The following is a 57,063-nucleotide window of genomic DNA, read 5'->3' on the forward strand; positions in this document are numbered from 1 at the left end:
ATACTACCGCGAAATATTCGCGCAGATTATCTGCCGGGAAATCCCGCAATTCATGGCCACCCAAACGCGCGCTGCCCGACTGATAGTCATAGAAACGCAGCAGCAGATTGGCGAGGCTGCTCTTGCCAGCCCCCGTCACCCCCAGTACCGCAACCCGTGCGCCCACCCGGATGCTGAGGTCTACGCCGGCCAGGGCATCGCATTGGGCGCCGGGATAGCGCAGGTGTAGCTCCTTCAGCTCCAGATCCGGCCGATCCACCCGCGGTGCGGGTCCCGATGCATCGGGGAAAGGCAGGGGCGTATCCGCCACCGCAAAAATACGGCGGGCGGCCGCACGGGTCTGCCCCAAAAACTGAAAGGCCAGTGGCAGGGCCGCAATGGCCTCGAAAGAGCCCATCACGCCCAAGGCAAAGAGCGGTAGATCTGAAACACCCAACGCTCCGCGATGGACCAACGGAATCGCCAGCACCACCACGACCCAGACCGCCAGATTGCCCATGAATCCCATACCGGCGCTGCCGAATCCGGAAATCTGCGCCATGCGCGCCTGCCGCTGGAGTAGCGCAGCGTTGAGCGTGCCCGTACGCCGCAGTATCTCCGGTCCGGCGTTATAGGTCAGCAGCTCACCCATACCCTGCATACCATCCACCACTTGTACCCGGTAATCTGACTGAATGGTGGTCATCTCCGCGCCACTGCGCGCGCCCAGCCGCTCGGTGAGCAGCGGTAGAAGCAGACCGGTCACGGCGAGGAAAAGAAAGAGCGCAATGGCCAGTTGCCAGGAGAAAAAAGCGAAGACGCCCGCCATCACGAGCGTCGCCAACCCGGCCACCAGGAAAGGGGCGAAGACACGCAGGTAAAAATTGTTCAGGGTGTCAATATCGGCGACGATGTGCGAAAGGATGTCGCCGGAACGAAAGCCTTGCAAGCCGGCCGGTGCGAGCGGCTCCAGTCGGGTATAGAACCAGGTGCGTAGTTGTGCCAGCAGACGAAACGTCGCTTCATGGGTGACAATACGTTCCAACCAGCGCGAGATGACCCTGGTCGTCGCAAAAGCACGCACTCCGGCGGCTGGCAGGAAAAAGTTATACAAATTCAGAGTGGCATAACCGCCCAGACCGGCCAGCGCCGCACTCGCCAGAAACCAGCCGGAGAGGGCCAGCAGGCCGAAGTTAGAAAGAATGGTCAGCAAGGCCAGGAAGGCACCCCCCAGCATCCAGAGCTTGAACGGTCCGAACAGTTTCAACAGGCGGTAAAGATCACGCACAGTCCCCCCGATAGGCTGCTACCAGCCTTGCGTAGGCGCCACCGGCGGCCAAAAGTTCGCTGTGGGTACCAGCTTCGACCACTTTCCCGGCATCCATGACCAGGATGTGATCAGCGCGCTCTGCCGTCGCCAGACGGTGGGCAATAACGATGGCCGTTCGTCCCTGGATGAGTCGTTGCATGGCATCCAATACCAGCGATTCATTCTCCATGTCCAGATTGGCCGTGGCCTCATCCAAAATGAAAAGCGGCGGATTCTTGATAAAGGCGCGAGCCAGGGCCACCCGCTGAATCTGACCGCCGGAAAGGCCTTGGCCCAAATCGCCCACGGGGGTATCAAAACCTTGCGGCAAGGCGTCAATGAATTCCAGCACATGGGCGTTCTTCGCCGCCTCCCGCAGAGTGGCCATATCCGCATCAGGACGGCCGATGCGAATATTTTCAGCGATGGTGCCGTAGAACAGACGAGGGTTTTGCGGTACCCAGGCCAGTTGCCGCCACCAACTCTCCCGCTCCAGGGCGCGCAAAGGAATCTGGCCATTGACCAGGATTTCTCCGGAATCCGGTTGCACAAAGCCGAGTAAGGCATTGGCCAAAGTGCTCTTACCCGCACCGCTGGCACCGACCAGCGCGGTAACCTGGCCCGCCGGAAAATCGGCGTTCACGCCGGCCAGCGCTATCCTGCCTTCCTCATAGGAGAAATGCAGGTCGCGCACCGTGAGGCTGATAGCCTGTGTACCGGCGTAAGCCACTGGCTGCGGCTTCTGCTCCGGCAGCGGCATGTCGAGAATTTCAAAAATGCGTTTGGCGGCGGCAATGGCGCTCATCCGCGCATGATAATAGGTGGCAAGACCACGCAGCGGGTTAAAATACTCCGGCGCCAGTAAAAGGACGAAGAACGCGGTGTAAAAAGTGACCGAGGAATGGACTTCCAACAGGCGCGCACCCAGCGATACGGCCACCAATGCGATAGACAGGCTCGCAAAAAATTCGAGCACCGCCGAAGTGAGGAAGGCCACCCGTAACCCAGCCATGGTCGTGCGCCGATAGTCGTCAGAAATGCGCGCGACGATCTCTATCTCGTCCTTGGCACGACCGAAAATTTTTAGCGTGGTCAGACCCTGTACCACGTCCAGAAAATGGGCACTCATCAGCAGCATTTTGCGCCACTGGCGCTGATTGATAGCCTCCGCCTGGTAACCCACCAGCACCATAAAGAAGGGTACCAACGGCCCGGCGATGAGAAGAATCAAACCGCTGATCCAGTCTGTAGGGAAGACAAACACGAGGATAGCCAGCGGTATAAGGCTGACCAATGCCATTTGCGGCAGGTAGCGGGAAAAGTAAGGCTCCAGCGCTTCGACACCTTCAATCATGGTACTGGCGATGTCGGCGCTACGCTCCCCTGCCACCGCCACCGGCCCCAAACTCAAAAGGTGGGAAAGCAGGCGCTCGCGCAGGTAGGTCTTGATACGCGCACTGGCCCGAAAAGCCACCAACTCGCTCGCCCAGGAAAGCCCGGCCCGGATGACAAAAAGACCGAGCATGACCCAGAGCAGCGGCATCACCGCCGCCAGATCCCCGCCATGAAAAGAAACATCATCGACGATCTGCGCCAGCAGGAAGGCCTGGAGGATAATCAGCAGGCCGGCAGCCAGGCCCAGTCCGATGCCGAAATAGAGCGTACCCCTGGTGCGCCGTCCCTCCTGCATCAACCGCTGATCCATCCGCTGTGCTTGTGCCATCACCAACCTCTAATATAACCAGCGTACTCTAGCATAAGGCAGGTGCGTGCCCACCATGCCTGATGATCAGCAGATGCGTGCATCCAGAAATAAGGTAAGCACCCCCGTATAACCATATATTTTATCGTGCGATATCTCTCCGTTGGCAAAAAAACCCACCAGCGGGAAGTCGCCCAGCCCCTCCTGGATAACCCGCAATTCCGCAGAATCTGGTCCAAACAGGCTCTCGCCGCGCCCCAAACAGGAGAAATAGAGGCCGCCGCGAATCCTCCGCCCATCCGCCAGACGGGCAATTTCTATGAGCATACGCTCCAAATCTTCGCGCGCGGTGCTGCCGTCTCGCTTGCAGAACATCAGGGTCTGGCCGACCTCCACATATTCCCCGATTGCTAGCAGCTTTCGGTCGACATCGATACCGATCAGGTTGCGTACCATATAGTCGCCGCGATCATCGTTTTCTACCGGCAGCGCCACAAAAATAAAACCCGCCGCCCGCTGCAAATCTCGGGAGAGGATATCACCGACTTCTTCGTAAAACACATCCAGCGCCGGGCGGTCATCCAGGCGGGCGACCACGTTACTCTTGGCTTCGCCAATTTGATGGATAGGACCGATAGGGCTACAGCCCTGGGTCAGGCGGGTAGCAATGGCGATCTCTTCGCTGAACATCACGCCGCTCAGCCCACCGTGCACCACCTTATCGGCAAGCTGCGCACCGTTGGCACGACTGTTGCCGATTCCGCCAGTGAGGAAACCACTCTTCATCTTTCCGGCAAAATCACGGACCAGATCAGGCAGATCCGGCGTTTGGGAGTCACCATGAACGATGGCGAAGTAAGGCGGACGATCGGGGGAAATTGTTAAATCTGTGCCACGCTGGTAAGGCTCCATCCCAGAAAACAAGTGAAATTCCGTCTCCGGGAAGTCGGCCACCATAAAGGCCAGTGCCGGTTCGTCCAGGTATTCCTGCGCAGTCGCACAGATGCCGATCCCCACGCAGCCCGTCCAGTGCGACACACCGGTTTGTTCTCGCACAGCATTCAGGATTTCCGGCAAATCAGACTCAAAACGGTCACTGACGTAGAGGAAACCCAGCGTACCGCCCCGCACCCGCGGACCCGCCATCTCCAACGCGGTGGACAAAGCCGTACGCCAATCCGCGTTACGGGCATGGCCGTAGGGGAAGAGCCGTTCATTATGCAAAGGGGCACCTCGTTAGTTTTTCTTGTAAAAAAGGCGTGACGAACAAAAATACCGAAGATTGACATATCCGGACGGTACCTGTTGAGAACAGGCGATACCATGTATCGGTATGGATTATCGGGGGGAAAAAAGGCTGAGCAGCCTTTTTATTTGGTGGAGCCAAGCGGGATCGAACCGCTGACCTCTTGAATGCCATTCAAGCGCTCTCCCAGCTGAGCTATGGCCCCGATGCGCCGTAATATATGGATTCGTGGGGGTGATGTCAAATATTTTTTGCATACACCCGTCCATCAGCAGCATGTGCTCAAAGGTCCACAACCATACCGTCATAGGCTGGAATAATCCCGTCAGGCAACTCCGCAGCCAACGTCGCATAGTCAATATCATGGGTCATATGGGTAAGAATAATCCGCTCTGCGCCAATGCGCTGCGCCCAATACAAGGCCTCTTCCACATTAAGATGGGTGGGATGCGCTTCGTAATGCAGACAGTCAAGAATCAGGACTTTCAGCCCCCGCAACAGCATCAGACTGCTATCTGGAATAATTTTTAGATCAGTAAGATATGCTGCGTCATTAAACCGGTATCCGAGAATAGGCAGAGGACCGTGCATCACGGGTATCGGCGTCACCGCAATCGCACCAAAGGTCTGCGGCGATGCTATCCGGTGCATGGATAGCGAAGGTTTCGCCCAAGTGATATCCGGCGGCAGAAAACAATAGCGAAAACGGCCCACCAGCTCCGTTGCCGTGCGTTCATCCGCATGGCAAGGAATCACGATCTTCTGCGCAAAATTGAAGGCACGCAGGTCATCGATACCGTTGATATGATCGGCGTGAAAATGGGTATAAAACACGGCGCTCAGTGTTCGCACATCGGCGCGTAGCATCTGCTGACGCAGGTCAGGACCGGTATCCACCAGCAGATGCGTATCCTCATCCCGCACCAGAATACTGGCCCGCAGGCGGCGGTTGCGCGGATCAGCGCTGCAACAAACCGGACAATGGCAAGCAATCGCTGGTGTCCCGGCACTGGACCCTGTACCAAGGAACACAATCTTCACACCGCCACCGCGTGCCTAAACAGTGCGTGGAAGTTAGCCGTGGTCTGCGCGGCGATATCCTCCAGCGTCGCACCCCGCAACGCCCCGAGAAAGGCCGCGACATGAGCGACAAAAGCTGGCTCGTTGCGCTTGCCGCGTTGCGGCACCGGCGCCAGGTAGGGTGCGTCCGTCTCCACCAGCAGGCGATCCGCCGGTACCTTCCTGGCCACCGCCTGCAATTCAACAGACTTCTTGAAAGTGACAATGCCGGAAAAGGAGATATAAAAGCCCATATCCATAGCCGCTTTCGCAAAATCCCAGTTTTCGGTGAAGCAATGGATGACGCCGCCAGCGGCTGCCGCATCTTCACTGCGCATCATGGCGATGGTGTCCGCCGCCGCCGAGCGGGTGTGGATGATCAGGGGCTTTCCCGTAGCCTTGGAAGCGGCTATATGCTGGGCAAATCGTTCCCGCTGCCAAGACATATCCCCTTCATTGCGGAAATAATCCAAGCCGGTCTCGCCGACCGCCACCACTTTGTCTGCAGCCAGGGCGGTCAGCAAATACTCCCATTCCGGGGTCTCTGCTGCGGGTTCATTGGGATGCACGCCCGCCGCCGCCCACACGCCGGGGTACTCGGTAGCCAGGGCCTGCACCCGCGGCCAGTGCGCCTCGACGACCGCTGCAATCAGTATTTCTTGCACTCCGGCCGCCTGGGCACGCGCCAGAATGCTGGCCCGATCGGCATCAAAATCATCAAAATCCAGATGACAGTGGGAGTCTACCAACATGCGTTTATGACCTTCTGGCAATTCAGGCGGATTTTTCCTGCCCGACATGCTGGGCGGGAGACAAATTCCGTCTTTGCCGAGCCGCCTCAAAGAGGCAAACCCCGGTAGCGACGGACACGTTCAGACTTTCGATGGCTCCCTTCATGGGAATATGGGCCAGATAATCGCAGTGCTCGCGAGTAAGGCGGCGCAAACCTTTCTCCTCCCCGCCCATTATCATCGCCAGCGGCATATTCAAGTCAAGATCATAAAGACTCTGAGCACCCTCCCCCGCCAACCCGACCAGCCAGAAACCCGCCTCTTGCAAAGCAGACAAGGCCCGCGACAGGTTGGTCACCGTACAGACCGGAACGCGTGACGCCGATCCGGCAGACGCCTTGCGCACGGTAGCATTGACCGGACAGGCATTATCCCTAGGCAGAATCACCGCGTCGACCCCAGCCGCTTCGGCACTGCGCAGACAGGCACCGAGGTTATGCGGGTCGAGCACACCATCCAGCACCAGCAGGAAACCACTGCCGTCCAATTGCGCCAGGATCGTCTCGAAGTCCGGCTCAGGAAAGGCACGCAGCAAGCCGCCCACCCCTTGGTGTTTGTCGGTATTCAGCCTCCGACCCAATGCCGTGCTCCGCCATTCATGCACTGGTAGGTGCTGTTCTGTGGCTTTTTGCAGCAACGGCGCGACACGGTCGTCGGCCCTCCGCTCAATCGCCACCCAGAGCTCCAGCAATTCTTCTGAATCCAGTGCAGCGCTGACCGCGTGGATACCGTAGAGGAATTCTTTAGCCACCCGACACTCCTGCCAACATCGTGAACACCTCAGGATTACGCTGGTCGGGCGGGATACAAGGCAGACCGACGCGCGCAAAGGCCACCGCTTCGTCGGGTGCCGGGGCCTCATCCCAGCCCGGCAAGCGGTGGCATACCGCAACAAACGCGGCTGGCCCCGTGTGGGCGATCTGCGCAAAACCCAGGAGATCGGTCGGGGCCTGATAAAATTTTACCCCGATACCTTCCTGACTCCATGCCTCCCCCTTACCGGAGACAGACCTCGCAAAAAGAGGGCAGGCAGCAAGTGCGGCCTCCCACTCGTCCGGCGTCAACACGCCCTCGCGGAGAAACTCCAGGCGCGGCAGCGGCCACTCACCCCGCCGCAAAGGGCCGGTACGCTGCAACTGCCACCCCTGCCCGGCCGCCCAGGAAAGAACTTGTGACTCCAGTTCCAGATACGCCGACAACGGTAGCGTCATGAGCAGGGCACAATCTGCGATAGAACGTCAAAATACGCGATTATCATACCGACTTAGAAGCTGTCGAAAATGTCGTCAACGATATTGTCCGCCACTGCGAAACCAGCGCCGAGACCCAACCCGGTCATGACATTACCCAGAAAGCCGCCACCCATACCCGGCTGTCCCTGCATGGGCGCATTCCAGGACCGCTGCTGCCCCATATTAGGGTTCATACCAGCCGGCTGCCCCATCCCCTGCATCTGCATTTCCAACTGCTGGATACGCTGCGCCATCTGCTGCAGCATCATTCCCACGTTCTGCTGCTGTTGTTGCAGGTTCATGGCTAAGCTACGCAACTCCATATTAATCTCGCGTCCGGTCATATTATCCGGTGCCATGGCGCTCACCCGTCCGGCGACCTGCTGCAAGGCCTGCAGGTTATTCTGGGTCTGCTGCTGCAACTGATTGTATTGTTGGTCCAACATTGAGTAGTCCATGATGTGCTCCTGATTTCGTAAGGAAAATATCCACCGATTAGATAGGCAGAAAGCCTGTGCGGTTCCATAACTGCAATAATTCGCGCCACTACTCCTGCAGGCGAATGCGCCGCTCCCAGGCACGCCATACCCCGCGCGCCAACAGCACCAGAATAGGTCCGATGATCAGGCCGATCAAGCCGAAGGCTTCCGCGCCACCAAGAATGCTGAAAAACACCAGAAAGAAAGGGGCCTGCGTCTGCGATCCGGTGAGCAGTGGGCGTACCACCAAATCCGCCACGGTAATCACGATAAGCCCCCAGGCGAGAACAAGCAGACCAGCTACCCAATGCCCCGTAAAGGTGAGCCAGAGGGTAGCCGCGCCAACTATGGCCGTGGCGCCAAAGGGTATCGGCGATATCAGTGCGGTCGCGACCAACCAAAGAGGCCACATGCTCAGGCCCGCAACCGCGTAAGCGATACCAATAAACATGCCCTCTACCACACCCACACCAATGAGGCCGATCAGCACCGAACGCGCGGCATCCCGGCAGGCAGCCAAAAACCGATCGCCGCGATCACGGCCCCAGAGTTGGGTAGCCCCCAGACGCAGCGCCTCCGTGAGACGCTCACCGTGCAGGGCCAACGCAAAAACGGTCAGTGCCGCAAAAAACGTATGTAACGTAAATATCCAGAGCTGACCCAGAGAATCGGTGATGAAGCCGGAATGGGCACTGAGCAGCGCGGAGAGATAGGCACCGTTCAGCCCATGCAGATGGCTGAGCAACCAGTGCCCCACGTAAGGAACCTGCATCACTTCCGGCGGCACATCGACGAGCGGACCACCTGACTGCCAACGGGAGATAAGCAGAGCTACCTGAGGCAAGACTGAATCAACGATAAGGACCGCGGGAATAATGATGATCGCCACCCACGCCAGGGCATGTATAAGCGAACCCAGCCAGCGCGGTAGATGAAACCCCTGCTCCAGGCGCAACTGCCAGGGCCAACCCACTGTGGTCAGCACAGCCCCCATCAGCAAGGGGCCAGCGAATGGGCTGAGGGTATACGCGGCGCCAGCGTAAATCAGCAGCAACACCAACATGCCCCAATTGGCGTAGCGTGATGGTTCTTGGCTTTTTTGCACTCCGTTCCCCTGATATGGATCCACCATGGAGTGCAAAGCTACCATAGTGCCGTGCCAATGGAAATGTGCATAAGCGCCAGAAAAACCGACAAGATTGGCCGGTCAGTGCGGGTGAATACCGGCGCGCTCCCAGACCGGCACGACACCGTCAGGCAAGGTGAGCAGATGACCGATGGCCGCGTGGCCAACATCCGGGCCATGGAAGTCGGAGCCGACCGATCCGACCATGCCCAGTTGTCGGGCGAGCCGCCCCAGATGCTCGCGATCCCCGGCCGCCTGACTGCCGGAGCAGACCTCAAGGCCAATGCCCCCCGCATCCCGGAACTCGGTGAGCAACGCACGCAGCCGGGTACCGCTGAGTTTATAGCGGCCAGGATGGGCCAGAACGGCGGATCCACCTGCCGCGTTGATCCAGCCAACCGCTTCAGGCATGGGAATCCAGTCGCTGGACACGTAGGCCCTACAACCGCGCCCAAGATATTTGCCAAAGGCCTCGCTCGCGTCTGCACAATATCCTTCACGTACCAGCCAGCGCGCAAAGTGACTACGCCCGACCATACGGCTGCCCGCCATCGCTCGCGCTCCGGCTTCTGCGTCACGAATACCGGCGCCTTCTAATAAGCGCCCAATTTCTAAGGCACGCCAGTCGCGGAAGGCCATAATCCGGCTCAAACCTTCCTGCATGACGCCATTCGCGGGGTCAATAAAAAGGCCAACAATATGGATGCCCTGGGTACTCCATTCGCTAGAAACTTCAACGCCGGGGATAAGTTGAATGCCCATTGTCGCCGCCTGCGCACCGGCCTCCGCAAGCCCCGCAGTATTGTCGTGGTCAGTCAGTGCCATGACGCGCACCCCGGCCGCATGCACCCGCTTCACCAGGTCGGTGGGCGTCATGGTGCCATCGGAAGCCAGAGAGTGCATATGCAAATCAACAGGAGAAACGGGGCTTGGGTGCGACATGAGAAGATTCCTGAATAAAGAGGACGCCGCTCACTGCGGAATCCGACGCCATTCCATGTTAGCATAACACGCTCTACTTCATCGGGCATATCGGAGGCAAGCAGTGGCTCCCATTCTGGACATCTCTGGCGCACAGAAGCGCTTTGAACAATACGCCAAACCCCTTCTTGGTGCCTTTGCCAAGAGCGGTATCGCCACCGGGGAACAGATCACCCCGCCGATGATCGTGGACGCACTGCGCCAGCTTTTCACACTGCTGGCAACGAACGTTGCCTCCTGGGATCCCTCCCTACCCGCCGACGAACCGGAACGCATCGGCGACCTGACCATCGGCCTGCTGATGGATCTTGCCACCTGGGCCGAGCGCCTGGGTGAGCGTCAGGCGAAGGTCGCCCTGGAAATGATCACCGTCAGTCTCGCAGCGTGGGTATGTAATCAACACGGCGCCCTCCACACGCTGGAGCCGATCGTCAACGGCCTGGCCGTTCTGGCCAATAGTTGCGGCGAACCCGACGAACTGCGTTCCCTGGCCCAATTGATGGGCAGGGTAAAAGACGCCGCATCCGCAGACTATGGCACCGATCTGGACGGTGTTGATCCACACCGGCCCTGGCGTATCCTGTTATTGAATTGGGGCATCACCGCGACGCGTGCGCAGGATCCAGCGGAAATGCGGCGTGCTTTTGCAGCGCTGGTGCACCATTTACCTAGCGATGCGCCATTATTCTTTCAGGAAGGACGCCAGCAAGTGACCCGAGGTGATTTTCCGGACGAGGTGAAGGTCGTCATGGAAGAAGCGGCAGAAAGTGCCGGACGTGGTCTGCACTAAATCGCAATTACACGGCCCGGTTTGACATCCGGGCCATGTAACCTGTCCACCCCCACAGGTTCCTACGATGGGCGCAAACAGGATAACCGGCAATCAGAGCTCTTTGCCGTGATGCGCCAGGAAGTCAGCAACACCCTCACTGGTCGGCTTCATGCCCGCTTTGCCCTTCTCCCACTGTGCCGGGCAGACTTCGCCATGCTCTTCAGAGAATTGCAGCGCATCCACCATACGGATCATCTCGTCAATGTTACGGCCCAGGGGCAGGTCGTTGATTACTTCATGACGTACCACACCGCCGCGGTCGATCAGGAAGGAGCCACGCAGCGCCACCTCGTCATTGAGCAAAACGTCATAATTGCGCGCGATGCTCTTGGAGAGGTCAGCCACCATGGGGAGCTGGATATGTCCAATGCCGCCCTTCTCTTCCGGCGTGTTTTTCCAGGCCAGATGAGTAAAATGGGAGTCCACACTACAGGCGATGACTTCCGTATTGCGCGCCTTGAACTCCGAGAGACGGTGGTTGAACGCGAGGATTTCCGAGGGGCAGACGAAGGTGAAATCCAGCGGATAGAAAAACAATACGGCATATTTTCCCTTGATAAACTGAGAAAAATGAAAAGCCTCATTAATAGTGTTGTCAGCCATGACCGCGGGGGCCACGAAATCGGGAGCAGCTTTGCCTACCAATACAGCCATCGTTATTCTCCTCTGTTGAAACGGCAGGATGAAGTCCAGATTTTTACTATAGCGAACTTTTCTATATTTCGCTACGTCTTAGATTATGGTGGACGACATGGGCAAAATTCCCAGAGTGGGCAGTACGCTTTCCTTAGGCTAGAATAGGTTCCCAGCCCACCGGGCGATCCCGGTCATAATCCATTAGACTAAAATGTGAGGAGCTTGGCCCCCATGACTTATGTGGTGACTGAATCTTGTATCAAGTGCAAATATACCGACTGTGTAGATGTCTGCCCGGTGGACTGTTTCCGCGAAGGACCCAATTTTTTGGTCATCGACCCCGATGAGTGCATCGACTGCACCCTCTGCGAGCCCGAATGCCCTGCGGGCGCCATTTTCCGCGATGATGACCTGCCCGAAGGTCAGGAGGAATTTGAGGAAATCAATGCCCGCCTCGCCAAGATCTGGCCTGCCATCGTTCAAAAGAAAATGGCGCCCGAGGATGCGGATGCCTGGCTGGAAGTAAAGGATAAACGGGGTCTTCTCGAAGAGTGAACAACGCTGGCGTGCCCGCCACATGGCGATCTCCCAGCTTTCGCCGCCTGCTCGGTCTGGTCCACGCGTATCGCGGCCGCATCCTTTTCGCCACACTCTTCATGGTGATTTCCGGGGCGGCGACCGGTGGCGTAGCGTATATGATCAAGCCGGTCCTCGACCGAATCTTCATCGACCGCAACGCCAGCATGCTCGTCTGGTTGCCCCTGGGCGTCATAATGATCTACGCCGTTAAAGGCGGCGCCGATTACGTACAGGCTATCACCCTGGTCCGGGTGGAAGAAGACGTTTTGCGCGGTCTGCGCGAGCGTCTTTATGCCCATACCCTACGCCTGCCCCTCGGCACCCTCATCGACAGCAGTCACGGTAGCACCCTGTCGCGAATGAGTCTGGACCTGACTTTATTGCAGCAAGGCCTCTCGGTGCTGGCGCGTTTCTTCCTTTCCACCTTCCAGATCATCGCGCTCATGGCGGTCGTGTTTTACATGAGCTGGAAATTAGCGCTGATCAGCTTCATCACCCTGCCCATCGCGTTTTATCCGTTGATTCGTTTCGGCCAGAAGCTACGCCAGCGCGGTGAACGCCAACAAGAGCAGATGGGCCAGATCATGGACCAATTTTCTCAAAGTCTGCGCGGCGCCGAAGTGATCAAAAGCCAGGGTGCTGAAGACTTTGAGGGGCAGCGTTTCGGTATTCAGGCGCGTCACTACTTCGACCTGATGATGCAGATTGCCCGCATCCAGAAGGCGACGGTTCCTATCATGGAGATGATTGCGGCGCTGGGCATTGCGGTCATCATCTATCTGGGGGGCAGTCAGGTGGTGAATGGCGGGATGACGACGGGGGCCTTCTTCAGTTTTCTGACGGCGCTGGGGATGATCTATGAGCCCCTGCGCCAGCTCTCCTCGGCAAACAATCAACTGCAACAAGGTCTTTCTGCCGCAGACCGGCTCTTTGCCTGGCTGGACCAACCGGCAGAGGCCAGCCAGCGCTCCCCGACGCCGTGTCCCTGGGGCACTTGGCAGTGCCACGATCTCAAGTTGGAATTGGGGGGCGAAGCCATTTTACATGGCCTCCAGTTTACCATACCCCCTCTCAGCACGACGGCCATAGTCGGCCCCAGCGGCGGTGGCAAAACCAGTCTGGTGCGGGTGATGCTCGGCTTGCTGCCACCCAGCGGGGGAGACATTACGGTGGCTGGGCGGTCCATCCGCGATCTCCCTCCCGGCGATTACCGGGGTTATTTCAGCTTTGTGGCTCAGGAGCCCGTACTCTTCAGCGGCACCGCTCTGAGCAATATCGCCTATGCCGATGCTCAACCCGACCACGAACGCGCCGAGGCAGCCGCGCGGCAAGCGCACGCTTGGGAGTTCTTAGCTCCAATCGGTGGGCTGGAAACGATGATCAAGGGCAATGGCGGCAATCTTTCCGGCGGCCAGCGCCAGCGGCTCGCCATCGCCCGTGCGCTCTATCTGGATCGCCCCGTGCTCGTCCTTGACGAAGCCACCAGCAACCTCGACAGCGAAAGTGAAGAACGCATCGCCGAAACCCTCGGCGCCCTGCACGGACGAAAAACCCTTATCATCGTCGCGCACCGCCCGCGCACTACCCGTCTCGCCGACCAGATCATCCACCTGGAGCGCGGCCAGATCGCGGCCGACGCGCCGGAACACGGCGCCGCATAGCGGCCTTAAACATTCAGGAAGTTTTTCGCAACGATTGGCGCAGCGCAACCAAGGCCTCAGATAGAAGCCGGGCGCCATCGGCATCCGGCGTGGGACCATAACGCTGGGTCAGATAGATTTCACGCACAGATGCCCACTGATCCGCAGGCACCGGCAACTGTTGCCAGAACAAGCTGTCCACGCCCGGTCGAACATCTCTCAATCCCAAAGTGCGCAAGGCGCGCGCCGCATGCTGGCGCCAATATCCATCCTTACCCTGATCCGCCCGATGGCGGCGCCACAGCAGCCAGACCATTAGCAGCAAAACGCTGACCCCCACCAGCCAGTAAGCGAGTACGGCGTGCCAGTGCCAGTCCGACGCTTTCGGCCGCCAGCGCGGCGCATGCGCAGACGACTGCGCCATCTGCATCAGTTGCAAACCCGCTGAGTTCCAGAGGGCGCGCTGTTTGGCCGGGGTCAAGTCGATCACCATGTTGATCCATTGCCATTGCATCCAGTCCCAAAGCTGTTGAGCGCCGGGCACCACGTGGGGGGCTAAGGTACCGGTCTTGCTGCCCCCCTGACTGGGCGCCATCAGCGCAGGCGTCGCATCCAGCCGTACCCAGCCTCGTCCCGGCAGCCAGGCCTGCACCCAGGCATGGGCCATGCTCTGCCGCACAATCCAGTAGCTGCCCACTGGGTTGTACTCGCCACCGTGATACCCGGTCACCACCCGTGCCGGAATTCCGTCCAGTCGGAGCAGCAGAGCCAATCCGCCGGCGTAGTATTCGCAAAAACCCGTATGGGTATGGAGGAGAAAATCCGCCATGCCCTGCCCGTGGGGGTAACCCGTCGGCACTTGCAGGCTGTAGCGGAAAAAGGGCTCTTGAAACCAGTGCAGCAGACGCTGCACCACCACCGCATCGCTACCGCCCACAAATCGGGCCGCCAACGCACGCACGTCCGGGTTGGTGTCGGCAGGTACCTGCAGGGCCGCGGCGCGCTCCGCTGCGGAGAGCAGACGCGGTGCGGCAGGCGCAGACCAGACGGTATAGCGCATGGGCAGACCGGGCGCCTTGTCCAGACGCAATACGCCGTCCGCCTGCTGCTGGTAGGTGACCGGGATATTCAGACGATAAGGCGCAGCCAGGGCAAACAGATAATTACTGTTGTCGGGGCTTAGAACGATTTTCTGCCGAACGCCTGTGGCACCAGCCTCGGCAGATACAGCGTCCTGCCCCATGGCGGCAGGCGGATCTGGCACCCAGCTCCGGCCCTCATCGCGCCAGAGGATCGCACCCACCCAATATAAACGCTCCGGGTCAGCGGGCGGCGGACTGATCTGCGCCCGAAAGACCGTGGCGGAGTCGAGGGCCAGATGCGCCATGCTGTCTGGCGACAAATCCGCGCTGAAACCCGAATGCACATCCCCCTGTGGCGGTGCCCAAGCCCAGAGCGGCGTCGGCGTACGCGGCAATATCAGAAAGAAAATGGCCGTCACCGGCAACAGCACCAGCAGAAAAACCAGACTGAAGACCAACATATATCGGAAATCTCGCCAGCGCAGTCCTTCCGTCGTGCGCTCCACCGCGGCATCGGCTAAAGGCTGCCAAAGCAATCCAAGCAGGGACAGGTATACGGCCGCCAACACAAAAATTCCGAGCAGAACATCCACGCGCAGCCACGCTGCCACCCCCATGCCCAGCAGCACCAGCGCCGCCACCTGATAAAAGTCGCGCTGGCTGCGTATTTCCAGCGCCTTCACCGCCAGCAGCACCAGTACCGCCTGACTGGCCATCGCCAGCCAGTTGCCCCATCCGGCCAGCAGCAACGCCAGCGCCAGCAGAAAAAGACCCAACATCAAGCGTTGCGCCGCACTGAACCAGGGCAGACGCCCATGCCAGGCCCCATACAGCCCGAGACCGGTCGCCACGAACCAAACCCCCATAGCCCAGAGTGACGCCTCCGAACCCAGCGCGAGGAGCAAAAAGACACCCATCAAGGCCGCCAGTAAGGAACCCACACTACGCGCGGGAATGCGCAGCCCAAACATCAGTTCACCTCTCCCGAATGCGGCAGGCGCCGCAGCCACTGGCCAGCCGTGCGCAGTCCCCAAGGCAGGGGGGCACGTTGATCAGTCTCCCGGAGCACCGGCAAAGGCGGCTGTTGCGCCAGCAACAATAAGGCCTGATCCAGACCCGCGCGTCCGCGACCGCTCACTATTCCGCCAGGCATCCGCAGTTGCCACGCCCAGCCCCGTTCCCGCGCGATGTCCAGCGCCGCGCGGAGTATTTGCAGGCGCTGCTCCACCGGCCAGCGTTGCAGCGTCACGTCTTCCCAGTCGAGCAGGATCCGTCGCTGCCCTGCATGCTCCCGCTCACGGGTAGGCAAGCGCAACTCCCCCTGCACGCCTAAAGACCAGTCCACCCGGCGCCAGACTACAGCGCCAAGCCCTTCTCCGGGCAGACGCTCCCGCACCCAGAGCAGATCACCGCTGCCACCCGGCTCACCCCCCTCTGTCTCCTGCTGACCCAGATCTGCCGGTAGCAACGATGGCTCGTCCGCAGCGGGGGCCACCCAGGGCTGATCCGCTGATTTCATCGGGAGATGCATACCGCGCCAGACAAAAGCAAAAGGAAAGGCAGAACCCATCCGTAGCGGGGGTAACAGCGGCTGACCGCGTAGGAGCGGGTGCCAGCTCAGGGCTACCAATGTTTCCTGGCGCGCACCTAGGCGAGTCACGGTGCGTCGCACGTCGCCTAAGCGCAGTTCCAGCAGCCACAGCGGCCAGGGACGTGGATTATGAATGCGCAGGAGCAGTTCACCCCGCTCTCCTGCGGTAAAAATCTGGCCGGGCAGCACGACGGCACGCACCCGCCAGAGGTTGCCGACGGCGACGAAACCGGAGAGGACCATAATGGCCAGCATCATGGAAACCAGCAGGAACAAGACATTATTACCCGTGTTTACGGCAGAAAAGCCGAGGGCCAGGGTTAGCCCGACAAAGACCTTACCAGGACGGGAAAGACGTACCTCCCGCCGTTTGCGACTCACGGGCCAAAACCCCAGGTATCCTGCATCAGCAGTGCGGCCAATTCATCACCGCCCAGCGATGCACTGGACAGCAAACGATGCCCCAGCACCGGCACCGTCACAGCGCGCAGGTCGTCGGGCGTCACAAAATCTCGACCCGCTAGAAAAGCCCAGGCCTGTGCGCTCGCCTTGAGCGCTAGCAAGCCTCGTGGCGACAAGCCAATCCGCACCCGTGCATCCTCACGGCTGCGTTGCGCCAGCGCCAAAAGCATTTCCTGTAGTTCCGGACTCAGGAATAGCGCCGCAACTTCTGCCTGCCACTGGCGCAGCAATGCGGTATCGGCCAGTGTTTTCAAATCGCTAGGCCGTCGGTTTTCCGCCGCCAGCAACCGCCGCTCCGCCTCGCGACTGGGATACCCCAGTGACAAACGCAGGGTAAAGCGGTCCAGTTGACTCTCTGGCAGCGGGAATACCCCAGCGTGCTCCTGCGGATTCTGGGTGGCGATCACAAAAAAGGGTTTAGGGAGCGGAAAGCTCTGCCCGTCTGCCGAGACCTGTCCTTCTGCCATAGCTTCCAGCAGGGCGGACTGACTGCGTGGCGAAGCCCGGTTGATCTCATCCATCAGCACTATGGCATGGAAAATCGGGCCCCGATGAAAGACGAAGCGCTGTTCGCGCGGATCGAAGAGACTACTCCCGAGAATGTCTCCGGGCAGTAGATCGGCCGTCATCTGCACTCGGGCAAAATCGAGACCCAGCAGATGCGCCAATCCCAGCGACAGGGTCGTCTTCCCCACCCCCGGCACGTCCTCCACCAGCACATGTCCCCCAGCCAGAAAGCCGGACAGAATCAGGCGCAGCGCCCGTTCTTTATCCAGCAACACTTCGCCGAGTGCATCGACCAGATCCGCCGGCGACGCCGTCACTGCGCGGCCGCCACATCCAGACGGCGCGCTGCTAGCGCTTCATCCAAGCGTCCTACCGGCAGATGATGGGGCGCTTCACGCAAGCGTTCCGGCTGCGCCAACGCCTCTTGACGAATCTGCGCCATCACCGCCACGAAACGGTCCAGCATTGCCTTACTTTCTGTCTCCGTAGGCTCGATCAGCAAGCACTCGGGCACCAATTGCGGGAAATAAATGGTCGGTGCGTGAATCCCGAAATCCAGCAGGCGTTTGGCTACATCCAGCGCCCGTATGCCCGTCGCCTTCTGCAAGTCGCTGACGCTCAGGATGAACTCGTGACTGGCACGCCGCTCCGGGAAAGCCGCCTGATAGCCCACCCGCTGCAATTCCCTGAGCAGATAATTGGCATTGAGCGCAGCATAAGCCGATACCCGGCCCACCCCCGCCCGACCCAGACGGCGTATATAGGCATGGGCGCGCAACAGCACACCGATATTACCGCCATGGGCACTGAGCCGACCGATGCTCTGAGGTAAATCACCATCGTCCAACCAGCGCAGAGCACCCTCATCGGCGCGGGTCACCATCGGCAGGGGCAGAAAGGGTCGCAGGCGTTCATGTACCGCCACGGCACCCGCACCTGGCCCACCGCCGCCATGGGGTGTCGCAAAAGTCTTGTGCAAATTCAGATGCATCACATCAAAGCCCATCTGGCCCGGCTGCACCCGTCCAAGAATGGCATTCAGATTAGCGCCGTCATAATAGAGCAGCCCCCCCGCCCCATGAATGCGTGCGGCAATATCCGCTATCCGCCGTTCAAAGACGCCCAGGGTGGAAGGATTGGTCAGCATAATCCCCGCCACATCCGGCCCCAGTTGTTGATCTAAAAAAGCCATATCCAGATCGCCGTCGGCCAAATTGGGAATTTCCACCACCTCAAACCCCGCCATCTGGGCACTGGCCGGATTGGTGCCGTGCGCCGCCGTGGGAATCAGCATCTTCCGCCGTCCATAGTCTCCGCGCGCCGCATGATAGGCGCGGATCATGGCGACACCGGCCAATTCGCCCTGCGCGCCCGCCGCCGGGGTCAGGCTCACTGCGGCCATGCCCGTTGCCGCCGCCAGCCATTCCTGCAACTCCCAGAGCACCTGCAGAAGTCCCTGCATAGCGGGAGCAGGCGTATCCGGATGCAGGCGCGCGAAGCCCGGCAACGAAGCCATGGTATGGGCAATCCGCGGATTATATTTCATGGTGCAGGAGCCCAGCGGATAAAACTGGGTGTCGATGGAGAAATTTTTCTGCGACAGGCGGGTATAGTGGCGCAGCACCTCCAGTTCCGCCGGGTTGGGCAGATTCAGGGGTGCCTTCCGCAGTAGCTCCGCCGGGATATCGGACGGCAACTCCACCGCCGGAAAATGGTGATCGTGATCGAAAATGGAATCGCTCATAAGGTCTCCAGCACAGCGGTCAAAGCATCGCGATACGCCAGCAGATCGGCCTCTTCCAGCAGTTCGGTGGTGCACACCAGCAGATCGCCCGCCTCCCCCATCCCCCAGTCAGAGAGCGGGATCCCCGCCAGCAGACCGTGGCCCAGCAGCGCATTCCGCACCGCCACGGCAGTATGTGGCAGACGCAGCACAAACTCGTGGAAGAAAGGTCCGCCATAAGGCAAACTCACGCCCGGCACGACCGTCAACAGTTCCCGCAGCCGCACGGCACGTTCATGGCAAAGCACCGCCGTCTGCTGCAAGCCGTGCCCGCCCAGCGTCGCCATGTGGATGGTCGCTGCCGTCACCATCAGGCCCTGATTGGTGCAGATGTTGCTCGTCGCCTTACCACGGCGGATATGCTGCTCCCGCGCCTGCAAGGTCAGACAAAAGCCCTCACGGCCCTGCCCGTCCACGGTTTTGGCGACCAGTCGCCCAGGTAACTGGCGCACGTGGGCCTTGCGGCAGGCGAGAAAACCAAAGTAAGGCCCGCCGCCGCTCAGGGGAATCCCCAGCGGCTGCCCCTCGCCCACCGCCATATCCGCGCCCTGTGTGCCCCAATCCCCCGGTGCCTTCAGCAAGGCCAGCGCCAGCGGATTGACTACCGCGACAGCGAGCAGACCATGGGCATGGGCCCAGTCGGTCAGCGCATCCACGGACTCCAGCAGACCCAGGGCGTTGCTCTGGGGAATAATCAGCGCCGCCGCATCCCCTGCATCCGCAGGCAATATCAGGGTGCCCATAGCGCGGTCATAAGGCACGCTCACCAAACGGATGTTTTGCAAACCGAGCACGCTGTCCAGCACCCGCCGCCAGCCCGGCAGCAGGTTCTCCGGCACCAAAATGGATTTGTCGCTGCCCTGAATCCGCAACGCCATCAGGCAGGCCTCGGCCAACCCCGAAGCCCCGTCGTAGAGGGAAGCATTACTCACCTCCAGCCCCGTCAGCCGCGTGATAAAACCTTGATACTCATAGATGACCTGCAGGGTGCCCTGGCTGGCTTCCGGCTGATACGGCGTATAAGCGGAATAAAACTCGCCGCGCCCGGTAATTTCCCAGACAATGGCCGGGATGTGGTGGGCATAAGCACCACCGCCCGCAAAACAGCGCAGCGGCGCGTTGCTGAGGGCACGCCCCTCCAGTTCGCGTTGCAGGGCCATCTCCGACAGCCCTTCGGGCAAGACCATGTCGTGCACTTGCAAAGCCGGTGGAATTTCATCAAAAAGCTGGTCGAGGCTGTCAACGCCAACGGCGGCCAACATCACCGCCGTTTCCAACCCATCGTGGGGAATATAGGGCATTTACTTAAGACTCCGCTAATTTACCGTAAGCCGCCGCATCCAGGAGTCCGGCACAGGCCGCTGCGTCGGCCTCCACCACCATAATCCAGCCCTGACCATAGGGGTCTTCATTGAGCCACTGCGGGTTATCCCCCAGCCCGGCATTACGCTCCACCACCGTGCCATCAAGTGGCGCATACAAATCCGCCGCCGCCTTGACCGACTCCAGCACGCCGCAGACTTCGCCACCATGAATCGCCTTACCGGTATCAGGCACCTCCACATACACCAGATCCCCCAGCAACTCCTGGGCATGATCGGTAATCCCCACCCGGTAGCGTCCGCCCCCCAGGTCTTCGACCCACTCATGGGTATCGCTGTAACGTAACGTCTCCGGAATCTTGCTCATGCCTCATGCTCCTCAGGAAAAGAAAAAGTTGCCACGCCTTTCCGCCAGAAGGGCGGCTTTATCACCAGCGCCGGACGCCGCACCCCGCGCACCACAACGGCGCATACGGCCCCCGGCTCCAGCGCCGCATCCACGCGGGCCAGCGCGATACCGCGCTGCAGGCTGGGCGAGAAAATACCGCTGGTGACCACCCCACAAGGCTGCCCCGCCGCATCTTCCACCACATAACCATGACGGGGAATGCCCTCGCGCATCGCCAGGCCGACAAGCTTGGCACCACCACCCGCGGCCAACTGCGCCGCCAGCGCCACCCGCCCCAGAAAATCCCGCTCTGCAGCACGCAAATCCACCGTCCAGGCCAGATTACTCGCATAAGGCGAAACCGCCGTCGTCATATCCTGACCGTAAAGATCCAGCCCCGCCTCCAGACGCAGACTATCCCGCGCCGCCAACCCGGCTGGCCGCACCCCGGCAGCCACCAGCCGATCCGCCAGGCTCGGCAACAAAGTATTCGCAGCGATAATTTCGACACCATCTTCGCCGGTATAACCCGTGCGCCCGACGAAGAAATCGCCCTGTTCCAGCGCGTGAAAAACCGGCAACTCCGCCAATGCGGGCATCCCCAACGCCGTCGCCGCCATCGCCCGCGCCGTGGGGCCTTGTACCGCCAGAATCCCCAGATCCGGTCGCTTCTGCAGGGTCACCTGCCAGCCGTGGGCATCCACAAGGGTCTGCAGGTGCGCCGTGTCCGCCTCCGCCCCGCCCGCATTCAGCACAATCCGATACCTACCGTCTCCACAATGGGTGACAATCAGATCGTCAATAATCCCGCCATCGCCTTGCAGCATCGTGCTGTACAGCGCCTTACCCGGCACCGCATCCAGCTTCGCCACATCGTTGGCCAAGGCATAGCGCAGCAACGTCCGCGCATCCGGTCCACTCAGGTCCAAAGGCCGCATGTGCGAGACATCAAAAAGCCCCGCCGCCTGCCGCACCGCCTCATGCTCCGCCAATTGCGAGCCGTAGTTCAGGGGCATCTCCCAACCCGCGAAATCCACCATGCGCGCGCCATGAGCGACATGCCAATCATAGAGCGCCGTGCGCCGTGCTGAGATCGTGCTCATAAAGCGGCCGCCGCCATACGCAGTGCGTCAACCCCTGACTCATCGCTCATACCCGGCCGCACCACCACCAGAACCGCTTCGGAAGCAGCAGGCAAAAGCACGATGTCGCGGCCATCCAGCACCACATGCACATGGCGCACACCGTCCGCCACATTCATCCGTTTGGCCAGCGCACACATCCCAGAGGCCAGCGCCGCCACCGTATCCGCCATATCTTCGGACATGCCCTCCACCTGCAAAGGAATCCCCTCACGGCTGATCAACGCCGCCGCCGTCACGCCCGGCATCTCGGCAATGCGCACTGCCAACTTTGTCTTATTCATGCTGTCCCTTTTTATGCTTGCGATTAGTCCCGGAAGTTGTTGAATTGTATTGGCAGACCAAAATCATGCCCCCGTAGCGCGGCAATAGCAGCCTGCAGCTCGTCCCGGCTCTTGCCGGACACCCGCAACTGCTCTCCCTGAATACTGCCCTGCGCCTTGAACTTACCGTCCTTTAGAAACTTGACCATGCGCTTGGATACCTCTGTCTCCAGACCAACTTTCAGGCCAAGTACCTGCCGCTCCATACCGCCTGCCGCAGACGCCACTTTACCCACATCCAGTGCCTTCAAATCCACTCCACGCTTCACCAGCCGCGCCGAAAGCAAATCAATCATCTGCCCTAGCTTATATTCATCCTCAGCGACCAGGATGATCTCCTTCTCCTTACGCTCCATCGACGCCTTGCTGCCCTTAAAGTCATAACGGGTAGTTATTTCCTTCACCGTTGTATGCAGGGCATTATCCACTTCTTGCATGTTCACTTCAGACACTACATCAAAACTCGGCATAAAATCTCACTTCAAGAATGTGTATGGGAAACATGAGGCGCATGGGTATGGCCCGCGCGGCTTCCGGTCCGGCAGCCGGGGCAATCAGTCACCCAGCGCGTCCCCTCCGGGGTAATTTCCTTCTTCCAGAAAGGTGCGCTGGTTTTCAGGACATCAATCAAAAAACGGCAAGCATCAAAGGCCGCCGCCCGGTGCCGCGACCAGACTGCCACCATCACAATGTTGTCCTGGGGCGCCAGATGGCCGTAGCGATGAATGATCAGACTATCGAGAATATCGTAATGCCGGGCCACCTCGGCACTGATGCGTTCGAGTTCGCGCTCCGTCATCCCCGGATAATGCTCGATCTCCATGGCCAGGATATCCACGGCCTCACTATAATCGCGCACCGTTCCGATGAAAGTGACCGAGCCGCCAGCCCCGGCATCCACCGGAAACGCCGCCATCTCCGCCATGGGATTGAAATCTTCTTGCTGAACTTTAACGATCAAACCTAACCTCCAGTGACCGGAGGGAAAAATGCCACTTCGTCACCATCACGCACCACATCAGAGAAGGGCACATGCTGCAAATTCACCGCTGCCAGCAGATGGGCATCGTGCAGCACCACGCCAGCCGCCCCTTCCGCCAGCACCAACACCTCCGCCACCGTTACGCCCCCATCCGGCACCGGCAAGGACATTTCCTCCACCCCGGCACGCTCGCGCACACTGGCAAAAAACTTCACATGGATCATGGAAAACGCCACCTCAGCAAGAGGCCAAATAATAACGCCCCCAGCCCTCACGCTTCAACTATGGCCGGAATCTTTACAGCTATCGCCTTTCCGCCTATCTTTGCGCCATGGAAACTTTTTTCAGTCACTATCTGCTTTTTCTCGCCGACACCGCGACCATTGTAGTTGCCTTGCTTATGGTTGCCGGCGGCCTCACCGCCATCGCCCTGAATAAACGCAAAAAAACTGCGACCACCGGGCAGGTGCAGGTCAGCGACCTGCGCAAACAACTAGAACAGTCCAGCGAAAATGTCCAACAATTCCGGCTGGACAAAAAAGCCCTGAAGGCCCATCAAAAGACCCTCAAAAAAGACCGCAAAGAGAAGGACAGTGGCGATGAAAGCTGTACCTACCTGCTCGAATTCAAGGGCGACCTGCGCGCCTCTGCCGTCAGCGCCCTGCGTGAAGAAATCTCCGCTGTTATCCAGGCCGCCAAACCCGACGATGCCGTCCTGCTCCGTCTGGAAAGTGGCGGCGGCATGGTCAACACCTATGGCCTCGCCTCGGCCCAGCTATTGCGCCTGCGCGCCGCTAAAATCCATGTCACGGTGCTGATCGACGCCGTCGCCGCCAGCGGCGGCTACATGATGGCCGTCACCGCCGATCGTATCGTCGCCAGCCCCTTTGCCCTCATCGGCTCCATTGGCGTCGTCGCGCAAATCCCCAACTTCCACCGCTGGCTGCAAGACCGCAACATCGACTGGGAACAGTTCACCGCTGGCAAATTCAAGCGCACGGTCACCCTCTTCGGCGAGAATACCGACACTGGCCGCGCCAAGCTGCGCGAAGAACTAGAAGAAACCCACGCCCAGTTTCGCAACTTTGTACAGCAATATCGTCCGCGGTTAGATTTGGAACAAGTCGCTACCGGCGAAGCCTGGCTGGGCAGCAAGGCCTTGCAACTCGGATTGGTGGATCAGCTTGCCACCAGCGACGAAATCATCCTGGAGGCCGCACAAAAAGGCAAGGTCCTCGCGCTGCATTATCAGCGCCAAAAAACCCTTCCCCAACGCGTCGGCCTCGCCGCCCAGCAAAGCTGGGATAAACTCTGGCAGATACCGATCTCTTAAATATCTCGCCAAATGACTATCCTTGCGCTGCAATCTTCCGCGCCAACAACCTCCTCCGCCACGCCATGATCGCGTCGATGACTTCCTGGTCAAAGTCTATGGTTTCGTGTTCTTTTACGAGCTGTTTCGCCGCTTGCACCTGCGTATTCATCTGCCAGGTTCGAGAAATATTCTGAAAATAGGGGTCGGCATCCAGATAGCAGTTTTCTTGAGGTAGGGCACGCTTCAATTTGAGTGGCTTACCGTCTTCAGCACGGCACAGTACGGTTTTTGAACGAATCTCTGCTACGGTATACGCCCGTAGTGCAGTTACCGTCCCGCTGTAGGGCACATGCTCCACAACCCAGAACCTATCCCCCACTTCGGCGTCAGCGAAATCCAGATATTTGCCGTACGCATTCCCCGTTGCAATTAACATAAATTCCTCCTACGCTGCCGATGCCCGCCACATACCCAGCGCGAGCAGCAGCCAGGAAAGAATCAGCGCGGTTCCACCCACAGGCGCGAAAAAAGCCCAGAATACGTTGCTGGTCAGCGCCAGCAGATAGAGTCCGCCGCAGAACAATAGGATACCCAAGACCATCAGTCCCCCTGCCGCATAAAGCAAACGTCGTTTGCCATATTGACTGATCAACACGCCGATGAACAACAGACCGAGCCCGTGATAAATCTGAAAGCGATCCGCAATATCGTAAATATGCAGCCCTTCAGCATCCACCCGCCCAGCCACAAGATGATCCCCCGCCGCGCCGAAAATCACCGCCAGGGCCATCACCAATGCGCCCAGCGCGACAAATCGCCCACCCAACCGCGACACATGCTCCATCAAACGTTCCGCCATACTATCCCCTGACCAGCATCCTGTGTTTATAGCCTATGTGCAGGGCTCTGTTCAAACACGGGCCTATCGATCCACCCCTTTCATAAGGCTGTGCTATGCTTGCAAAATAATTTCGGGAGGCATCATGGCAACCCATAAGATTTGCATTCTCGGTGGAAGCGGTTTTGTCGGACGTCATCTGGCAGAGCGTTTAAGTCAGGACGGGCACTCGATACGCATCCTGACGCGCAACCGCGAGCGCAACCGCGAAAACCTGCTGGTGCTCTCCGGCGTGGAAATAGTTGAGGCCAATATCCATGACCCCATCGCCTTGGAGAAACAACTCGAAGGACGCGACGTAGTCATCAACCTCGTTGGCATCCTCAACGAAAACCATTCTGGCCACAAAGATTGTCGGCCCGAGCAACCTGGTGACTTCGAGAAGAACCACATAGAACTGCCGCGCCTGGTGGCCAACACCTGCGGCCGTCTGGGCATTCCGCGCCTGCTCCACATGAGCGCCCTGGGAGCCAGCCCCCTCGGCCCCAGTGCCTATCTGCGCTCTAAGGGAATTGGTGAGGAGATCGTTCGCCAGTCTGGCGAGAACAGCTCGGAAATGGGTCACTTTAATTATCTGAATGACCCCAAGCTGCTCTGGGGTCGCGGTCTGAAGGTAACTTCATTCCGCCCTTCGGTGGTTTTTGGCGAAGGGGATAGTTTTTTCAACCGTTTTGCCCAGCTACTGCGCAACATTCCCTTCCTCATCCCACTAGCGGGCATCAACGCCAAAATGCAGCCGGTCTGGGTAGAGGATGTGGTCAGTGCCTACGTGCAGTCCATTGATGATGAAAAAACCTATGGCAAGGCCTATGACTTATGCGGCCCCAAGGTGTATACCCTCGGCGAACTGGTAGCTTATACCCAGAGCCTGATTGGCACCCATCGCGCCATCGTGCCGCTCTGTAACTTCGTCGGCAACCTGCAGGCCCGTATCATGGAGAAGCTGCCGGGCAAAGTGCTCACGCGCGATAATTTGCTTTCTCTGTCCGTGGATAACGTCTGTACCAGGAACGATCTGGCTGACGTATTTCATATTCAGGCCACCGCCATCGAGAGCGTGGTACCCGGCTACGTGAAAAAAAAGGCTTCCCGTGCGGAGCGTCTGGCCGAAATCCGCAATCGGCGCCCCTAAACGCCAAGCCCGTTAGTGGATGGGTGCGCCGTCATCACTTACCCTGGATCATTTGGGCATCCGCCGATTCCTCATCGGCGCTCTGCAAGCCCCAGGCGGCCAAGCGCGTACTATCGTCCGTGGACCAGACCGCGCGATGCAATGCGAGCATGGAGTTACGATCACTGAGCAGTACATTGCGCTCGCGGTTACTGAGCCCCTGCGGACCCTGCTCCAGCGCTTTGTGGCAGAGATTCGCCGCGCGTGGCCAGGCACCTGTGCGATTACGCTGCAGGGCGGTATGTATGGCGTTGAAGCGAGGATCCACCACAACCTGTATGAAGGGATCCCCTTCAATGTGGGGCAGATAGGCCACGCTGTCCACGCCGAGCGTCTGCAACTCTTGTGGGACATGCACCTCTTCGGGAATAACGAAGAGACGATGACGCCGCGCCCAGCGTCCCAGTGCGGGCCGACTTGTCCAGGCAGCCAGTGGCACCGCTGCCGTCAGCCCGCCGAGTATGGGTACCAGCCAGGCAAAATGCCAGGCGCCAAGAAAAGGATACAGTAGTGCCGCCAGACTCAGACCCAGCACGGAACACCAGCCAAAATATCGGAAGGCATCGGCCCAGGAGGTTTCCTGATCACCACGGACTTGCGTCCCCCAACGCACGCCGCGTCCCATCAATGTTTGAATCACAAACTGGCTATGAAAGGCCATACGGATCGGCGCCATGAGTATCGAAAAAATACTCTCAAAAAACATGCTGGCCACCAGGCAGAATAAGCCACCGAAATTCTCTTTTTGGCCCCGCTGACGCACGACCCAGAGCACCGCCATAAATTTAGGTGAGAGCAGCAGAACGGCCGTCACCCCAAACAGCCAGAAGGGCATGGGATCGGTCAGCCAGCCCCAGTCAAAGGGCATTATACTGCCATCACTGGCTATATTGGCCCAGTGCAGTGAGCCCAGTGCACCGAGGATCAAAAATAGTCCCCATAAAGGTGCTGCTAAAAATGACATAGCACCGTTGATAAAGAGAAAACGATGTGCCGAGCGTAACCCCTCCCCCGCCAGCAGGCGCAGATGTTGAAGATTGCCTTGCGCCCAGCGGCGGTCCCGCTTGAGATCGTCAATCAGCGTCGGCGGTACTTCTTCATAGCTACCTGGCAAGCTGGGCACAAACCATACCCCCCAGCCACTCTTGGCCATGAGCGCGGCCTCGACGAAATCATGGCTCAGCAGCGGGCCACCGAGGGGCGGGCGCCCGGGCAACACGGGCAGGGCACAATATTGGGTGAAGGGTGCGGTACGCAAAATGGCGTTGTGGCCGATATAATGGCCGTCGCCCAGTTGCCAGAAGCGCAGGCCGGCACTGAAGATCGGTCCGTACAAATGTTGCGCAAACTGTTGCAGGCGGGCATAGAGCGTTTCGCGATTGACGGCCACCGGCTGGGTCTGGATGATACCGACCTGCGGATTGCCCTCCATCATCTCTAGCATCCGGTAGAGCGTCTCGCCGTTCATCACGCTGTCGGCGTCGAGCACGACCATATATTCATAGTCCTTACCCCAACGACGGCAAAAGTCCGCCACATTTCCGCTCTTAGCCTTATTATTGATGGGGCGCCGCCGGTAGTGAATACGGCCAAAAGCATCTAAAGCCTGACAGAGTGCTGACCACACCAGTTCTTCGCGTAGCCAAATAGCGGGATCACGCGTATCACTGAGCAAGAAAAACTCGAAGTGCGCGAGCGCTCCAGCATGTTGCAGAGATTTAAAAGTAGCCTGGAGCCCCGCCGCGACCCGTTCTACCTCTTCGTTGTAGATGGGCATGACTATAGCTACACGGCTCTGCGGACGCGGTTCGGCAAGACGCAGTTCGGGACTGCCCGGCGCGGTGTCTGCTCGTCCGCGCATGAGCAGGATGAACCCCACGAGCGCCGTCCAGAAACCCGCAGATATCCAGGCCAACAGTAACGCGAAAATAGTTAACGTCGGGATTTCCAGCCACAGGGGCAGACGGTCTGTCAGCACCTGAGCAAGCATCAAGCCGGCACCACACGCAGGAAGAATGATGAAAGCGCTGAGCCAATAGCGTCGGTACCGACCGATGGTTTCCCATGGCCGGGCGCCGCCACGACCCATATTCAGGCTTCTCCGGGCAACACGCGCTGATTCGCACTGATCGCACGCCGGTCCAACAAAGACTGAACAAGGCGCAACAAGGCCGCACCCCAGGAGCGATTCAAAGGCCGCGAGGCCATGCTCGACCGCACGGTGGCCGGGGCCATCTGGCGTTGCAACCAACGGCAGGATTTGCCGTCATGGGTTTCGCCCACGGGCAGACTGAGAGACAAGTCCAGACGCGCATCCAGTTCATCGCCATCCGTCAGGGTCGCCAGGGCCATGTGCAGGCTCGCGAAGGCTTGCCCATAAAGTGCTTCGCCCTCCATGTCGGTGCCGCACAGTTGCGCGACCACCTGCCCGCGGATCCACAGCCGCTGGGCATCTGTCATAGACAGACGGGCCATGTACTGCTCCACACGGGCCAGCACCGGGGCTTTGTTCGCGACGACCATGGCCTCCGCTGCCCAACCCGCCGGCAGTTCACCCGCAGGATTGACGCTGTAGCTTGATTCATCTTTAAACATCACACCTACTCCTTTGCCGCATGCAAGAGATATGTCCAGGTATTGCTCATCACCTGATTGTCCAGGGTTAAAAAACACCGCACGTTACTGGGTGAGTCCAGTTGCGGCTGAATGACTGCAATCACCCGCCAGAAATGGCCATCCTTCTCCCATTCCAGCTTCTGGCTGAGAATTTTCGCGCCATCCCCCGCATCGAGATGGATCTGCACGGGCATGGTCTCCGGCAGCTTGGTCAGTGCGCCGCCCGCAAAATCAATCACCACTGTCCGTGCACCGGGAGCCTTCGCATCATCACCCAAATAGGTGCCCACCGGATGGGCCAACGGGATCAGACCGTGGTTATTGAGAAAAAAGCGCAGGGTATACGCCAAGTGCAAGGGTGTTCTGGGCGCAGGCTCATGCTCCGGCACCCAGAACACAGCGATATTGTCCATATCACGATTATTGGTGGGAAGTTCTATCAGACGCACTTGCCCCTTGCCCCAGTCACCATCGGGCTGCACCCAGACACTGGGACGCCGCTGATAGTCCGTCTCAATCCCCTCATAGGCGGAGAACCGGCGATTCTCCTGAATCAGACCGAAACCAACGGGATGATCCATGTCGTAAGTGGTGGTCTGGATGTATAAGGGGTTATCTATGGGCCGGGTGATCCATTCGCCATTGCCCTTGGCCATGACCAGATCGCTGGAGTCGTGCTGCGCCGGGTGCCAGTCGCCGGCAGTGATGCCGCGGCCATGTCCATGCCAATACATGCTGGTCAAGGGCGCGAGTTCCAGCACCTGTACCGGCTTGCGCAGGTAAATGGTAGCATCGACATGTACCGTGCTGCTGTCACCCTGCTGGATAGTGAAACGATACGCACCCGTCGCTACCGGACTGTCCATGAGCGCGTAGACCACCATCTGGGTTGCGCCCGCCTTGGGCTGCACTAGCCAGAACTGTTTGAAGTAGGGGAAGATTTCGCCCGAAGGCTGAGCCGTGTCGATCCCGAGGCCACGTGCCGACGTCCCGTAGACGGCGCCTTTGCCCACGGCGCGGAAATACGTCGCACCGAGGAAGGAGATGAACTCGTTATAGTGAGGCGGCGTATTGAGCGGCGCGAGCAAACGGAAACCGGCGTAACCGAGTTTGCTGGGCATATCTTCGGGTACGTTCAGATTTCCGAAAGTAAAGTGTTTCAACGTAAAGCGAATCGGTTGAACCACACCATCCACCACCCTGCGAATAACCACAGGGCGGTGAAACCAGGAGCCGGGCAGATAAAACTGCGCCTGGAACGGCAAATTATCGCCACGCCAGAGCGGCGATACATCCTGAATTTGGGCATACTGCTCAGGACTGAGGTCTTTCAGAAAAGCCGGAATGGGTAGCGGCTTAGCGTCGTAAGCGCTGTTCACCAGCATTTGGGCCTTGGCCTCTACGTTGGCCATGCTAAAATCGGCGGCATACGCTGGCAATGTGATAGCCCACCCTGCCAACGCCAGCAGGACGGCGGAAAGCAGCTTTAGTGACGGATGATAGCGGCAATAAATATTCATGCCTTGGCGTTAAGCAAGGCTTGTGCCATATTATTAACTATGTGATTTTACAATTATAATTATTACTCCTGGGTTGGTTCTGTCGCTCTTGCCCGACGATTTCAGGGGAATGGCCCGTGAATCGACTGCACAGGAGGATGTACCCTTACGGATGGGTTTCAGGCAAACTTCATAGTACACTGAAAACATTATATTATCGCAAGACACTAATAGATCATCCCCATAAACGATACGGTTCAGCCATTTTAAGGATGGCAAGGGGCAAGCGTCGCCGATAAACAACAACATAATTTATGGGCGGACGCCGGCGCTGTGGCACGGCTTATTCGTTCGGAAAGCAGTGTTGAGCCACAAACATGAGAAACAACGTGACAAATGATTCTTACTAGACTGAAAACGAGGGATTTATGGGCACAAGTAACTATGACATCACGATTATCGGTAGCGGCCCAGGTGGCTATCGTGCTGCGGTACTCGCCGCTCTGCGTGGCAAAAAAGCGGCGATCATTGAAAAACAGACCTGGGGTGGCACCTGTTTGAACCGCGGTTGCGTCCCCAAAAAGGACTGGCATGAGACGGCAAAATGGATCGAGCAAAGTCGTCATTTCAAGAAGCGGGGTGTCGTGGGTCCGGCGCTCACGGGAGATATGGCACAAGCCTGGCAGCACCAGCATCAGGTGGTCGAGACGGTGCGCACCAGCTATGTGGATTACCTGAAACGTCTCGGCGTGCATCTCTACGATGGCGCTGGGCACTTCCTGGATCCGCAACGCCTTCAAATCCAAGGCGTGGAGGGTTTGACGGAAATTCATACGGAAACCAGCATCATCGCCACCGGATCCGCGCCTGCGTTGCCCACGGGGATTGCCGCCGTGCCTGGCAAGGTACTGACCAGCGATATGCTTTATGACGACGGGGTCCCCAGTGGGGATCGCGTCATTCTGGTGGGCGGCGGGGTCATCGGCACCGAGTTCGCGTACATTTTTACCCAACTCGGAAAACAGGTGGAATGGCTGGTGCACTCCCCTTCCCTCGCCCACACCCAGTATTCACCGCAGGCCAAGGAGGCGCTCAAAGCGGCGCTCGCGGCGTTGAATATCCATCCGCAGGCCGGATTCAAGATCAGCCGCATTGAGACGGCGATTGATGGTGTGACGGTCTTCAATGACCAGGGGGAGTCAGCCCAAAGCGATTGGCTGCTGCTCGCTACCGGCCGCCATGCCTTTACAGAGGGGTTGGGACTGGAAAACACCGGTGTCACCCTGGATGATCGCGGATTCGTACAGACCAACACCCTGCTGGAGACGAAAGAGCCCGGCATTTATGCCATTGGCGATGCGGTCGGCCCGATCATGAATGCCAATCAGGCTCTCAGCGACGCCCAGATAGTCATCCACAATCTGCTCAGCGAAGAAAAGCGGGAACGCGATCCGCTCTGGGTGCCAGAACTGGTTTATTCGGCGGTGGAGCTCGCGCGTATCGGCATGGACGATGATGCGGCCGAAGACCAGGGCTTTGAACCGGCAGTGGGCTTCGCTGCTTTTGAGACTTCACCACGCGCGCTGGGGCAGGATGACAGCGCCGGCTTCGTCCGCTTATTGGCGGACATGGATAGCGGCGAATTGCTCGGCGGTGAAATCGTCGGTCGCGATGCTGGCGAACTGATTCATCTGCTCTCCAGCAGTGGCAACCGCGATGAGGCCCTGCGCAGGATTGTCGAAACCCGCGTCAACCATCCCTCACGCGCGGAGGAGCTGGTAAACGCCACCGAAACGCTAGCCGCGCGGTGGGGTCTGGAAGAGCAAATTTTTGGGGCGACAGATTAACCGAGGGTATATAAAAAGGCGCGCAGATCCAGCAGTTCGTCTTCACAAAGCGTGTGGTTCATAGGGTAGTGGTATGTGCTGAGCGCATAACCCAATGGCTCCATAATTTGCTGGGCAGTCTCCATATAAGAGAAGGGCAAGACGGCGTCCTGTTTCCCGTGCGCCCAGAATATCGGCGGTGACTTGGCCGTGGCGGTCGGCAGATGGGTGCGCAACGGCAGGTAGGCACTGAGGGCAAGCACCGCCTTGGTCGGGTAACTGACATGCAACGCGGTGTAAAGTGACATCGCACCGCCCTGTGAGAATCCACCAAGGATAATGGACGATCCCTTACCAGCCTCATGATCCAGCAGTGCGCCGAGTCGCTTGGCCATGCCTTGTAATCCCTCCACATCTTCTGCGGAATGACTGTCGAGACCATAAATGTCATACCAGGCCCGCATCGGTCTGCCCCCGTTGATGCGCACCGGGCGGATTGGCGCATTGGGAAATATCCAGCGGAAGCGACCTTCCGGGTCTACAAAATCCGCTACCCCCACGAGGTCTTCCATGGAAGCGCCAAGGCCGTGCAGGAGCACAACGCATGGGGCGTCCGCGTCGCGACCGGGGCGCGTCAGCAGACCCTCCGGCCAGAGATCATGACTCAACGGCATGCTCGTTATTACTCCGCAGTGCATCCAACTTTCGATATAAGGTGCGCTCGCTTACGCCCAAACGCTGCGCCAGACTGCGGCGGTCCCCGTGGTGATTTCCCCGCGCCCAACGCAGATAGTGCTCTTCCAGTTCCGCTAGAGGAATAATTTCTTTAACGCCTGGTACGGAGGACTGCCTGGCAGACTCAGCGCTTGCCAGGCTGAGGTTCGGCTCTGACAGGTGCTGAAGGTTTGCAGGCAGGTGCTCGGGGAGAATCCAAACATCATCAGCCAACAGTGCGGCGCGCTCAAGGATGTTGCGCAATTCACGAATATTACCGGGATAATCATAGCATTGCAGAATATTCAGCGCGTCCGCATGAAGATGCAGCCCCTTGGCCACCGGCAATCGCTGCAAGATGGCTTCCGCCAGAGGAGGTATATCCTCCAGGCGCTCACGTAGCGCGGGCAACATGATAGGAAAGGTATTCAAACGATAATACAGATCCTGCCGGAACCGATCCTCCGCGACCATTCTCTCCAATGGGCGGTGAGTGGCCGAGATCAGACGGAACCGCGAGCGAATAGGTTCCACGCCCCCCACTCGCCGGAAATGGCCCGTTTCCAGCAGGCGCAGGAGTTTTACCTGCAAGCTGAGGGGAATATCGCCGACTTCATCCAGGAAAAGGGTGCCACCATTAGCCGCTTCTACCAGACCAATCTTGCGCGAATGCGCGCCAGTAAATGCCCCTTTCTCATAGCCAAAGAGTTCACTCTCAAAAAGAGTTTCGGGCAATCCCGAGCAATCCACCGCCACAAAAGGCCCGTTGCGCACCGAGCTAGCCTGATGCACAGCCGCGGCGGCCAGTTCCTTACCAGTGCCGGATTCCCCAAGTAGCAATACGGCGGCCTCACTGGGGCCCACCCGTCGAATCAGCGTGGTAACGTCCCGCAAGGCGGGGGAGTTGCCGACCATGACTGGGGCGGATTGCACAACCGACTGCGGTATGAGACTCAGAAGTTCGAGAAAATATACGACCTCGGCGTTATCGTTGCGAATGGGGTACAGATCAATCTGGGCGCTTCCGGAGGTACTGCCATGCACCACATGCTGATCGGTACCAAAACGCTGGCACTCTTCGAGAGGGCAGTGGTTCCCCCCCTGACGACACAAATAGCCCGCGTCGGCCATGACCTCGTCACAGAGCCGCCCCTGTAAGGGCTTGCCATCACCGAAGACCCGCCGGTAGGCCTGATTGGCGGCAAGAACCGCGTAATCCGCGCAAAGCAATACCGCCGGAGTGCTAAAACAGTCTAGCAGCGATGTCATTTCCGGTCGTAACTGCTTGGGTAAATCCGTCATGGTCCCTTTCTCCTGGTGCTTTACACATCCAACCCGCGATCTCCACAAGGAATGCCTCCCTCGCGTATGCCAATTATAGCAGCATCTGCCAATCCGTATATGTCATTTTTGGCAGTCATGGCGAAGCACTGGTTGGTTCTCGAGCCAGAGCGGTAGCAAAAAATCTCATAAGAAAGTTCACAAGCACTTGTTTATTTTTATATTACAAAAAAACATCCGGTTTTCGGCACAGCATAAAACAATGGTACAGCGTTTGCTAATGCGCTAATGCACCTATATTCGACAGGGACGGGCGACATGATATTCAGACAACTCTGTACCCCCAAAGGCGGCCAGCTGAGTTATCTGCTGGGCGACCCGGTTACGCGCGAGGCGGTCATCATCGACCCCATGCCTGCGCATGTCGACACGCTTGAGGCATTCATGGCCGAGCGCGGCTTGAACCTGCGCTACATTTTGCAGACCCATCATGAATCCGCCCATATCACCGCCGCCACCACCCTGAAAGAACTTAGCGGCGCGCGGATCGTTGCCCATGAAAGCGCAAGCGATGAACACGTCGACCTGCGCCTGCGTCACGGCGACGTCCTCTACTTTGGGGAAGAACGTCTACGGGTTCTGCACACCCCAGGGCTCAGTTCCTGCGCGGTCACCTATTGGTGGGAGGACCGCCTGTTCACCGGGATGACCTTGCTGGCCACCGGCGCCACGCCCTGCACCAATCAGAACGATCTGAAAATCCTATATCACAGCATTACCAATCGCTTACTCTCTTTCCCGGGGGAAACCCTGATCTATCCCGGCCTGGAAAACAAAGGTCGGCGCCTCACCAGCATCGAAGAACTCCGCCGCAAAGACAACTGGTTCAACAATCAACGGGGCAGGCGTGCTTTTTTACGCAATTGTGCGCTATTGTTAACGGAGAAGGCACGAATGGAAGTAGCGAGTAAAAATGATGTAAACGAAGTCGGCGCACAGAAAGAAGATGTGCACCATTACATGCCTGGTCGGAACATCCCGGCTGCTTTGTAGGAGGAAATTCATGGACATGTTGATCAATCCCACGGTGGTGGAGCTATCACGCCTGCAATTTGCGTTGACCGCTCTCTACCATTTCTTATTTGTACCGCTCACCCTTGGCATGACCTTTATTCTGGCCACCATGGAAACGGTGTATGTCATCACCGGCAAACCGATTTACAAAGAAATGACCCAGTTCTGGGGTAAACTCTTCGGCATCAACTTTGCTCTGGGTGTCGCCACTGGCCTGACTATGGAGTTTGAATTCGGGACCAACTGGTCCATGTATTCTCACTTCGTGGGCGATATTTTTGGCACCCCACTGGCCATTGAGGGGCTGATGGCCTTCTTCATGGAATCCACCTTTGTCGGTGTGATGTTCTTTGGCTGGGAGCGAATGAGCCGTAAGGCCCACCTCGTGGTCACCTATCTGGTTGCCCTGGGCTCCAACCTTTCTGCATTGTGGATTCTGATTGCCAACGGCTTTATGCAGGACCCGCGTGGCGGCACTTTTGACCCCAATACCATGCGAATGCAATTTTCCAGCTTTATTGAACTGATCTTCAACCCCGATGCGCAGGCCAAGTTCGTCCACACCTCCATCGCTGGTTTTGTGACCGGCTCCATGTTCGTCATGGGCATCAGCGCTTATTACCTGTTGACCAACAAACGGAAGGACATAGCGCTGCGCTCCTTCCGTATCGCCGCCCTGTTCGGCGTAATTTCCAGCATCGGCGTCATTACGCTGGGTGATGCCCTGGGCTATATTGACGGCCAGAAACAACCTACCAAGCTGGCGGCCATGGAAGCCATCTGGAACACGGACTACAACACCGTCTCCGCTTCCTGGAACCTTATCGCCATCCCCAGCCGGGCCGAACAGAAAAACCTGTTCGCGGTTTCCATCCCGTATATACTGACGCCGCTGCTGACCCACTCCGAAACCACGGTCATTCCGGGAATCATCCAGTTGGAGCAGGAAGCAAAGCCGAAGATCGTGAATGGCATCAAGGCCATGATCGCTCTCAAGGAATATAACGCAGACCACAGTAACACCCAGGCTCTGACGACTTTCAAACAGTATGAGAATGATATGGGCTATGGTTTCCTGGCCATGCAATTTGCGCCCGATCAGAACCTCAAGAAAATCAACGCCACGAATCTGCCCAGCGTTCTGGACAAGACCGCAAAGGACACCATTCCCAATGTCTGGGTGGAGTTCTGGTCCTTCCGCCTGATGGTGGCTGCAGGCTTCTTCATGCTGGCACTGTTCGCCTTCGCGGCTTACTTCAGCCTGAAGAATGAGATTGAAAAGCACCCCGGCCTGCTCAAGTTGGCCATGTGGAGCATTTCTTTGCCTTGGGTGGCCGTGGAGTTCGGTTGGATCACCGCTGAAAATGGTCGTCAGCCCTGGACGGTATTTGGCTGGCTGCCCACCTTCGTCTCCGCTTCCAGCCATAGCGTTGGCTACATGGTGTTCTCACTGATCGGGTTCACTTTATTGTATAGCTCTTTCATCGCTGCGGAGCTTTACCTCATGTTCAAATACGCCCGTCTGGGTCCGCAGGAAGATCAGCACGGTCATGGCGCCCAGCCTGCAGGTGGTGGTATGGCCGGACAGCCGGCATTCGCCAAGCTCAGCATGGATCGCAAGTAATCTCTGCGGGATGAATCAGGGGGTATTTCACCCCCGCTTGAATGGAGAACACAATATGGATGCTTATGTGGGTTTAAAAGTATTCTGGTTTCTGATCCTCGGTATCCTGCTCATGGGCCTCGCCATCATGGTGGGTATGGACATGGGTGTAGGGACGTTGATGCGTTTCGTGGGCAAAACCGATGGCGAACGCCGTGAGGCTTTGAACATCGTGGGTCCTCACTGGGATGGCAATCAGGTATGGTTCATTCTCGGCGGTGGCGCGATTTTCGCTGCTTTCCCCACCCTGTACGCCACTTCTTTCTCGGTTTTTTACATCGTCATGATTTTGCTCCTGTTCAGCATGATCATGCGGCCGGTCGCCTTTGAGTATCGCTCCAAGGTGCCCACACAGCGCTGGCGCGATTCCTGGGACTGGGTATTTCTCCTTTCCGGTGCCCTGCCCATGATTATTTATGGCGCCGCCATGGGGAACATTCTGGAGGGTGTGGGTTTCCATTTTGGCTGGGACGGACAGTATTACCAGACGGAGTCTTTTATCTGGTATCTGCTGAATCCTTTTGCGATTCTCTGTGGCGTACTGTCACTGAGTCTGGCCATCTATCAGGGCGGCACCATGCTCATGATCCGTGGTAGCGGTGCGCTGTATGACCGGGCACGGAATTACGCGAGCGTCGGTGGCCTTTTGGCAGCGGTGCTTTTTGTTATCGGCGGCTTCATGGTGTCCGAAATGAAGGGTTTCCAGCTGGTCGGCGGTGACCCGGGCATGCCCGCCAATCCCGTCAGCGGTCAGACCGTAGAGATGGTCAAAGGGGCGTGGATGGCCAACTATTCCGCCCACCCCATTCTCTGGCTGGTACCCTTGCTGGGACTGGTCGGCATGATTTTGGGCGTCCTCGCGCTACGTGCCAACAAGCCCACTCTCGGCTGGTGGATGGGTGCGCTGGCCTGGATTGGTACGGTCGGGGCGGTGGGCAGCTCCATGTTCCCCTTCCTGATGCCCTCCACGGACAACATCGACCAGAGTCTCACCGTCTGGAACAGCACGGGCAGTGAGTATAATCTGATCTGGATGACCATCTTCGGTCTGATTTTCCTGCCCATCATCATCAGTTACACCACCTGGTGTTTCCGGGTGATGCGCGGCAAGGTGGCGGCGCCAGACACGCAAGACGACCACGCTTATTAAGGAGAGGCTGACATGAAAAATTTGCTCACATTTATCGGGTTGGCCGCGGTCATGGTGTTGTCCCTTTTTCTGGCGGTGATTACCGGAGATTATGGACCCTGGTACTTTGCCTGGCTGGTGGGTACCACCATGATTGTTCTCATCTCTGCTGCAGGTGCTATCATGTTCGAAAGACAGGATGAAGAGCAGCGAAAGCAGGGTTCCGACCACTAGAAGACGAGGATCTATCTATGCAATATGTCGATCTGGAAGATTTTATCTTCATCATACCGTTCATTTACTTCAGCCTGTCCGGTATCGCCTACCTCTACACCAGAAAACGGTTCCGCTAAGCGGTACACCGTCGGAGGGGCCTTCGGGCCCCTTTCTTGTATTAACGCAGGTAAATATTCTTCCCCAGCCGCTTAAAGTCCTCTGCCTTTTCCTGCAGTCCTTCCAGTCGGGCCGTCTCGATGTCTTCACCCTTGGATTGCGCGTATTCCTGCAAATCCTGGGAGATTTTCATGGAACAGAAATGAGGGCCGCACATGGAACAGAAGTGCGCCGCCTTGGCACCCTCCTGCGGCAAGGTTTCATCGTGATATTCCCGCGCCTTTTCCGGGTCCAGCCCGAGGTGAAACTGGTCTTCCCAGCGGAATTCAAAACGCGCTTTGGACAGGGCATTATCGCGCACCTGCGCACCGGGATGTCCCTTGGCCAGGTCGGCGGCGTGGGCGGCAATCTTGTAAGTGATGGCCCCTTCGCGCACGTCATTTTTGTCCGGCAGGCCAAGATGCTCCTTGGGCGTGACGTAGCAGAGCATGGCGGTGCCATACCAGCCGATCTGCGCGGCGCCGATGGCGCTGGTGATATGGTCGTAGCCGGGGGCGATGTCCGTGGTCAGCGGTCCCAGGGTGTAGAACGGGGCCTCGAAACAGTGCTGTAGCTCCTCGTCCATATTGGCCTTGATGAGTTGCATGGGGACATGGCCGGGGCCTTCAATCATGACCTGCACATCGTGCTTCCAGGCGATCTGGGTGAGTTCACCCAGCGTGTGCAGCTCGGCAAACTGCGCCTCGTCATTGGCGTCGGCCAGCGAGCCGGGACGCAGGCCATCGCCGAGGGAAAAGCTCACGTCGTAGGCCTTCATGATCTCGCAGATTTCTGCAAAATGGGTATAGAGAAAGCTCTCCTGGTGGTGGGCGAGACACCATTTGGCCATGATGGAACCACCACGCGACACGATGCCGGTAAGACGATTCGCCGTCAGCGGGACATAACGCAGCAGCACGCCGGCATGGATGGTAAAGTAATCGACACCCTGCTCCGCCTGCTCAATGAGCGTATCCCGGAACAAGTCCCAGGTGAGGTCTTCGGCCTTCCCATCGACCTTCTCCAGGGCCTGATAAATCGGCACGGTCCCGATGGGTACCGGACTATTGCGGATAATCCATTCGCGGGTTTCGTGAATGTGCCTGCCGGTGGATAAATCCATGACCGTATCGGCGCCCCAACGAATCGACCAGACCATTTTTTCCACTTCCTCGGCAATGGACGAGGTGACCGCGGAGTTGCCGATATTGGCGTTGATCTTCACCAAAAAATTGCGGCCGATAATCATCGGCTCCAGCTCAGGGTGATTGATATTGGCGGGAATGATGGCGCGGCCCCGGGCGATTTCATCGCGCACAAATTCCGGGGTAATGGTGTCGGGAATATGCGCGCCGAAGGACTCGCCGCGATGGGCACGGAACAGCGCCGGATGGCTGGCACGCAAACGATCCAGACCCTGGTTTTCGCGGATGGCGACGAACTCCATTTCGGGGGTGATGATACCGCGCCGCGCATAGTGCATCTGGGAGACATTGCCGCCGTTGGCCGCCCGGCGAATTTCGCGGCGATGATGAAAACGCAGATCCGCCGTGCGCACATCCGCCAGACGGGCACGACCATAGGCAGAACTGGGCTCGGGGCGGCTTTCAATGGCGGTATCCGTCGGCGACCATTGCCAGCGCAGGGCGGGCAAGCCCGCATGAATATCGATGACCACGTCCGGGTCGGTGTAGGGACCACTGCAATCATAGACCGGGATGGCCGGATTGACTTCGAGGCTGCCGTCCCGCTTCCGGGAGTCGCTCTGCCGAATCTCCCGCAAGGGGATGCGCAATTCCGGGAAACGCTCGCCACTGAGGTAACGCTTGTGTGAGCCGGGAATCGGGCCGCAGGTTACCGCTGCGTCCTGCATCGTATTCACCATATCCGTGGGACGGGTAGCCATAGTCATTCCTCCTCAAAATTTATCCGATTACTGCGGAACAAAATCAGGATGCGGGCGGAAGATGCGGACAGGCGTGCTGCGGTCGCGCTTCCCTACGCCGGCATGACCCGGATCAGGTTCCAAGGGTACCTCTCAGCCCACGACGGGGGCGCCCCTAGCGTTTATAACGATTCACTGAGCAAGGTACGGGAAGCTGAGTGAATCTGTCAAGTTAGTGCGCACCTTACGCAACGAAGAGTAGGACGCGCAACCCGGTTCAATGCTATCATCGCGCCCGTCCATCAGCCCTGTTTGCCGTCTTTCGGAGTCGATCTTGCTTAGCACCGCCAACCTCACCATGCAATTCGGGGCCAAGGCCCTTTTTGAAAACGTCTCCGTCGAGTTCGGCAATGGCAATCGCTATGGCCTCATCGGGGCCAACGGCAGCGGCAAGACGACGCTGATGAAGATTCTCGGTGGCGATCTGGAGCCCAGTTCCGGACACGTCAGCCTGAGCAGTGGCGAGCGTTTGGGCAAGCTGCGGCAGGATCAGTTTGCCTTTGAGGACTGTACCGTACTGGACACGGTGATCATGGGTCACGCCGAACTCTGGCGCGTCAAGCAGGAACGCGATCGCCTCTATGCCCTGCCGGAGATGACCGACGAAGAAGGGATGGCCGTGGCGCATGTGGAGGTGGAGTTTGCCGAGTTGGGCGGCTATGCGGCCGAGTCCCGGGCCGGGGAGTTGCTGAGCGGCGTGGGTATTCCGCTGGAGCAGCACAGCGGCTTGATGTCCGCGGTATCACCCGGCTGGAAACTACGGGTATTGCTGGCGCAGGCGCTATTTGCCGACCCCGATATTCTGCTCCTGGACGAGCCGACCAATAACCTCGACATCCATACCATCCAGTGGCTGGAAGAACTCATCAGCAACGTCAACAGCACCGTCATCATCATTTCCCATGACCGCCATTTTCTGAATAGCGTCTGCACCCACATGGCTGACCTGGATTACGGTGAATTACGCATTTATCCCGGCAATTATGATGAATATATGCAGGCTTCAACCCTGGTGCGGGATCAGTTGCTCGCCGATAATGACAAGAAAAAGGAGAAGATGGCCGAGTTGCAGGGCTTTGTGAGCCGCTTCTCCGCCAATGCCTCCAAGGCCAAGCAAGCGACTTCCCGCGCCCGTCAGTTAGAGAAAATCCAGCTTGAAGAGGTGAAGCCTTCCAGCCGGCAAAATCCCTATCTGGTCTTTCATCAGGAACGCAAACTCTATCGCAATGCCCTGGATGGGAAGGACCTGAGCAAATCCTTTGGCGATCTGCGCCTGTTTCATAAAATGCGTTTGCATGTCGAAGCGGGCGAACGCATTGCGATTATCGGCGCCAATGGCCTGGGCAAAACCACCCTGTTGCGTTGTCTGATGGGCGAATTGACCACCGATGCCGGCGAAATAAAATGGGCGGAGAATGCGCGTATCGGTTACTTCGCCCAGGATTATGCCCCGGAATTTGCGGAAGAGATGACGCTTTTCGACTGGATGTGCCAGTGGCGCGGTGAACGCGATGATGACCAGGTGATCCGTGGTGTGCTGGGACGCCTGCTCTTCGGGCAGGATCAGGTCAATCGTTCGGTCAAGGTGCTCTCCGGCGGCGAAAAGGGCCGGATGCTCTTCGGCAAGCTCACCCTGCAGAAACCCAATGTGCTGATTCTCGATGAGCCGACCAACCACCTGGATATGGAATCCATCGAGTCTCTCAACTCAGCCCTGGAAAAATACGACGGAACCTTGCTTTTTGTCAGTCATGACCGGGAATTTGTGTCTTCACTGGCCACCCGCATCATCGAATTTACTCCGCGGGGCATTCAGGATTTCAAGGGGACCTATGAGGATTATCTACGCAGTCAGGGCATGGGCTGAAGAGGGGCAGAATTATTTTTTTCGGTAAAAGGGTTTCCACAGTCCGATAAAAAGTAAAACAACGCCGACCAGGAAAATTTCGCCGATCCATTTCCAGTGGACGACATTCAGCACGTCCGCGAGGTGCAACAGATTTTGCGCCTCGGCATCGACGCCATGGTGGACTGCCAGCTCCGCCACCGCGTTGGTTTTGAACACCACGCCCAGATAGCGCAGCACCATCAGCAACAGGTCCGCAATCAGCAGCCCGGCGCCGATGTACACCCACCAGATGCGCGAGAAAGAGATGCGCCGCATCTGCCGCTCAGGCACGCCAGCCATTCATGACCTGTAAGGCAGTCCGCAGCAGGGCCTCGGCTTGCTCCGGGCTGTCGGCCTCCGTATAGCAGCGCAGTTCCGGCGCGTTGCCGGAAGGCCGCAGATGAATGATGCCCCCCGGCGCGAGGGTCACCCGGATACCGTCCGTCAGATCCAGGTGCTGTGCGTCACCCGCGATTTCTCCGAAGGCAGCGTTGAAAGCCGCGAGATTCGCCACCTTTTCCTTGCTGCGAAAAGCATCCAGGTAGCGCTGGCTCAGCGCCGTGGGAAAGTCCTGTAAACGGTCGCTGGCGGTATAACGGGGTGGCAGGTCGGCCAGCAAGGCGGCCAGGGGAATGCGTCGTTTCTGCGCCGCCGTCAGCACCGTCAACATGGGTAGAATCGCGTCGCGGGTAGGAAGCGGCGCCAAGGTGCGGCCATCCCGGGTGAGCGGACTACCCAGCAGAAAACCACCGTTTGCTTCATAACCGCAGACGGGCACCTGTCCCTCCTGCAAAGCGCCCTGCATCGCCGCTATGACATAAGGGGAACCAATCCGGGTGCGGCGGATTTCCGGAAAAAAGCCGGACAACTCCAGCGCCGTATTGCTACTGACCGGCGTGACTACCGTATGGGCGCCCAAGGCATGGGCCGTCAAAATCCCCAGCACATCACCGCGCCACCAGCGGCCTTCATGGTCAGCGATCATGGGACGGTCGGCGTCGCCGTCTGTGGTCAGGAGCGCGTCGAGATGGTGCTCAGCCACCGCACGCTGCGCCAGAACCGTGTCCTCGGGGCGCAGGGCCTCGGTGTCCAGGGCCACGAAATTCGCAGAGCGGCCCAGGGGCAGCACCTCCGCACCCAGCGACTCCAGCAGTGTCACCAGCAGATCACGGGCGACGCCGGAGTGCTGGTAAACGCCCAGTCGCCATCCGGCAAGACTGTCCGCGCCGAAAAAATCCCGGTAACGCTGCTGATAGAGCGCCAGCCAGTGCGGGTCAGCGGCGGGCAAAACGGGTGGTTTGCGCAGCGCGCCCGCGGCGTCGAAAAGGGCTACATCCACCGTCATATCCTGACGCAGGATCCCGGCCTCATCAGCCTTCATCAATTCCCCTTGGGGGCGGTTAAACTTGATGCCGTTGCGATCAAAGGGGATATGACTGCCGGTGACCATCAGCGATGGCACCCCCGCCGTCAGCCCCGCAAAAGCCAGTGCCGGTGCGGGGAGATATCCGGCAAACCCCGGTTGCCCGCCTTCCGCGAGGACAGCAGCCCAGGCCGCGGCCAGCATCCGCGGCGTGCTCGGACGCAGGTCGCCGCCCAGTATCACCGCATCCCCGGCGGGAAACTCGCCGATTTCCGCAAGATAACGGAGAAAGGCCCGCGTGTGTAAATAAACGACCTGATCCGTGAGATCCGCCACCAGACCCCGCAACCCACTCGTCCCAAAAGCCGCCATCGCCCGCCTCTCTGTGCCCGCCGTTTCGCCCATGATAACGGCAAGGCGCTGGCGGGGATACTGGTGGACCGAATCGAACGGCTTCCCCTCCTACCCTCCGACTGTGTACTATCTGCGGTTTGTGCTGCGGCGTCGTCCGGGCGCATTTCCTGATCCTGCTTACGCCACCGAGCAAACCCATGCCCACCAAGAACGACTGGATGAACTGGCACCGCGATGCCAGTACGATGCCCACGCTGGAAACGTACAGCTATGAAGACATCCGCAGTTGGCTGGGTGATCTGGAGATTCGCAAGGCCCAACCTTACCAGAAGTCCATCAGCCATCTGGAGCAGCGCGGCGGCACCGACCTCAGCGCCCTGGTGCAAGGCACGACGCGCAAGCCGTATCGGGTAGACATTCACCTCAGCCAGGGGCGCCTGGTGACCCTGTGTACCTGCCCGGTGAGCAGTCGCTGCAAGCATGTCACGGCAGTGCTCCTCGCTCTACTCGCCCAGCGCAGCCACACGGCGCCGACGCCGGTTTTGCGCCCGCATGTGATGCAATGGCTGAGCGAACTGCGCTCCCACCTGGAGCCGCCCAAACCCAAGGCCCCGACCACCACTTACGTCCTATACTGGCTGCTGGAACTGAACAACCGGCGCCACCAAGGTCCGGTACTCAGTTGTCACAAGGCCCGCCTGAACAAAACGGGAGAATGCACCGATCTCACCCACTGGTATAATTTTGAAGGCGCTTTACGCCGCCCACCCAGCTTTATTGACGAAACGGACCAACGTGCCTTGCGGCGCCTGCTGCTGGAAGACCCTTACGCCAGTCAAACCGGTGAATTTGATCTCGGTCCCCGCCACGGCGCCGCGGCGCTCACCTTACTCGCGGGCACAGGGCGTCTCTTCGGCAACGCACTGACCAACCCCGCCCTGCGCCTGGGCGACAACCGACCCGGCACCCTGACCTGGAACGTCAGCAAGGGTGGGGAACAATATCCGGCATTGGCAACCACGCCACCCGCGAGCGGCTACCTGCCACTGGATATTGCCTGGTATCTGGATAGAGAAACCCAGGAAATCGGCCCGATCGACACGGACATGCCGGTCACGGTCCTGCGCGATCTGTTGCAGGCCCCCCCCCTCAATGCGCAAGAAGCCAGCCTGTTGCGCGAGATGCTGGAACAGTCGGTGCCTGGCCTTCCCGCGCCTGTGACCGACCCCGAACAGGGTTTACGGGAGGTTGCTGCGCCTCTGCAAGCCTTGCTCTGGTGTGACACCCTGGCCCTCCTTGGCATTCAGGCGCACCGCCACTATGCAGGGCAATGGAGCCCTACCTGCCGCTTCGACTATGCGCAACCCGCCTTTGTGTATGGTCCCGCACATATCGCCATAGACGACGACAGTGCCATCCAGACCCTCAATAATGGCGAAATGGTCCGCATAAAACGCGACACGGCAGCCGAAAAACGAGCGCTGCAGGCACTGGATAAAACCGGCCTGAAACCCGTCAAGGCCAGCATTTTCCACAGCCTATCGCTGCTGCCACATCCCATCTATGGCCTGGCCAGTGAGGCCGACTGGGATGGGTTCATGACGACAGGCGTTGATGCACTCCGTCACCAGGGCTGGGAAGTGCGCTGGCCGGATGGCTTCCGCCACTACTTCCTGCAGGTGGACGAGTGGGATATGCAGGTGAATGAAGCCGAAGAGGGCTGGTTGGGCCTGGATGTCGGCATCGTGGTGGACGGTCAGCGGCTGGCGCTGCCTCCCCTGCTCGGCGCCCTCTTCAACCGCGATCCGCGCTGGCTGAATCCCGGCGGTCTCAGCACCATCCCTGACGATGAGCACATTCACCTACATACTCCGGCGGGTATCCCTATTCAAACCACGGCGGATCGCCTGAAGCCACTGGTCGGCACCCTCATTGATCTGTTCAGCCTTGGCGCTTCTGGCCCTCTGCGGATGTCCGCCTTTGATGCGCCGCGTCTCACCCGGTTGGCGGATAACAGCCAGTGGCGTAGTGAAGGTATGGATGCCGTGCGTGCCCTGGCCAAGCGTCTGCCGCAAAATGGGGAGATTACACCCGTCGCCCTGCCGGCCGGTTTCGCCCTCCCCTTGCGGCCTTATCAGCAAGATGGACTCGCCTGGCTGCAATTCCTGCGCGAGCATCATTTGGGTGGCATTCTCGCGGACGACATGGGTCTCGGCAAAACCGCGCAAACCCTCGCCCATCTGCTGCTGGAAAAGGAGAACGGCCGCCTGACCGATCCCGCCCTGATCATCATGCCCACCTCCCTGATTCATAACTGGCGGGAAGAAGCAGAGCGCTTCGCCCCCGACCTGCGGGTACTCTCCCTGCACGGTAAAGAACGCAGCAGCCGCTTTGCCGACATACCCAAGCATGATCTGATTCTCACCACCTATCCGCTGGTCTGGCGGGACATCGAGACGCTCAAGGACCAGCGTTTTCATTTGCTGATTCTCGACGAGGCGCAGATGGTCAAGAATGCGCAGGGCCGTGCCGCCGAAGCCATTCGCGAGATTCCCACCCGACATCGGCTCGCCCTCACCGGCACGCCGCTGGAAAACCATCTCGGCGAACTCTGGGCGCAATTCGACTTCCTCCTGCCCGGCTTTCTCGGCGACCCGCGCAGCTTCCAACGGGTCTGGCGTGGCCCCATCGAGCGCCACGGAGATGCCGAGCGTCTGGATTTGCTGGCCCGTCGGGTACGTCCTTTCATCCTGCGCCGCCGCAAGGAAGAAGTCGCCAAGGAACTTCCCGAGAAAACCATCATCATCCGCTCCATGGACATCGACGGGGCGCAGCGCGACCTTTATGAGACCGTACGCAGCGCCATGGATGAACGTATCCGTCAGGAAATCGCCGCCAAGGGTTTTCAACGCAGCCAGATCGTCATCCTCGACGCCATGCTCAAGCTGCGGCAGGTCTGCTGTGACCCGCGCCTGCTCAAGAGCGAGAAGGCGCGTAAAGTACAGGACAGCGCCAAACTTGCTCTGCTCATGGAGATGATTCCGGAGTTGCTGGCGGAAGGTCGCCAGATTCTGCTGTTTTCACAATTCACCGAGATGCTCGCCCTGATCAGTGCACGCCTCGACAAGATGCATATCCCTTACGTCCTGCTCACCGGCAGCACCCAGGATCGCAAGACGCCCATCGACCGCTTTCAGCGCGGTGAAGTGCCACTTTTCCTGATCAGCCTCAAGGCGGGCGGCGTCGGCCTCAACCTCACGGCGGCGGATACCGTGATTCACTATGACCCCTGGTGGAATCCCGCCGCCGAAAACCAGGCCACGGATCGCGCCCACCGCATCGGTCAGAAACGTCAGGTTTTTGTTTACAAACTGATTGTCGCCGGGAGCATTGAAGAAAAAATCCTGGCATTGCAGGAAAAAAAGGCCATTCTCGCCGCCGCCGTGCTGGAGAAGGCGCAGAAAGAAAAGCTCCGTTTCGGTCCCGACGATCTCGCCTCTCTTCTCGCGCCACTGCCAGAAACCGGGCGCTGAGGCACGCGCCGCGATGCTTCCTGAATCGCCTGTTTGGTGGCATTATGACGGATGACCACCCGATGCGCACCGGCCAGCGCAGCACGTCGTATTTCATGAGAAAACGCTTAGGGAACTGAGACGTATGAAAGCAGTACAGACAGAAGACAAGCGGCGAGAACGTTTCATCATCAGCGGTGCCCTCCACGGGGTGACAGAACCCGCCTTAGAAGCACTCCGGGTTTTCGAGGCGATGGGCGGGCACCTGGAATTCCTCCCGGAAAAACAGTTGGCGCTGATTCAATACGATGGTCGCTGTGGTGCCGCGCTGGAAGCGAAAATGGTCGCCGCTCTGCAGCAAGCGGGCGCCCATTGCGAATCGCATGGCGTGATATGTCACGGCAAAGATCATTGTGAACCCCTTAATTTGCATGTTGGTCCCCTGGCCCAAGATCATCCCAAGCGTCTTGCCTCGGTCACCAAGCACCTCAGTCGATGGCTGCGTTTAAAACAGTCCTGAAAATACGTCTTGCGCGTCCCTTGGCTGCCACGGTGACGCTTGCCTTGTGGATGGTCTCTGCCACGTCAGTCGCAGCAGCCGTTACCCTCAACACCGTTCAGGAGCAACTTCTGACCTCGGCGGCGACCGCTTTCGCTCAGGGGGATTATCGTCCTGCCGCCAACGCACTGCCTGAATTAGAAAGTACCTACATGGGGCCATGGGTAGGGTACTGGTCTCTGCAACCCCGCCTCACCACCCTGACCCAAGACCAGTATCAACACTATGCGGAGCGTTTTCCGGGTGGGGCGGCACATCATTTGCTGCGCCAACAGTGGCTGTTAGAACTCGCGCGCCGCGCGGACTGGTCGGATTTTACCCAGGTGTTCCACGCCGGCAGCATTCCCGATCTGGTCAGTTTGCGCTGTGATGCGGCGCGCGATCCGCTGCTCAGCACCAGCACGATGATTGTCCCGTTCGCCCTCTGGAGCAGCGCCGCAGCGAATGATCATGACTGCAACGCCATGGCGCGCGTCTATCTGAAACAGGGGCAAATCACGCCGTCAGAGCTGTGGCAGCGCCTGCAACAGATGTACGAGGCATCCGCTTTTAACGCTGCACTGCGCTTTGCGCCGTTTTTACCCGCGCCACAATCTGGCCAGCTTGCGCAGACGGTCACCGCACCTGCCGCGTGGATATCTCAACAGATACGGCAATACGGCGGCAACAACTGGCCAACTGGTCAGACACATCTCCTGGTACTCGCCCTGCTGCGTCTCACTGCCACGCACCCCGCGCAGGCGGCACAGTTTGTGCGGACCCTTGACGTTCTCTCTGCCGCTGACAAGGCGCTGGTGCTGTATAACAGTGCCTACCACGCCACCCTGTCCTTTCGTTCCGAATCGGGACAGTGGTATGCCCAAGCCTATGCCGCCGATCCGCAGTTTCGCCCCCGGCCCCGACTGCTGGCCTGGATGGTGCGTACCGCCCTACGCGATGGTGACTGGAATATGGTCGAGCAGGCCATTCAGCAGATGGACGCTGCCCAACGCCAGCAGCGACAGTGGCAATTCTGGTCCGCCGTCGCGCTGCTGCAACTCGGACATACGCAGGCTGCCCGCATCTTGTTGGCGGCTCTGGAATCTCCCTGGACCTATTACGGGCAACTGGCCATGGCGGCCCTCAACAGGCCACTGATCTTAACGTCCGACGATCCGCCCGCACCGACCGAAGCAAGCGCCGCATCGGATGGAGGGGCTCCCGAGCGGACCGCGATCACGCTCTATCATCTCGGACTCTATTTCGACGCCCTCGCCGAATGGGACCATTTTTTGAAGGGGCTGAAAGGGACAGGGGAGATCAAATCTGCAGCCCAGACAGCCTTTCAACATGGGGCGTGGTTACTGGGTATTCATGCGAGCAGCCTGATTCGCGGGGGAAAGGACTGGCAACAGGGCTACGTGCTTCCCTATGCACAGGAAATCAGCGCCGCAGCTACTCAGACCGGCCTGCGCCGCGCCTTCCTGGCCGGTCTGATCCGGCAGGAATCCGGTTTTGCGTTCGGCATTCAGTCCGACGTCGGTGCACAAGGGCTGATGCAGGTGATGCCTGCCACAGCCCAGTGGCTTCAGACTCACGTAGCCGCAGCCGCCAACGCTGATCTGCATAGCGTCCGTGGCAATCTGATCCTGGGTTCTCACTATCTGAGCCTTCAGCAACAGCGTTTTGGAGGCTCCGAGTTGCTGGCTGCGGCAGCCTACAACGCCGGACCCGGCGCACCACAACGCTGGCTCAGCCGTTGGACACCACCTCCGGGACCATGGGCTGGCCCGATTTTCACCGCGAACATCCCCTTCCAACAGACTCGCCATTATGTGCAGAGCGTGCTGACCAACACCGTTGTCTACGCCGCCATTCTCGACCGACAGCCACAAACCATATGGCCCCAATGGCGCCTCGGCACCAACCCGTAATCCTCATCGCGAATTTTGCACCGAATACCGTCTATACTATTGGCAATCGCCAAGTCACCGGGGTTTGCATCTGATGGTCGCACCCAGTTTTCTTCCCCGCTCCGAGTTCCAGCACCTGCTGACCGCCCTGATTGCGGCGGGCTACCGCTGCCTGGGGCCGAAGGTGCGGGACGGTGCCATTGTTTATGACGGGTTGGACAGTGCCGACGATCTGCCACGGGGAGTCCACGACCACCAGCAGCCCGGCGTGTACCGGCTTCAGCGGGACGAGAGCCCGCGCTGTTTCGCCTGGGCCAACGGCCCCCAGGCCCTCAAACCGCTGCTCTTTGCCCCTCACGAGGTCCTCTGGACCAGCGCTGCGGGGAGTGACGGGGGTATCACCTTTCACCCCAAGAAACCGGAAGCCCGGCCCACCGCCGTCATCGGCGTGCGCGCCTGCGATCTCGCGGCGCTGCGTCTGCAGGACCAGCACTTTCTGGAGGGGCCGTTTCCTGATCCCCATTATGGCGCCCGGCGCAGGAACCTTTTTCTGGTGGCGGTGCATTGCACCCATCCTGCGGCCACCTGTTTCTGCGCCTCCACCGGCGACGGGCCGCGGGCTGAGTCGGGTTTCGATCTGGCTCTGGCGGAACTCGACGAGGGCTTCATTGTCACGGCGGGGAGCCGCAAGGGCGAGGCACTGCTCGGGCAACTGCCCCTCGAAGCCCTGGACCCCCTCCAACAGGCCACCGCCGACGGGGAGATCATGGCTGCCGCCCAGGCGCAGCAACGCGCCCTACCGTCCCGCAACCTGCGGGATGATCTCTTTGCCAATCTGCACCACCCCCGCTGGGAGGATGTCGCCCAACGCTGTTTGTCCTGTACCAACTGCAGCTCCGTTTGTCCCACCTGTTTCTGCCACGCCGAGACGGAGGAACCTGCCCTGGACGGCCTGAGCAGTACCCATTCCCGGCAATGGGACTCCTGTTTCACCGCAGGCCACAGCGCCATCCACGGCATCGTCATCCGCGCTGACACCCGCCAGCGCTACCGCCAGTGGCTGACCCACAAGCTCGGGAGCTGGCACGACCAGTATGGCCGCTCCGGCTGCGTGGGCTGCGGACGCTGCATCGCCTGGTGCCCGGCGGGCATCGACATCACCGCAGAAGCGGCGGCCATCTGCGGAGAGGATCATGCCTGATCCTTACCTTCCCCAGGAGGTCGAGGTCCTCGAGCGCATTCAGGAGTCCCCCAGCATCTTCACCCTGCGCCTTGCCTTCACCGACCCTGGAATGCAGATCGGCTATCGCTTTCAGCCGGGCCAGTTCAACATGGTTTATCTGTATGGGGTGGGCGAGGTGCCCATTTCCATCGTCTCCGATCCCGAAGATACGCACCGCATCGACCATACCATCCGTGCCGTGGGGCGGGTCACCCAAGGGCTGGCGCGTCTGGGAAAGGGTGCCCGCCTGGGCCTGCGCGGGCCATACGGTCGGGGCTGGCCCCTGAAACGGGCCGAAGGCAGAGACATCGTGCTGCTCACCGGGGGGCTGGGCTGCGCGCCGGTGGCTTCGGTCATCCACTACATCCTGCGGCGACGGGAACGCTTTGGGCAGCTCACCATCCTGCAGGGGGTCAAGCATACCGACGACCTCATCTGGCGCGACCAGTACGAAGCCTGGAGTCGGCTGCCCGACGTGCAGGTGGGGCTGGCAGCGGACGTGGGCAGCGCCGGTTGGTTCGGGCAAGTGGGGCCGGTGACGGTCCTTTTCGACCGCGTGCAGTTCGATCCCGGTGCACTGGTGATGATGTGCGGCCCCGAGCCCATGATGGGGGCCGCCGTGCAGGAGTTGCTGCGGCGCGGCGTGGCGGGGGAGAACTTGTGGCTCAGCATGGAGCGCAGCATGCACTGCGCCGTCGGGCATTGCGGCCATTGTCAGCTGGGGGGAAACTTCGTCTGCCGGGATGGCCCGGTCTTTCCTTACCCGGCACTCCAGCCCCTGCTGGGCGAGCGAGGGTTTTGACGTCATGGCCGCTGCCAAACCACGCCTCGCGGTGCACAAATTCAGTTCCTGTGACGGTTGTCAGTTGGCCTTCCTGAATCTAGGGGAGGACTTGCTGCGACTTGCCGAGCTGGTGGAGATCATCCACTTCGCCGAGGCCGGGCCCGTGGACCCGGACGCGGTCGTAGACATGGCCTTCGTGGAGGGAAGTATCTCCACGTCGGAGGATGAGGAACGCATCCAGAAAATCCGCAAAAACAGCCGGTGGCTCATCACCATCGGCGCCTGCGCCACCGCTGGCGGCCTCCAGGCCTTGCGCAACCTGGCCGACGGCCCCGGTTGGATCGCGGAGATCTACGCCCAGCCCGAACACATCCATAGCCTGGCCACCTCTACCCCCATCGCCGCCCATGTGCCGGTGGATCTGGAGCTGTGGGGCTGTCCGGTGAACGGGCGCCAGGTTTTGGGGGCGATGCGCGCCCTCCTTTTCGGGGCCGTACCGGCGCTCGAAAAGGATAAAGTCTGTCTGGAGTGCAAACGCCATCAGGCCGTCTGCGTACTGGTGGCTAAAGGACTGCCGTGCATGGGGCCGGTGACGCTCACCGGCTGCGGGGCGCTGTGCCCCCGTTTCGGACGCGATTGCTATGCCTGCTACGGGCCGGCAGAGAACCCCAACGCGGCGGCGCTCGGGCAGCGGCTGGAAGGGCTCGGTCTGGTGCCAGAAGCCGTCGCACGGCGTTTCCTCTTCATCAACAACGGCGCCCCGGCCTTTGCCGAGGCTGGCCGCCATTGGCGGGAACAGGCCCATGACCCAAAGCCGTAAGCTCAGCCTCTGCGTGCCGGTCCTGGCACGGGTGGAAGGAGAAGGCGCCCTGGACCTGGAAATGCATGACGGGCACCTGAAAACCCTGCGCCTGCGCATTTTCGAGCCGCCGCGACTCTTCGAGAAATTCCTGGAAGGCCGGGAATACCAGGAGATCCCGGACATGGTGGCGCGCATCTGTGGCATCTGCCCGGTGGCCTACCAGATGAGCGCCGTGCATGCCATCGAGAGCGTCTTCGGCCTGGCGCCCGGTCCCTGGGTGCGGGCCATGCGCCGGGTGTTCTACTGCGGCGAGTGGATACAGAGCCACAGCCTGCACATCCATCTGCTGGCGGCGCCCGATTTCCTGGGCTACAGCAACGTCTCCGAGCTGGCGCGCACGTATCCCGACGTGGTGCGCCGGGGGCTCGCCCTCCAGGCCCTGGGCAACGAGATCATCCGCGTTTTCGGCGGTCGCTCGGTGCATCCCGTAGGCGCCCGGGTGGGAGGCTTTCACCGAGCGCCCAGCCGGGTGGAGGTGGCAGCACTCCTGGAGCAGGTGTGGGCCGCCCTGCCTGGAGCCGAGGCCCTCGTGGCCTGGACCGCCTCCCTGAACCTGCCCGACGACCCTCAGGACTTTGTCAGTGTGGCCCTGCGCCACCTGGATGAGTACCCCATGAACGAGGGGCGCATCGTCTCCTCTGACGGTCTCGACATTTCCATCGCCGAGTACGAAACCCATTTCCCGGAACACCAGGAACCCCATTCCACCGCCCTTTATACGACGCTGAACGGACGCCCCTACCTGGTGGGGCCCCTCGCGCGGCTCAACCTCAATCTGGATCGCTTGCATACCCCCGTCCGGGAGACCCTGGGGCGTACCGGCATCGCCTTTCCCAGCCGCAATATGTTCCATAGTATAGTCGCGCGGGCGGCAGAAATTCATTATGCCCTTCTGGAGGTCAGCCGCCTGCTGGAAGATTACGCCGAGCCAGAGGTGTCCTTCGTCCCCGCCGTGCCGCGCTCCGGCCCTGGTTACGGATGCACCGAGGCCCCCCGCGGTCTGCTCTGGCACCGCTACGATCTGGATACGGCAGGTCAGGTGCTGCACGCCCGCATCGTCCCGCCCACCAGTCAGAACCAGGCGCGTATCGAGGCGGACCTGCGTCACGCCCTGGAAACCCTGGGTCTGGACCGGGACGACGAGACTCTGCGCCAGCAAGCCGAGATGGTGATCCGCAACTACGATCCCTGCATCTCTTGCGCCACCCATTTCCTGACGGTTCGGGTGGAGCGGCGGTGAACCCCGTCCGCGTCCTCGGCATCGGTTCGCCCTTCGCGGGCGACGATCTGGGTTGGCGACTCGCGGAGGCACTGGAACGGATGGGCCTGCTCCGTTATTTTCCCACAGGAATGGTCCATATCAACCTCTGCGATCGCCCCGGCTGCCTCCTGCTCCCGGCCATGCGCGGCGCGCACCTGGCCATTCTCCTGGATGCCATGCGCAGCGGCGCCCGGCCCGGCACAGTGCGGCGCCTGGATATGCTGGAACTGGACGAGAGCACCGGGCTGCTATCGAGCCATGGCTTTGGGGTGGCCGAGGCCCTGGCCCTGGGCCGTGTTCTGGGGGATCTGCCGCCCCGTGTCCTCATTTACGGGATTGAGACAGGTCAGGCGCCCTCGCTTCCGCCACTCGGCGACTTGGTAGCCATTCTTTGGCCGACGATCATCGACGATATCCGGGTATGCGGGGTTGAACCGGAAAGACCATCCCACGTCTCATCCGTGAGCGTCACGCCCTTCTCCCCGGCAAATGCGCATTCTATCCATGGCCTATCCCTCTCGGATAAGGCCTTTAGTTCGGAGCATTACCCTGGAAAATGACAGTCGGCAATCATTAGCAGATCCGCGGCAACTGCTCGCCGGTAAGCCAATCCACCATGCGTCGACCACCGAAGGCCGTCTCCATCTCCACGAAGTGATGGCGGTCATCCACAACTTCGCCAATGATGGCGGCGTCGGCACCGAGGGGATGTGCCTGCATGGCGGCCAACAGGCGCTCCGCCACCTCCGGCGGGCAGATGGCCACCAGTTTTCCTTCATTGGCCACATAGAGGGGGTCCAGTCCCAAGAATTCACAAGCGGCCCTGACCTGGGGCCGAACGGGGATGGATACTTCCCGGATTCGCATCCCCACCCGGGCTTGTTGGGCGATCTCGTTCAGGGTGGTGGCGAGCCCGCCGCGGGTGGGGTCCCGCAAGCAATGGATGTCGGGCATTGCCTCCACCATGGTCGCTACCAGACCGTGCAGGGCAGCGGTATCGGAAGCCACGGTGGTGCCAAAACGCAGATCCTCCCGCACAGACATGATGGCAACGCCGTGATCCCCGATGGTGCCGCTGAGCAAGATACGGTCGCCGGGCCGCGCCCGGTCACCCGAGATGTACAGATTTTCGGGAACCACGCCGATACCGGTGGTGGTAATGAAGACACCGTCGCCCTTGCCCTGCTCCACCACCTTGGTATCCCCAGCAATGACGGCGACCCCGGCCTCCCGCGCCGCCGCCGCCATGGAGTCCACGATTCGCTGCAGGTCGCTCAAGGGAAAGCCCTCCTCGAGGATGAAGCCTGCGGTGAGATACAGCGGCTTCGCCCCCGCCATTGCCACATCGTTGATGGTGCCATGCACGGACAGGCAGCCGATGTCCCCCCCTGGGAAAAAAAGGGGAGAAACTACGTGGCTGTCGGTTGCCGCCACCATGCGCCCTGACGACACGAGGAAGCAGGCTTGGTCGTTCAGTGCGCGCAGCCAGTCATTGTCAAATGCGCGGAGGAAGAGCTCATCGACGAGCTGCGCGCTGGCGCGGCCGCCACTACCATGGGTCATGTCCACCCGCCCCTGCCGCCAGTCCAGGGGCCGCAGATAACTTCTTTTCTGCGTGTCATCCATCAAACATTCACCGCCTTCCGGGTGGGACCGGCGTCCCGATAATCGCGGTAGCGGCCATAGGTGTAGTGGGCGGCGCAGGCGCCCTCCGAGGAAACCATGCAGGAGCCCACGGGATTTTCGGGCGTGCAGGCGGTGCCGAAGAGCCGGCAGTCCCGGGGTTCCTTGACGCCGCGCAGAATGGCGCCGCACTCACACCCCTTGTGGTCGGCTACCGTCCGGTAAGGGATAATAAAACGGCGCTCGGCATCGAAGTCACCGTAGGCGGCCTTGATGCGCAGTGCGCTGTAAGAGATGGTGCCGAGGCCGCGCCATTCGAAGGCGGGGCGCGTTTCCAGGACCTCGGTCATCAGCGACTGGGCCTTGGGATTACCGTCGCGGCTGACGGCGCGGATGAACTCGTTCTCCACCTCTGCCCGTCCGGCATTGATCTGGCGGATCAGCAACCAGATCGATTGCATCACGTCCAGGGGCTCGAAGCCGGCGATCACCACCGGCCGCTGATACTCCTCCGCGACAAACTCATAGGGCCGGCTGCCGATCACGGTGCTGACGTGGGACGGCCCGATGATGCCGTCCAGCCGCGGCCCTTCTGCGCCCCCTATCCCCTCCTTCGGCGTGGTCGAATCCAGGATTTTGCGGATGGCCGCAGGTGTCAGTACGTGGTTACAGAATACCGTGAAGTTTTTGACACCCATTGTCTTGGCCTGGCGGATGACCGCAGCGGTGGGCGGGGTGGTCGTCTCGAAACCGATGGCGAAGAAGATCACCTCGCGATCGGGGTTTTCCTGGGCAATGCGCAGGGCATCCAGGCTGGAGTAAATCATGCGGACATCGGCGCCGGCCGCCTTGGCCTTGAGCAGGCTCATGCGCTCCGCAGCCGGAACGCGCAACACATCGCCATAGGTACAGAGGATGACGCCGTGCTCCAGAGCCAGGGCGATGGCGCTGTCAACGCGTCCGATAGGCAATACGCAGACCGGGCAGCCGGGCCCGTGGATCAGGCGGATGTTGGGCGGCAGGAGGTCCTGGATGCCATGGCGGGATATGGCATGGGTATGGCCGCC

Annotated in this window: 53 protein-coding genes, 1 tRNA gene and 1 riboswitch (2 of these 55 cut by a window edge); of the genes, 19 read left to right on the plus strand and 35 right to left on the minus strand. The window is 59.6% G+C overall.

Annotated features, from left to right (window positions below; all coding sequences use genetic code 11):
• The 11 genes from cydC to M0P56_RS02980 all read right to left on the minus strand — a co-directional run.
• Positions 1 to 1,267: the 5' portion of a thiol reductant ABC exporter subunit CydC gene (gene cydC, locus M0P56_RS02930; protein ID WP_291508549.1), read on the minus strand. 491 nt of this gene lie to the left of the window's left edge; 1,267 of the gene's 1,758 nt are visible here — the first part of the coding sequence; its start codon is at positions 1,265 to 1,267; the stop codon falls past the left edge of the window.
• Positions 1,260 to 3,011, minus strand: coding sequence for a thiol reductant ABC exporter subunit CydD (gene cydD / locus M0P56_RS02935; protein WP_291508550.1), 1,752 nt, complete (start codon positions 3,009 to 3,011; stop codon positions 1,260 to 1,262). The genes cydC and cydD overlap by 8 nt, the downstream gene beginning before the upstream one ends.
• A gap of 66 nt (positions 3,012 to 3,077) precedes the next feature.
• A complete protein-coding gene (locus M0P56_RS02940) occupies positions 3,078 to 4,214 on the minus strand; it encodes an FIST N-terminal domain-containing protein (RefSeq protein WP_291508551.1) in 1,137 nt (378 codons plus the stop codon).
• 151 nt (positions 4,215 to 4,365) lie between these two features.
• Positions 4,366 to 4,441: transfer RNA gene (locus tag M0P56_RS02945), tRNA-Ala, on the minus strand.
• A 77-nt stretch (positions 4,442 to 4,518) separates the two neighbouring features.
• Positions 4,519 to 5,277, minus strand: a complete 759-nt coding sequence (locus M0P56_RS02950) for an MBL fold metallo-hydrolase (RefSeq protein WP_291508552.1) — start codon at positions 5,275 to 5,277, stop codon at positions 4,519 to 4,521.
• On the minus strand, positions 5,274 to 6,047 hold the full coding sequence (locus M0P56_RS02955; RefSeq protein WP_291508553.1) for a TatD family hydrolase: 774 nt from the start codon (positions 6,045 to 6,047) through the stop codon (positions 5,274 to 5,276). The genes M0P56_RS02950 and M0P56_RS02955 overlap by 4 nt, the downstream gene beginning before the upstream one ends.
• Positions 6,048 to 6,069: 22 nt before the next feature.
• Positions 6,070 to 6,837: a 23S rRNA (guanosine(2251)-2'-O)-methyltransferase RlmB gene (rlmB, locus tag M0P56_RS02960; protein ID WP_291508554.1), complete on the minus strand. Its 768-nt coding sequence runs from the start codon at positions 6,835 to 6,837 to the stop codon at positions 6,070 to 6,072.
• The gene (locus tag M0P56_RS02965; protein ID WP_291508555.1) at positions 6,830 to 7,297 is read right to left on the minus strand and encodes a hypothetical protein; all 468 of its coding nucleotides are present in this window, start codon (positions 7,295 to 7,297) and stop codon (positions 6,830 to 6,832) included. Before M0P56_RS02965 ends, rlmB begins: the two co-directional genes overlap by 8 nt.
• A 53-nt stretch (positions 7,298 to 7,350) precedes the next feature.
• Positions 7,351 to 7,776, minus strand: a complete 426-nt coding sequence (locus tag M0P56_RS02970; RefSeq protein WP_291508556.1) for a hypothetical protein — start codon at positions 7,774 to 7,776, stop codon at positions 7,351 to 7,353.
• 88 nt (positions 7,777 to 7,864) lie between these two features.
• The gene (locus tag M0P56_RS02975) at positions 7,865 to 8,902 is read right to left on the minus strand and encodes an AI-2E family transporter (RefSeq protein WP_291508557.1); all 1,038 of its coding nucleotides are present in this window, start codon (positions 8,900 to 8,902) and stop codon (positions 7,865 to 7,867) included.
• Positions 8,903 to 9,004: 102 nt separating this feature from the next.
• Complete coding sequence (locus M0P56_RS02980; protein ID WP_291508558.1) at positions 9,005 to 9,865, minus strand: PHP domain-containing protein; 861 nt, start codon at positions 9,863 to 9,865, stop codon at positions 9,005 to 9,007.
• 103 nt (positions 9,866 to 9,968) lie between these two features.
• Here M0P56_RS02980 and M0P56_RS02985 point away from each other — a divergent pair, with 103 nt between their 5' ends.
• Positions 9,969 to 10,694, plus strand: a complete 726-nt coding sequence (locus tag M0P56_RS02985) for a hypothetical protein (protein WP_291508559.1) — start codon at positions 9,969 to 9,971, stop codon at positions 10,692 to 10,694.
• Positions 10,695 to 10,787: 93 nt separating this feature from the next.
• Here the strand turns inward: M0P56_RS02985 and M0P56_RS02990 are convergent, their stop codons facing one another.
• A complete protein-coding gene (locus M0P56_RS02990; protein ID WP_291508560.1) occupies positions 10,788 to 11,390 on the minus strand; it encodes a peroxiredoxin in 603 nt (200 codons plus the stop codon).
• Between the two features lie 213 nt (positions 11,391 to 11,603).
• On the opposite strand from M0P56_RS02990, the gene fdxA reads away from it, so the two are divergent.
• Together fdxA and M0P56_RS03000 are read left to right on the plus strand one after the other, a co-directional pair.
• Positions 11,604 to 11,927: a ferredoxin FdxA gene (gene fdxA / locus M0P56_RS02995; protein WP_291508561.1), complete on the plus strand. Its 324-nt coding sequence runs from the start codon at positions 11,604 to 11,606 to the stop codon at positions 11,925 to 11,927.
• The gene (locus tag M0P56_RS03000) at positions 11,924 to 13,612 is read left to right on the plus strand and encodes an ABC transporter ATP-binding protein (RefSeq protein WP_291508562.1); all 1,689 of its coding nucleotides are present in this window, start codon (positions 11,924 to 11,926) and stop codon (positions 13,610 to 13,612) included. The genes fdxA and M0P56_RS03000 overlap by 4 nt, the downstream gene beginning before the upstream one ends.
• A gap of 13 nt (positions 13,613 to 13,625) precedes the next feature.
• Here M0P56_RS03000 and M0P56_RS03005 read toward each other — a convergent pair whose 3' ends face one another.
• From M0P56_RS03005 to moaD, 11 genes are read right to left on the minus strand one after another with little or no spacing between them, the layout of a single operon-like run.
• Positions 13,626 to 15,644, minus strand: a complete 2,019-nt coding sequence (locus M0P56_RS03005) for a transglutaminaseTgpA domain-containing protein (protein WP_291508563.1) — start codon at positions 15,642 to 15,644, stop codon at positions 13,626 to 13,628.
• A complete protein-coding gene (locus M0P56_RS03010) occupies positions 15,644 to 16,645 on the minus strand; it encodes a hypothetical protein (protein ID WP_291508564.1) in 1,002 nt (333 codons plus the stop codon). The genes M0P56_RS03005 and M0P56_RS03010 overlap by 1 nt, the downstream gene beginning before the upstream one ends.
• Positions 16,642 to 17,550 carry a MoxR family ATPase gene (locus M0P56_RS03015; RefSeq protein WP_291508565.1) on the minus strand — a complete coding sequence of 303 codons (909 nt, stop codon included), beginning with the start codon at positions 17,548 to 17,550 and terminating at the stop codon, positions 16,642 to 16,644. Before M0P56_RS03015 ends, M0P56_RS03010 begins: the two co-directional genes overlap by 4 nt.
• A complete protein-coding gene (gcvPB, locus tag M0P56_RS03020) occupies positions 17,547 to 18,977 on the minus strand; it encodes an aminomethyl-transferring glycine dehydrogenase subunit GcvPB (protein ID WP_291508566.1) in 1,431 nt (476 codons plus the stop codon). Before gcvPB ends, M0P56_RS03015 begins: the two co-directional genes overlap by 4 nt.
• Positions 18,974 to 20,317, minus strand: coding sequence for an aminomethyl-transferring glycine dehydrogenase subunit GcvPA (gene gcvPA, locus M0P56_RS03025; RefSeq protein WP_291508567.1), 1,344 nt, complete (start codon positions 20,315 to 20,317; stop codon positions 18,974 to 18,976). Before gcvPA ends, gcvPB begins: the two co-directional genes overlap by 4 nt.
• Before the next feature lie 4 nt (positions 20,318 to 20,321).
• Positions 20,322 to 20,705, minus strand: coding sequence for a glycine cleavage system protein GcvH (gene gcvH / locus M0P56_RS03030; RefSeq protein ID WP_291508568.1), 384 nt, complete (start codon positions 20,703 to 20,705; stop codon positions 20,322 to 20,324).
• A complete protein-coding gene (gcvT, locus tag M0P56_RS03035) occupies positions 20,702 to 21,829 on the minus strand; it encodes a glycine cleavage system aminomethyltransferase GcvT (RefSeq protein WP_291508569.1) in 1,128 nt (375 codons plus the stop codon). Before gcvT ends, gcvH begins: the two co-directional genes overlap by 4 nt.
• Positions 21,826 to 22,152 carry a roadblock/LC7 domain-containing protein gene (locus M0P56_RS03040; RefSeq protein WP_291508570.1) on the minus strand — a complete coding sequence of 109 codons (327 nt, stop codon included), beginning with the start codon at positions 22,150 to 22,152 and terminating at the stop codon, positions 21,826 to 21,828. The genes gcvT and M0P56_RS03040 overlap by 4 nt, the downstream gene beginning before the upstream one ends.
• A gap of 23 nt (positions 22,153 to 22,175) precedes the next feature.
• Positions 22,176 to 22,661: a YajQ family cyclic di-GMP-binding protein gene (locus M0P56_RS03045; RefSeq protein ID WP_291508571.1), complete on the minus strand. Its 486-nt coding sequence runs from the start codon at positions 22,659 to 22,661 to the stop codon at positions 22,176 to 22,178.
• A gap of 11 nt (positions 22,662 to 22,672) precedes the next feature.
• A complete protein-coding gene (locus tag M0P56_RS03050) occupies positions 22,673 to 23,152 on the minus strand; it encodes a molybdenum cofactor biosynthesis protein MoaE (RefSeq protein ID WP_291508572.1) in 480 nt (159 codons plus the stop codon).
• A gap of 2 nt (positions 23,153 to 23,154) precedes the next feature.
• On the minus strand, positions 23,155 to 23,397 hold the full coding sequence (gene moaD / locus M0P56_RS03055; protein WP_291508573.1) for a molybdopterin converting factor subunit 1: 243 nt from the start codon (positions 23,395 to 23,397) through the stop codon (positions 23,155 to 23,157).
• Between the two features lie 107 nt (positions 23,398 to 23,504).
• Here moaD and sohB point away from each other — a divergent pair, with 107 nt between their 5' ends.
• Positions 23,505 to 24,506, plus strand: a complete 1,002-nt coding sequence (gene sohB, locus M0P56_RS03060) for a protease SohB (RefSeq protein ID WP_291508574.1) — start codon at positions 23,505 to 23,507, stop codon at positions 24,504 to 24,506.
• Between the two features lie 16 nt (positions 24,507 to 24,522).
• Here the strand turns inward: sohB and M0P56_RS03065 are convergent, their stop codons facing one another.
• On the minus strand, positions 24,523 to 24,924 hold the full coding sequence (locus M0P56_RS03065) for a hypothetical protein (protein ID WP_291508575.1): 402 nt from the start codon (positions 24,922 to 24,924) through the stop codon (positions 24,523 to 24,525).
• Positions 24,925 to 24,933: 9 nt separating this feature from the next.
• Positions 24,934 to 25,347, minus strand: coding sequence for a DUF423 domain-containing protein (locus M0P56_RS03070; RefSeq protein WP_291508576.1), 414 nt, complete (start codon positions 25,345 to 25,347; stop codon positions 24,934 to 24,936).
• A 124-nt stretch (positions 25,348 to 25,471) separates the two neighbouring features.
• On the opposite strand from M0P56_RS03070, the gene M0P56_RS03075 reads away from it, so the two are divergent.
• Positions 25,472 to 26,518 carry a complex I NDUFA9 subunit family protein gene (locus tag M0P56_RS03075; protein WP_291508577.1) on the plus strand — a complete coding sequence of 349 codons (1,047 nt, stop codon included), beginning with the start codon at positions 25,472 to 25,474 and terminating at the stop codon, positions 26,516 to 26,518.
• A 34-nt stretch (positions 26,519 to 26,552) separates the two neighbouring features.
• Here M0P56_RS03075 and mdoH read toward each other — a convergent pair whose 3' ends face one another.
• Genes mdoH through M0P56_RS03090 form a run of 3 tightly spaced genes read right to left on the minus strand, consistent with a single transcriptional unit; the run spans position 26,553 to position 30,693 of the window.
• On the minus strand, positions 26,553 to 28,646 hold the full coding sequence (gene mdoH, locus M0P56_RS03080) for a glucans biosynthesis glucosyltransferase MdoH (RefSeq protein ID WP_291508578.1): 2,094 nt from the start codon (positions 28,644 to 28,646) through the stop codon (positions 26,553 to 26,555).
• A 2-nt stretch (positions 28,647 to 28,648) separates the two neighbouring features.
• A complete protein-coding gene (locus tag M0P56_RS03085) occupies positions 28,649 to 29,152 on the minus strand; it encodes a hypothetical protein (RefSeq protein ID WP_291508579.1) in 504 nt (167 codons plus the stop codon).
• A gap of 5 nt (positions 29,153 to 29,157) precedes the next feature.
• Positions 29,158 to 30,693: a glucan biosynthesis protein gene (locus tag M0P56_RS03090; RefSeq protein ID WP_291508580.1), complete on the minus strand. Its 1,536-nt coding sequence runs from the start codon at positions 30,691 to 30,693 to the stop codon at positions 29,158 to 29,160.
• Between the two features lie 407 nt (positions 30,694 to 31,100).
• On the opposite strand from M0P56_RS03090, the gene M0P56_RS03095 reads away from it, so the two are divergent.
• Complete coding sequence (locus tag M0P56_RS03095; protein WP_291508581.1) at positions 31,101 to 32,519, plus strand: NAD(P)/FAD-dependent oxidoreductase; 1,419 nt, start codon at positions 31,101 to 31,103, stop codon at positions 32,517 to 32,519.
• Here M0P56_RS03095 and M0P56_RS03100 read toward each other — a convergent pair.
• Both M0P56_RS03100 and M0P56_RS03105 read right to left on the minus strand, forming a co-directional pair.
• Positions 32,516 to 33,172: an alpha/beta hydrolase gene (locus M0P56_RS03100; RefSeq protein WP_291508582.1), complete on the minus strand. Its 657-nt coding sequence runs from the start codon at positions 33,170 to 33,172 to the stop codon at positions 32,516 to 32,518. The two genes, M0P56_RS03095 and M0P56_RS03100, sit on opposite strands and share 4 nt — an antisense overlap.
• Positions 33,156 to 34,514 carry a sigma-54-dependent Fis family transcriptional regulator gene (locus M0P56_RS03105; RefSeq protein ID WP_291508583.1) on the minus strand — a complete coding sequence of 453 codons (1,359 nt, stop codon included), beginning with the start codon at positions 34,512 to 34,514 and terminating at the stop codon, positions 33,156 to 33,158. The genes M0P56_RS03100 and M0P56_RS03105 overlap by 17 nt, the downstream gene beginning before the upstream one ends.
• 297 nt (positions 34,515 to 34,811) lie before the next feature.
• On the opposite strand from M0P56_RS03105, the gene M0P56_RS03110 reads away from it, so the two are divergent.
• The 4 genes from M0P56_RS03110 to M0P56_RS03125 are packed head-to-tail and all read left to right on the plus strand — an operon-like array spanning position 34,812 to position 38,593.
• Positions 34,812 to 35,546, plus strand: a complete 735-nt coding sequence (locus tag M0P56_RS03110) for an MBL fold metallo-hydrolase (protein ID WP_291508584.1) — start codon at positions 34,812 to 34,814, stop codon at positions 35,544 to 35,546.
• A 10-nt stretch (positions 35,547 to 35,556) separates the two neighbouring features.
• Positions 35,557 to 37,191 (plus strand): cytochrome ubiquinol oxidase subunit I, encoded by a 1,635-nt coding sequence (locus tag M0P56_RS03115; RefSeq protein ID WP_291508585.1) that lies wholly within the window; start codon positions 35,557 to 35,559, stop codon positions 37,189 to 37,191.
• Between the two features lie 55 nt (positions 37,192 to 37,246).
• A complete protein-coding gene (cydB, locus tag M0P56_RS03120) occupies positions 37,247 to 38,380 on the plus strand; it encodes a cytochrome d ubiquinol oxidase subunit II (RefSeq protein ID WP_291508586.1) in 1,134 nt (377 codons plus the stop codon).
• A gap of 12 nt (positions 38,381 to 38,392) precedes the next feature.
• Complete coding sequence (locus M0P56_RS03125; protein ID WP_291508587.1) at positions 38,393 to 38,593, plus strand: hypothetical protein; 201 nt, start codon at positions 38,393 to 38,395, stop codon at positions 38,591 to 38,593.
• A 160-nt stretch (positions 38,594 to 38,753) separates the two neighbouring features.
• On the opposite strand, the gene thiC is transcribed toward M0P56_RS03125, so the two are convergent.
• Complete coding sequence (gene thiC / locus M0P56_RS03130; RefSeq protein ID WP_366110148.1) at positions 38,754 to 40,616, minus strand: phosphomethylpyrimidine synthase ThiC; 1,863 nt, start codon at positions 40,614 to 40,616, stop codon at positions 38,754 to 38,756.
• Positions 40,617 to 40,709: 93 nt separating this feature from the next.
• A riboswitch (TPP riboswitch) is annotated at positions 40,710 to 40,803 on the minus strand.
• Positions 40,804 to 40,950: 147 nt separating this feature from the next.
• Between thiC and M0P56_RS03135 the strand changes: the two genes are divergently transcribed.
• On the plus strand, positions 40,951 to 42,543 hold the full coding sequence (locus tag M0P56_RS03135; RefSeq protein ID WP_291508589.1) for an ABC-F family ATPase: 1,593 nt from the start codon (positions 40,951 to 40,953) through the stop codon (positions 42,541 to 42,543).
• A gap of 12 nt (positions 42,544 to 42,555) precedes the next feature.
• On the opposite strand, the gene M0P56_RS03140 is transcribed toward M0P56_RS03135, so the two are convergent.
• Together M0P56_RS03140 and M0P56_RS03145 are read right to left on the minus strand one after the other, a co-directional pair.
• On the minus strand, positions 42,556 to 42,840 hold the full coding sequence (locus tag M0P56_RS03140) for a hypothetical protein (RefSeq protein WP_291508590.1): 285 nt from the start codon (positions 42,838 to 42,840) through the stop codon (positions 42,556 to 42,558).
• Positions 42,841 to 42,847: 7 nt separating this feature from the next.
• On the minus strand, positions 42,848 to 44,299 hold the full coding sequence (locus M0P56_RS03145; protein ID WP_291508591.1) for a phosphomannomutase: 1,452 nt from the start codon (positions 44,297 to 44,299) through the stop codon (positions 42,848 to 42,850).
• 179 nt (positions 44,300 to 44,478) lie between these two features.
• Between M0P56_RS03145 and M0P56_RS03150 the strand changes: the two genes are divergently transcribed.
• The 8 genes from M0P56_RS03150 (at position 44,479) to M0P56_RS03185 (ending at position 54,933) form a co-directional block, all read left to right on the plus strand.
• Positions 44,479 to 47,814 carry a DEAD/DEAH box helicase gene (locus M0P56_RS03150; protein WP_291508592.1) on the plus strand — a complete coding sequence of 1,112 codons (3,336 nt, stop codon included), beginning with the start codon at positions 44,479 to 44,481 and terminating at the stop codon, positions 47,812 to 47,814.
• Between the two features lie 124 nt (positions 47,815 to 47,938).
• Positions 47,939 to 48,313: a hypothetical protein gene (locus M0P56_RS03155; protein ID WP_291508593.1), complete on the plus strand. Its 375-nt coding sequence runs from the start codon at positions 47,939 to 47,941 to the stop codon at positions 48,311 to 48,313.
• On the plus strand, positions 48,289 to 50,265 hold the full coding sequence (locus M0P56_RS03160; protein WP_291508594.1) for a lytic transglycosylase domain-containing protein: 1,977 nt from the start codon (positions 48,289 to 48,291) through the stop codon (positions 50,263 to 50,265). Before M0P56_RS03155 ends, M0P56_RS03160 begins: the two co-directional genes overlap by 25 nt.
• 73 nt (positions 50,266 to 50,338) lie before the next feature.
• Positions 50,339 to 51,445 carry a 4Fe-4S dicluster domain-containing protein gene (locus M0P56_RS03165; protein WP_291508595.1) on the plus strand — a complete coding sequence of 369 codons (1,107 nt, stop codon included), beginning with the start codon at positions 50,339 to 50,341 and terminating at the stop codon, positions 51,443 to 51,445.
• The gene (locus M0P56_RS03170) at positions 51,438 to 52,268 is read left to right on the plus strand and encodes an FAD/NAD(P)-binding protein (RefSeq protein WP_291508596.1); all 831 of its coding nucleotides are present in this window, start codon (positions 51,438 to 51,440) and stop codon (positions 52,266 to 52,268) included. Before M0P56_RS03165 ends, M0P56_RS03170 begins: the two co-directional genes overlap by 8 nt.
• 4 nt (positions 52,269 to 52,272) lie before the next feature.
• Positions 52,273 to 53,070 carry a sulfhydrogenase subunit delta gene (locus tag M0P56_RS03175; RefSeq protein ID WP_291508597.1) on the plus strand — a complete coding sequence of 266 codons (798 nt, stop codon included), beginning with the start codon at positions 52,273 to 52,275 and terminating at the stop codon, positions 53,068 to 53,070.
• On the plus strand, positions 53,054 to 54,352 hold the full coding sequence (locus tag M0P56_RS03180; RefSeq protein ID WP_291508598.1) for a nickel-dependent hydrogenase large subunit: 1,299 nt from the start codon (positions 53,054 to 53,056) through the stop codon (positions 54,350 to 54,352). The genes M0P56_RS03175 and M0P56_RS03180 overlap by 17 nt, the downstream gene beginning before the upstream one ends.
• A complete protein-coding gene (locus M0P56_RS03185) occupies positions 54,349 to 54,933 on the plus strand; it encodes a hydrogenase maturation protease (RefSeq protein WP_291508599.1) in 585 nt (194 codons plus the stop codon). The genes M0P56_RS03180 and M0P56_RS03185 overlap by 4 nt, the downstream gene beginning before the upstream one ends.
• A 13-nt stretch (positions 54,934 to 54,946) precedes the next feature.
• Here M0P56_RS03185 and hypE read toward each other — a convergent pair whose 3' ends face one another.
• Both hypE and hypD read right to left on the minus strand, forming a co-directional pair.
• Positions 54,947 to 55,999, minus strand: coding sequence for a hydrogenase expression/formation protein HypE (gene hypE, locus M0P56_RS03190; protein WP_291508600.1), 1,053 nt, complete (start codon positions 55,997 to 55,999; stop codon positions 54,947 to 54,949).
• On the minus strand, positions 55,999 to 57,063 hold the 3' portion of the coding sequence (gene hypD, locus M0P56_RS03195) for a hydrogenase formation protein HypD (RefSeq protein WP_291508601.1). It continues 108 nt past the right edge of the window; only the last 1,065 of its 1,173 coding nucleotides appear in the window; its start codon lies beyond the right edge, outside the window — the gene reads right to left on this strand; it ends in the stop codon at positions 55,999 to 56,001. Before hypD ends, hypE begins: the two co-directional genes overlap by 1 nt.

The organism is Acidithiobacillus sp., from assembly GCF_023229925.1.
Classification (GTDB): Bacteria; Pseudomonadota; Gammaproteobacteria; order Acidithiobacillales; family Acidithiobacillaceae; genus Acidithiobacillus.

What these genes read in the sequence shown, in the direction of transcription:
- M0P56_RS03085 (WP_291508579.1), bottom strand. Translation starts at nt 29,152, where the DNA reads ATGTTTAAAGATGAATCAAGCTACAGCGTCAATCCTGCGGGTGAACTG.
- M0P56_RS03070 (WP_291508576.1), bottom strand. Translation starts at nt 25,347, where the DNA reads ATGGCGGAACGTTTGATGGAGCATGTGTCGCGGTTGGGTGGGCGATTT.
- moaD (WP_291508573.1), bottom strand. Translation starts at nt 23,397, where the DNA reads ATGATCCATGTGAAGTTTTTTGCCAGTGTGCGCGAGCGTGCCGGGGTG.
- M0P56_RS03095 (WP_291508581.1), top strand. Translation starts at nt 31,101, where the DNA reads ATGGGCACAAGTAACTATGACATCACGATTATCGGTAGCGGCCCAGGT.
- gcvT (WP_291508569.1), bottom strand. Translation starts at nt 21,829, where the DNA reads ATGAGCACGATCTCAGCACGGCGCACGGCGCTCTATGATTGGCATGTC.
- M0P56_RS03065 (WP_291508575.1), bottom strand. Translation starts at nt 24,924, where the DNA reads ATGTTAATTGCAACGGGGAATGCGTACGGCAAATATCTGGATTTCGCT.
- mdoH (WP_291508578.1), bottom strand. Translation starts at nt 28,646, where the DNA reads ATGGGTCGTGGCGGCGCCCGGCCATGGGAAACCATCGGTCGGTACCGA.
- M0P56_RS03180 (WP_291508598.1), top strand. Translation starts at nt 53,054, where the DNA reads ATGACCCAAAGCCGTAAGCTCAGCCTCTGCGTGCCGGTCCTGGCACGG.
- M0P56_RS03175 (WP_291508597.1), top strand. Translation starts at nt 52,273, where the DNA reads ATGGCCGCTGCCAAACCACGCCTCGCGGTGCACAAATTCAGTTCCTGT.
- M0P56_RS03150 (WP_291508592.1), top strand. Translation starts at nt 44,479, where the DNA reads ATGCCCACCAAGAACGACTGGATGAACTGGCACCGCGATGCCAGTACG.
- M0P56_RS03115 (WP_291508585.1), top strand. Translation starts at nt 35,557, where the DNA reads ATGGACATGTTGATCAATCCCACGGTGGTGGAGCTATCACGCCTGCAA.
- M0P56_RS02955 (WP_291508553.1), bottom strand. Translation starts at nt 6,047, where the DNA reads ATGTTGGTAGACTCCCACTGTCATCTGGATTTTGATGATTTTGATGCC.
- cydD (WP_291508550.1), bottom strand. Translation starts at nt 3,011, where the DNA reads ATGGCACAAGCACAGCGGATGGATCAGCGGTTGATGCAGGAGGGACGG.
- M0P56_RS03090 (WP_291508580.1), bottom strand. Translation starts at nt 30,693, where the DNA reads ATGAATATTTATTGCCGCTATCATCCGTCACTAAAGCTGCTTTCCGCC.
- M0P56_RS03045 (WP_291508571.1), bottom strand. Translation starts at nt 22,661, where the DNA reads ATGCCGAGTTTTGATGTAGTGTCTGAAGTGAACATGCAAGAAGTGGAT.
- M0P56_RS02980 (WP_291508558.1), bottom strand. Translation starts at nt 9,865, where the DNA reads ATGTCGCACCCAAGCCCCGTTTCTCCTGTTGATTTGCATATGCACTCT.
- M0P56_RS03155 (WP_291508593.1), top strand. Translation starts at nt 47,939, where the DNA reads ATGAAAGCAGTACAGACAGAAGACAAGCGGCGAGAACGTTTCATCATC.
- thiC (WP_366110148.1), bottom strand. Translation starts at nt 40,616, where the DNA reads ATGGTGAATACGATGCAGGACGCAGCGGTAACCTGCGGCCCGATTCCC.
- M0P56_RS03125 (WP_291508587.1), top strand. Translation starts at nt 38,393, where the DNA reads ATGAAAAATTTGCTCACATTTATCGGGTTGGCCGCGGTCATGGTGTTG.
- M0P56_RS03165 (WP_291508595.1), top strand. Translation starts at nt 50,339, where the DNA reads ATGGTCGCACCCAGTTTTCTTCCCCGCTCCGAGTTCCAGCACCTGCTG.
- M0P56_RS03110 (WP_291508584.1), top strand. Translation starts at nt 34,812, where the DNA reads ATGATATTCAGACAACTCTGTACCCCCAAAGGCGGCCAGCTGAGTTAT.
- M0P56_RS02970 (WP_291508556.1), bottom strand. Translation starts at nt 7,776, where the DNA reads ATGGACTACTCAATGTTGGACCAACAATACAATCAGTTGCAGCAGCAG.
- M0P56_RS03105 (WP_291508583.1), bottom strand. Translation starts at nt 34,514, where the DNA reads ATGACGGATTTACCCAAGCAGTTACGACCGGAAATGACATCGCTGCTA.
- M0P56_RS03040 (WP_291508570.1), bottom strand. Translation starts at nt 22,152, where the DNA reads ATGAATAAGACAAAGTTGGCAGTGCGCATTGCCGAGATGCCGGGCGTG.
- gcvH (WP_291508568.1), bottom strand. Translation starts at nt 20,705, where the DNA reads ATGAGCAAGATTCCGGAGACGTTACGTTACAGCGATACCCATGAGTGG.
- gcvPA (WP_291508567.1), bottom strand. Translation starts at nt 20,317, where the DNA reads ATGCCCTATATTCCCCACGATGGGTTGGAAACGGCGGTGATGTTGGCC.
- M0P56_RS03160 (WP_291508594.1), top strand. Translation starts at nt 48,289, where the DNA reads ATGGCTGCGTTTAAAACAGTCCTGAAAATACGTCTTGCGCGTCCCTTG.
- M0P56_RS03100 (WP_291508582.1), bottom strand. Translation starts at nt 33,172, where the DNA reads ATGCCGTTGAGTCATGATCTCTGGCCGGAGGGTCTGCTGACGCGCCCC.
- M0P56_RS03075 (WP_291508577.1), top strand. Translation starts at nt 25,472, where the DNA reads ATGGCAACCCATAAGATTTGCATTCTCGGTGGAAGCGGTTTTGTCGGA.
- gcvPB (WP_291508566.1), bottom strand. Translation starts at nt 18,977, where the DNA reads ATGAGCGATTCCATTTTCGATCACGATCACCATTTTCCGGCGGTGGAG.
- M0P56_RS02990 (WP_291508560.1), bottom strand. Translation starts at nt 11,390, where the DNA reads ATGGCTGTATTGGTAGGCAAAGCTGCTCCCGATTTCGTGGCCCCCGCG.
- fdxA (WP_291508561.1), top strand. Translation starts at nt 11,604, where the DNA reads ATGACTTATGTGGTGACTGAATCTTGTATCAAGTGCAAATATACCGAC.
- cydB (WP_291508586.1), top strand. Translation starts at nt 37,247, where the DNA reads ATGGATGCTTATGTGGGTTTAAAAGTATTCTGGTTTCTGATCCTCGGT.
- M0P56_RS03005 (WP_291508563.1), bottom strand. Translation starts at nt 15,644, where the DNA reads ATGTTTGGGCTGCGCATTCCCGCGCGTAGTGTGGGTTCCTTACTGGCG.
- M0P56_RS03145 (WP_291508591.1), bottom strand. Translation starts at nt 44,299, where the DNA reads ATGGCGGCTTTTGGGACGAGTGGGTTGCGGGGTCTGGTGGCGGATCTC.
- M0P56_RS03170 (WP_291508596.1), top strand. Translation starts at nt 51,438, where the DNA reads ATGCCTGATCCTTACCTTCCCCAGGAGGTCGAGGTCCTCGAGCGCATT.
- hypE (WP_291508600.1), bottom strand. Translation starts at nt 55,999, where the DNA reads ATGGATGACACGCAGAAAAGAAGTTATCTGCGGCCCCTGGACTGGCGG.
- sohB (WP_291508574.1), top strand. Translation starts at nt 23,505, where the DNA reads ATGGAAACTTTTTTCAGTCACTATCTGCTTTTTCTCGCCGACACCGCG.
- M0P56_RS03140 (WP_291508590.1), bottom strand. Translation starts at nt 42,840, where the DNA reads ATGCGGCGCATCTCTTTCTCGCGCATCTGGTGGGTGTACATCGGCGCC.
- M0P56_RS02965 (WP_291508555.1), bottom strand. Translation starts at nt 7,297, where the DNA reads ATGACGCTACCGTTGTCGGCGTATCTGGAACTGGAGTCACAAGTTCTT.